Source organism: Pseudomonas sp. TH41 (assembly GCF_016650695.1).
Taxonomy (GTDB): Bacteria; Pseudomonadota; Gammaproteobacteria; order Pseudomonadales; family Pseudomonadaceae; genus Aquipseudomonas.
Genome location: NZ_JAEKFH010000005.1, coordinates 1,090,294 through 1,147,964 on the forward strand (window position 1 = coordinate 1,090,294; position 57,671 = coordinate 1,147,964).

Below are 57,671 nucleotides of genomic sequence, written 5' to 3' on the forward strand. Positions count from 1 at the left end.
ACACTGGCTGTGAAGCAAGTCCCAATTCGACTTAACTAGTGACTTGCTCCGAGCAACGAGCAGCCAAACTTAAACCATGTCCTCCAAAAACTCAGAAGGAATGCCACCACTGGTCACTAACAATCTGTCACGGGCTCTCGTACAAGCTACATAAAGAAGCTGCCGTTCTGTTTCGTAAACCTCCTTCAGATCGGCGTCGTCAGTGACGTTTTCAATACGTTCCTGCGATGGGATGACCTCATCATCACAAACCATTACAGCAACAGATCGAAACTCTAAGCCTTTGGCCAGGTGCATAGTTCCGATAGAGACATAGCCATTCGCTGTTTCAACATGCTCATCAAGTAGCTTATAAGCTAATCCTGCTGCCTCAACTGCGTTTATCGCGACATCAATCTCCGCCCGAGACCGCACGAAAACACCCATTTCATGAGGCTTTACACCTTCACTCAAAAGACTTCTTAACCATTGCGCTACATAGGCACACTCATCAATTTCAGAGCTGAAGCTATGAATTTGTGGCTTAGGTCCATTAAAGACCGATACCGTGCCACCACGGCACTCAGTATTACCATCCACATCGGAGACTTCCGGGCCTAGCAGCTTGTCTGCTTGCATGCGAATTTGATGCGACGTTCGATAGTTAACCTGAAGCGTACGAGAGCGGCCGCGAACATCAACGCCCAGGGACTTCCATGAAAATGCTTGCTGAAAAATGCGCTGTCCAAGATCACCAGCAAAAAACAGCGCATTAGGTCGATTACCGCCCAGCGCGGCAAGAAAGCGCAACTGCGGTACATTAATATCCTGCGCTTCGTCCACCACGACAAACTCGAATGCCGGATTTTTACTTTTTTGCGCGTGTCCCGACAGTTGCGCAAACATTTCAGCCGAGGTTATTAGCTGTTGCTTTCCGAGAGCATTTAGCACCCACTCAAATATATTCCACAATAACTGCCGCTGTATCTCAGGCAGGCGCGTCTTACGGCCAAGCCGCTTAACATCGCGATAAGCCTCCCAGCTTTTTAGTTGCCAAACATCAACAACTTGCTCCCACTCCGCTAACAAGAAAGACAAACTGAATTTGTGCTCGGCTACCAAGCTGGACGCCTCAGTAATCAGTTTCAAAAGCTGGGTTTTCTTGACCAAGTTAGCCTTGCCAAAATTTCGCTCAAATAACCTTTGGCCAATCGAGTTCATTGCATGAACTTCCAAGCGCTCAGCCAAGCGTGGGTCGCTGCTACACAAACGCCGCAACTTTGAGTGAAGGGCATTCGCCAGCGTGTCTGAAAAAGTGGTTAGCAATACCCGCGCATCAGGGTTGTGGCGTGCAAGAAATACCGCGCGATGTAGCGCCACAATAGTTTTCCCGGTGCCAGCAGAACCCGACACACGTACCGGGCCACTGTAATCGCGCTCAACCATTTGCTGCTGAGCGGGATGCAAGAATACTGTCCATTTCTCCCAGGGATAATCCAGTGCTTGTGTCAACGCGTCGACGTCCGCCATTACCCGGAAGCGGCGCAGTGCATCAGGGTGAGCGAATGGATCATCACCCACAACAGGTCGTGAAATAACCGGAACACCGCCGGTCGCCAACTCCAAAAGAGCCTCAGCTGCCTCGGCGGGTAGGTGATCGGCCAACTGTAACAGGGTATCTTCATCCGCCTGTTTTACGTCCGCCAGCCACTCTGTTGGCACGCCATAGCTCAGCAGTTGATCCTCAGAAATACCGTTGAATAGCAGCGGCTTAATCAGCTCCTGCTGGACATATTCAACAAACCTAGGAACTACTACCTCCTCTACCCTCTCGCGAATTTCCACCAGCTGCGCCGCACCCGTTTTAGGGTGGGTCTCTAGCTTGCGCCTTTCCGCCCACTGATAGGCTTTGTCGTGGTGATCGACATAGCACAGCAGTAGGCTGGATTCAGTTTTATGCACGATCAGACGAATATCGGCGTTTACCCGTAGCGACCAGAAGTTTTTATCTTTCGACTTTTCCAGTTTATGAAAGCTCATGCCGGTACTGGCAGGATTAATCTGCAAATCGAAAGCCGTGGTTTTCACGGCTTTCTGCTCGTCACCCGTAAGGCGAGCAAGGCTGTCAGTGAACGTGTCTGCGATGCGAAAATTCATGAATATGCCTTTACAAGTTTATAAGTCGCCACATCGTATTGCGTGCCACTGCAAACCATTAACTCACCCGATACACCTTCATAACTTCATCGCCCAAATGGTTGATGACCTTCACCGCTATTCGACCATTTTTAGGCTTATCAAACGACCTTGAGGTATCGCTGTGCAGTGACTCCCAAGCCTCTTGATTGATCTCAGCTTTCAGCGTGGTTTTCAGGGCCTTGTACGGATCGTTCGCGCCGAGGAAGTAGGCGTGACGAACGAAGAAACTCTCTTCGTTGTAGTCAGTATCGATAAACCAACAAGCAATGCCATCGGCACCGTCGGAACGGACTTCGCCAGTATTAGGATGAAATACGTCCACACCATTAACTTTCACTTTGACTTTACCGTCATCGGTAGAAATGATGTCGATATCAGGTTCACCGAAGATCACAAAAAGATTGCCTTTGCCGGTGTTCTTGAGGTCTTCCGCCATATGCAGGTCAGCGTTCATGCGCGCCTTTAGCACTGGAATGCGACCTAGCTTACCGAACTCGGTGGATTGGGCATCGTAATTGAAGGCGCAAGTAATTAGCACATCAAAATCAGAATCCCCGGCTTCACGCGCAGCGGATACAAGATCAGGGCGCGATACGGTTCCAAACTCGGGCCCGATGAAAATGGCGGCACGACGCTCGGCATCACCTTCCATATAGCGCCCTTCGGCACAAACCAAATCACCCGGCCATGGCGTAAGTGAGGTGAAGTTAATTTTGTTTTCTTTATGCGCCTGTTGCACGCCGGAAGTTTTAAGGTTTTGCAGAATCATCTGCACAAAATCGCGTTCTTCGGAATACTCACCCTGCTTCTTGCCAATGCCATCGATCAGCTCGTCGTTTTCATCCACTGCTAGTACACGGTGTGGGGATAAGCTTTCGACGGTGAACGGCCCGGCTACCCGCACTTTTTTCTTATCGCTGTAGGGCTTGTCGTAGAGGTACTCGAACTCAGCCTTCGCAGCGATGGATGCGTCGATTTCCTGTTGCCGGGCGATACGGGCCTGCCACCAGTCGGCGTGCAGCTTCAAAGCCGCGTCGGGCCACTGGACCTTGTCTTTATCTGAAGGGCCCTCGCGCGGAATCTCCCACTCCTGCCAGGTCTGCTTTAGCGCTGCGTTCAGCTTCTCCCGCAGCGGCTCCAGCTTCACCTGCCACTGGTCCCAGATGACATCAATCTCCGCATTGTTGGCAATAGCCCCAAGCGTAATATGCGGCACACGCTCATTGACGAAGCCGTGGCGGATGTTGCCTTGCACAGGCTGTGAACTTGGTGTGGTGCGGGTGACCTCGGCTTCCTTGAGCTGGCCTTCGCGGGAATCGGCCAACAGGTAAAACGGATAACGCGCGCCCATGATACGGGCACGGGCCAGGGCCAGCGCCACGCGAGAGGTGTCAATCGTGATCCAGCGGCGCCCCCACTGCTCAGCGACGGTGGCAGTGGTACCGGAACCGCAAGTTGGGTCGAGCACGAGGTCGCCGGGGTCGGTGGTCATCAATATGCAGCGTTTCACAACTTCTGGGTTCGTTTGCACGACATAAACTTTGTCGTCGTTAAAACTACCTGTGATAGTGTCGGTCCAAATATTGTTTGTTATCGAGATCGGGAAGTCTTCTATGAAGCTCCGAAACTGAATCGACGCCTTAGTAGACTGAACCCGGCTTGCTTTTATAGCTCGCAGCAACCCATCGACCTTGACTTTCCAATGGCTGTTCGAAGGAGGAAAGTAACTTTTTTTCTGAAATTCGACTGACTGTGGTAATGCGGCCGCCCCCTGAGAAATTAGACTAACCAAGCGATACTGGCGGAAAGTCTTGTCAGCAGGCCCATTTGCCGTCTCCTCTGCAGTCAAAATGGAACGTGACACACCGTCTTCAGATAATGCTTGGCGATATAAATCTAAACTCTTGAGCTCTGATTTAGACTTGAATAACCCGCGATACTTTGGAGTACCATTTTTTGAATACCAGAGAATCGTATCGACCACAGACGGAAGATAGTTTGATGTCGCGTAAGGCGCAGTTTGAAAGTTGATGTTCGCGATGAAACAACTATCCCCAAATACCTCATCCATCAATGCCCGGACCCGGTGGACATTTTCATCACCGATTTGCACAAAGATGGAGCCGGAATCGGTGAGAAGATCGCGGGCGACGGTGAGCCGGTCACGGAGGTAGGTGAGGTAGCTGTGGATGCCGTCGCGCCAAGTGTCGCGGAAGGCTTTTACCTGCTCGGGCTCGCGGGTAATGTGGTCAGCCTTGCCGTCCTTCACGTCGCGGCTGGTGGTGGACCACTGAAAATTTGAGTTGAATTTAATACCATATGGTGGATCGAAGAAAATGCACTGCACCTTGTCACGTAGACCTTCACGCTCAGCCAGGCTAGCCATTACCTGGAGAGAATCTCCTAGGATCATACGGTTGGCCCAATGGGCATCGTGTTGGTAAAACTCAGTTTTAGCGTTTTCATCCGGCAGGCCGTTGAAATCGGAAAACATATCGTCCATTGCACCGGATTGCTGTTGCTCACCTGCTTCAGTGCGGCGCAACAAATCGTCGATCAACACCTTTGGATGCACTTTGTCTTGAATGTAAAGTGGTGGTGCATTTACCACCAGATCAGACCAGTCCTGCTCATCTTTACTGCGCCACACCAGTTGTGGATCCAGATCGGTATTGCGTGGATACTTAACCTTCAATGTAGCTTGATCGGTTTTCTGTACCAAAGACTGGTATTCCGCGGTAGGAATATTTTTACGCGTGGCTTCATCATGTTTGATAGTTTCGACGGAAAGTTTGGATGATGATTTTGTGCCAGTAATCTTGGCCATGTTAGTTTCCTTGCGCCGGCGCGTTGGCAACGGCTTCGATCATTTTGCTAAATTCGGCTTCTACTTTTTGGGCAAAGTCGTCCTGCATACCGAATACATCGGTAAACTCAGCAAAAGCCCAACGGCCAAAAGTGCCGAGATTGTTCACTCCCGGTACCCAGTAGACATCCATGGTGTTCTTCTTCTCTTTAGCATCTTCGCGGCGGTAGCCTTTGATTTCGACGACCAAGTTGAGCAGATCACCGTCACCACGACCATCGTCCACCCGGACGATAAAGTCGGGACGGTATTTACGCATTTCAGAAGCAAAACGATAGGGCACTTCAAAGCCCAGACTGTGATTTTTCACATAGGCCCTAACCTGCGGGTGTGCTTCGGCAACTCGACAAAACTCAGCTTCCCAATCACTGTCCAGAATCACCCAGTTGACATGACATTTGTCAGCCTGCGTTTCCCAGCGCTCGGTTTTTGAGGTATTGAAACTCACGCTCATGGTTGAGCCCATGGGGTTGTACGCCTCAAGCACCGCCTTGATCGGTCTCGCCCCCATTTCAGCGCGAGTAATGGCCGTTGTAATGCGCTCGCAGGCGATGTCGGCCAGGCTCTGAAACATCAACTGCGCAGGATAGGTGCCACCCTTACATACGAGGCAGGTATCCAGCCACTTCTTGGTGATACGTTTCAACTGACCAAATAAATGCAATTTGGCTTCTTCACCGGGGTCACGCCATTTGGTGTAGAGCAACCGCTGGGTTAGATGAAACAGCAACGTGGACAGGCGCATGTCACCCGTGTGAGCGAGGCTAAGGTCTGCAGACTCCCCAATGATGCCTTCGTTGCGAGTTATCGATGGGCCGACCAACTCAGGTGTCAATTCCAGTATGGAGTCAACATTGAATACGGCTGTGAGCCGTTCCTCTGGCAACTCCACCCGGTAGCCCGCTACGCGCGGAAACTGGATTTCCAGAGAGTCGCGAATCGGACGCATCGCTTTTACGTGAATGGTTTCGCGGGGTTTTTGCGGCGGAGCGATTACCGGTTTGGCGGTAAAGTCGAAAGGTATGCCGAGCACATCGGCGTATTCGACGTTGAACAAGCCTTCTTCATTGAGCTCATAAGACTGGCGGCGCAGCGCACGGCCAATAACTTGCTCACACAGCAGTTGTGTACCAAACGCGCGCACACCCAGCACATGGGTGACGGTGTTGGTATCCCAGCCTTCGGTGAGCATCGAAACAGAAACCACACAGCGAATTGATTCGCCCAGCCGGCCTTGCTTGCCGACGGTGTTCATGACCTCGCGTAGCAGCTCCTGATCGGTGATGTTATTGGCTGCCTGGATGTCACCTGTACGTTCGCGAATTTCATCGCGAAACCGCTCAATTTCATCGGCTGCCATGCTGCGAAAGTTATCGTCCAACGCATCGCCCGACTCTAGCTGTTCACTATCGATCAGCAGCGTGCGCGGCCGCGAAATAGGATTGTCATGCTCATCAAAATTGCGGAATAGCTCCAAGCGACCATTGACTACATTGCTTGAGCCATCATCATTTTCCCGCGTAAAGCCAGATATGTAGTCGTACACCAGCTTGGACGTCGCGGTATTGTTACAGACCACGATGAAGCACGGCGGCACGCGGATGCCGGCTTTACTCCAGAGGTCATAGGTTTTTTCGTAATGGCCGTAAAGTGCTGCCAGTGCGGTTTGCAGCTCGACGGGAATACTGAGCGGATCGAGTGTGCCGCTGGACTTGCGATTGCTCTTCGGCATTTTCTTACCGATATGCTTCCACAACTCACGGAACATTGGCATCTCGCTGCCGGGGATGTTATCCGCGACAGGCACGCGAGGCAGCTTGACGATGCCGCACTCGATGGCATCCATCAACGAAAAATCGCACATTGCCCAAGGAAACAAGGTGCCTTCGGCATAGCCTGAACCACTCAGAAAAAATGGCGTAGCAGAGAGATCCAATACACGCGCTACACCAAGTTTGCGATTTACTGCCTCAATACCGGAAATCCACAACCGTGCCGCTGCATTGTTTTCTTCAGCTTCTTTCTTTTCGTCGCCCTTCAGGCCGTCATCTTCGCCCGGCTTTTCCCGGTAGCAGTGGTGCGCTTCGTCATTGATGACCAGTACGTTTCTCATGCCCATCAACTCAGGCATTACCCGCTGAATCATCTGGCCTTCGGTTTCTAGGGTAATGATGTCATCGCCCGTCCGGCCTTTAAGAAGGGCACGGCCACCCTTGGAAATATCGATGCGCTCACGCAGTTTAAAGGAATGGTAGTTGGTGATAATGATCTTTGCTCGATCAAGATCGGCGAGCATATCGGCAGGCACAATTTCACGGCTTTGGTAATAGCTGTCTGGGTCATTCGGTTGAAGCACACGTAGGCGGTCTTTAATCGTCAGGCCAGGCGCGACAATCAGAAATCCACGGGTAAACAACTTGCTGTTCGGTTGGCGCACAGCATTGAGCGTTTGCCAGGAGATCAGCATTGCCATCACGGTGGTTTTACCTGCGCCCGTAGCCAGCTTGAGCGCGAGTCGCATCAATTCGGGGTTAGCGTCGTTATTAGCACCTGCTAGGTGATCGAGAAACTGTTTACCGATCCTGCCCATTTTGGGCGCGACCTCAGTCAGCCAGATGGCAGTTTCCGCCGCTTCGACCTGACAAAAGAAGGGCCGCACGCCATTGAACTGGTGATGCCGCCAGTGCTGAAGTAATCGAACGGTTTCGGGAGTTACATTCCAGTCGCTCGGACTCTTCAGATTGCGCCAGGCATCGAGATGAAAACGCAGCTCGTTAATGATTGAGATCGGATCGTACTTTTGCCCGCCGTTTGAAAGCCCCATAGACTCATCAAATAGATCAGCCGTCTTGCCACCCTTCTGCTTCTTGGGCCTAGGAATAGGCGTGACAAATTCAGCTCGGCGGCGGTTATCGATGATCTGCTGAGTTGGCTGACCTTCAACAAGCTCCCAGTGACGCGCTGGGTACTCATAGGGCGAGTTGAGAATAGGCTTCTCGAAAAACTGATTGTTTTCATTCGTCATCGTGATCGAGCTTCCCTATCAATATTTGAGTCCAATTCCCTAATGATAAACTATCCGACCAAGCAATCATGCCGGGTATAACAATATAAATTGTCTAGCTTTTTTCAATAATCTACTAACCAACATTTTATTAGTCGACTGACGAAAACTCTTGAACGACTGCCCTAAACGCAGGGAATCAGAAAGGTGTGTCGGCCTGACCACTACGAACATGCAGCAATCGAAATGCCGCACAATAAAATTGTTCCGAACTTCACATGAAGGAAAATCAAGCTTTCGTATCTACCGCGTCTTCAACGTGACCGTACTCCGGAGATAGAAGCGCAATCCTCGCCTGGCTTGCTATCCCCATCACTTTGGCAGCCAATTCAGCTCCGTTGATGTCTTCGTACCGAGCTGGAATCCGCTCTTTCAGCCTAAAAAGTCGATGATGGGCTGTTCGGGTCAAACGCCCGAATGTGGTTGCAACAACCCTACCCCGCAACACTCCATTCTCCTTTATTTCCTTCTCGGTGGAGGTTTTCGGGGAGACCTCGTGACCTACCACGAAGGCCCTAAATATCGGCGTGCCATCCAACAATCCACTTCCGAGAAAGTCTTGCACGTAGCCGTCTGCCTGATTCATCTCGTCCCGGCCAATGGTGGACTTGCCCTTTTTTAACTCGATAATTAAGACATCCCGTATTTTGGTCAAGTTGTTCTCCCTACTATCAAACTCCTCGGTTCCGACGATAGAGAGGGTGCTGTCAGCTAAGGTCATGAGATCAGGGCGCTGTCTGGAGTTGAGAAATGCCCCAGCGCCCCCGCGCTTCCCAAAAATCTTACCCGCAGCATTCCTGAGACTCACATTGGACGCGTATTCCGGGCTATCAAATTCGGGACCAAACAACCAGCGAGCCTGGGTCACCAAGGGATGAAGTGTATGCAACTCGTCAGCCCCAGAATCCCCTCCGAGCTTGTCGATGGCGGAAAGTACAGAAAGGCGCCGATCAATCTCATCAAGTACTGCTAATGCGTCGCCAACCGTCCATTGTCCAAGGAGACGATCAAGGCCATCAATGTCTTCTTCGTCCAACTTTGTAAGCTTTTCGAGGAGGGCGATGCCACTCCTGGATTTTTCTAGCTTGATGACGGCCTGCACAGCAGCTGAAAGCGTGTCGCTCCCTATACCCGGATTGCTCTTCGCAAGGGTCTGGGCAAAATTGGCCACCTCGATCCTCCCGAGTGTAGAAAGTTCTTTGAAGTCCTCCCTATTCCGAATCAGGGCTTCCTCGGAGTTCTCCTCGACTAATGTCGCGGACAGCCGCTCGAACACATCCCTGACTTGGAGCACCACTGCCGAAAAAAGATTCGCTGCCCTAGGTGTCTGCTTGAACCGCGTCCAGTCAGCCTCTATTTCCTCGATCCAGCGTTCGTCCGCTCTCACCACAATGGCGTATCGCCTAGCGAAACGAGAACGTCCGTCAATAACCGCAATATTTCCCACAACCCATGCAGGGGTCCCGACAAGCCGGTTATTCACCCAAAAGGCTATGCCCTGGTAGCGGTTAGACTTTGCCGCCCGAGATGAGTCAATGACAAACACCTCAACAGAGAAACCATCGACGACCTCGACGGTAGCTTGCTCAACCAACCCCAAATGCTCAGGAAGGGACACTGAGCGTCCGTTGACGCGAACCTCAAACCGAGGGTCGTGCAAAAAGCGAGCAGAGAGGACCTCACGAATTTTGTCGGGATCTGGCAGATGCCTTTCGACGATGACAGAAAGCTTCGTTCCATGTCCGCCCCTCTTGGCGGAGGATTCGGTCATGATTCTGAACGGATCTTTCCCACCCCCGGCTCCTATTTCAAAAATAGCCTCGTCCCCCCCAGCACAAGTTTCCACCGAGTAAATGTCTCCAAAGCAGAGAAGCCCATGGCGACCAACACCGTTTCGACCATAGGCCCGACGACTCCAACTATTTCGCTCCGACGGAAACTCCACATTAACGCCTTGATGCCTCAGACGGTCGTATCCGAGAGTCATCCACCTGCGCTTGAAAAGACTCGCGGTCATGCCGTGACCGTCATCCTCGACGACGAGAACATTCTGCTTAGCGTGGGGAATAGTCAAATTGACTATAGATGCGCCAGCGTCCCAAGCGTTGGCAACCAATTCCGTCAGGGCGACCTCTGGATCGTGTGATATCGGCCCTAGCGTCCGAACCAAGTAGTCGTCTTCGAAGAGGGATCCGAACCCGCTTGGTTTTGTTGTCTTTGCCATCCTTCCCCCAGATTGACTTCCAATTGTCGTAATTAAACTTGATATGAGAGGTTCGGTCCTGGCGCCCAACGGTCGGATGAAATGCGTCCCAAGGCTTCAGCACAACTCTGCATCATTTCCCCTTGCGAACCAAGGACCGCAACGCCTGAACCATCACAAGCGTTACGACCAGAAAATCAAGCCTGGCGATGAAGTCTTAGTAGTCGCCTGGAACGCAGGTCGAAGCGTACCGCGAACACCTGATGGTAATCGAACAACAACGACAGAGGGGATTAAGGTCGCTCGAGGTATTCAGCAATAAAGGGGCATAGGATTTCATCAAGGGGAGCCCACGAAAAACTGTCTTCGTAACGCAAATGAAGGTATTGCAGGCTCGCCCAACTGATTTCCACGCGCGGCTCCTTGGACATCACGGCCGCTCGCAAAAGTAGGATTCACACAAGTGAGTCAGTCTTACATCGACTCTGACATCTATCCAGTGCCGAAGGCTATTCAATTTAGGGATTTCAAAATGACGACGATAGCGTACTGATTGGCCAGAGCCGTACCCCCCCCCCCAGAGAGCTAGACCGCGCATGCCATACGTACTGATAAGTATTTCTATACCTCGCGCTTACGCACCGCCAGATCCACGCCCTTGAAAGGCAGCGGGGTAAAATCACGCGAAGAGAGAGTGGGGGAACAGGTGGGGGAACAGAAAGCACAACAAACGAAAAAGCCCCGCAATGCGGGGCTTTATTCGAACATAATGGCGGAGAGATAGGGATTCGAACCCTAGGTACCGGTGAAGGTACAACGGATTTCGAATCCGTCCCATTCGGCCACTCTGGCATCTCTCCAACGGCGCGCATCATAACAACACTTTTGCCGGAAGCGAACCCCCTAAGCGAAATTTTTCCGTGCTATCAGATGCTTGCGTCGATTAAAGCGGTACGCCCAGACGATTGGCGACTTCTTCGTAGGCTTCGATGACGTCACCGAGGCCCTGACGGAAGCGGTCTTTGTCCATTTTCTTGCCGGTCGCCTTGTCCCACAGACGGCAGCCGTCCGGGCTGAATTCGTCGCCCAGGACGATGGAACCGTCATGGAATACGCCGAATTCAAGCTTGAAGTCGACCAGCAGCAGGCCGGCGTCGTCGAACAGTTTGCTCAGGACTTCGTTGACCTTGAGCGACAGTTCTTTCATGCGAACCAGTTGCTCGGCGGTGCCCCAACCGAATGCCACGACGTGGGATTCGTTGATGAACGGGTCGCCCTTGGCGTCGTCCTTCAAGAACAGTTCGAAGGTGTAAGGGTTGAGCTTCATGCCTTCTTCAACGCCCAGGCGCTTGACCAGGCTGCCGGCGGCGTAGTTACGCACGACGCACTCGACCGGGATCATGTCGAGCTTCTTCACCAGGCATTCGTTGTCGCCCAGCAGTTTGTCGAATTGGGTCGGCACGCCGGCTGCTTCGAGTTTCTGCATGATGAAGGCGTTGAACTTGTTGTTCACCATGCCTTTGCGGTCGAGCTGCTCGATGCGCTTGCCGTCGAACGCCGAGGTGTCGTTGCGAAACAGCAGGATCAAGCGGTTAGCGTCGTCGGTCTTGAAAACCGATTTGGCTTTGCCGCGGTAGAGTTCTTCACGTTTTTCCATGATGGGCTCCGCTTGCTAAGTAGGTGGGCTAGGCGATGTGTCGCCAGTCGAGCCCTGAATCTTGATCGGCCAGTTGCAGCCAGTCCGGGTCGCACCCGAGGGTGTCGACAAAACATTGCCGGGCCAGCTGCGGCAGGTTGTTCTTGCTGCTCAGATGGGCCAGGACCAGGTGTTGCAGGCCTTGCCAGCCCAACTCGGACACCAGGAATGCCGCCTGATGGTTGTTCAAATGCCCCAATTCACCGCCCACCCGTTGCTTCAAGAAGTACGGGTAGTGACCGCGAGCGAGCATGTCACGGCAATGGTTGGACTCGATCATCAACGCATCGAGGTCCCGATAGCCGTCCAGCACCTTGTCGCAATACGAGCCCAGGTCGGTCAACAGGCCGAAACGCCGCTCACCATCACTGAACACATATTGCGTCGGCTCCTGTGCATCATGGGCCACGGCAATGACGCCGATGCTCAGTGCGCCGATCTGCAGTTGCTCGCCGCCGGCCAACAGGCCAGCCGGTTCAATCGGTTTGCGCATCCCGCGCAGGGTCCCGCGACTGAGGTAGACAGGCAGATTGTAGCGCCGAGACAGCAAACCCACGCCATGCACGTGGTCGGCATGTTCGTGGGTCACGAGTATCGCGCTCAGCTGCGCAGGGTTCACACCCAGGCGCAGCAGGCGTTTTTCGGTTTCCCGCAGGGAAAAACCACAATCCACCAGCACATACGTGTCAGCGCTGGCTATCAGCGTGCCGTTCCCTTGGCTACCGCTGCCGAGAACGGCAAAACGCATGTGATCAGCCCAGGTTGTCCTGAATCTTGCTCAACACTTTGCGCGCCACTGCTGCCGGCGCCACGGTATTGATGTTCTTCTCGACGGTGACCTGGACGCTATCGCCTACCTTGCTCAGGCGAACCTGATAACGCTCGGCGCGGGCTTCAATTTCTTCCTTGCTCGGCGCACTGCCGAACAGGCTGCTGAAGAAGCCAGGCTTCTCGTCTTTCTTCTCGGCTTTTTCGGACAGGTTGATGTAGTACAGACCGAGGCTGCGGTTGATGTCTTCAACGCGCCATTCACCCTGTTCCAGCGCACGACCGACGCTCGACCAGGCACGATCCAGGTCAGTACCGACGTTCAATACCGGGTTGCCACTGCCGTCTTCGCTCAGGCTGACCCGGCTCGGCGTATCGGAATCACGCGAAGCCAGCATGGAGACCGTACCGCCCTTCTCCGAGATGCGGCTCATGCTCGCGAGCATATCGTCGACCAGTGCCGCGTCCAGGCCAGTGTTGACCGAACGGTTGGTGAAAGCGACGTCGGAGGTGCTGCCCGCAGGGCGCTCGGCGCTGACGACGTAGACTTCACTGGTGTTGCGCTGCACGCCTGGCTCGATGCGCACCCGCACGCGGGTTTCGCTGTCGGCGGCGACACCGGCCGCGCTCAGGCGCTTGCCCATCGCGGCGGACAATTCGTCGGAATGCTGCCAGGTGGTGGTGAATTCACCGGTTTGCGGGCGCTGTTCGTCCAGACGGAAACCGTTGTCCTGGAAGAACTGCACGGCCACTGGCCAGACTTCGGCCGGCGGGTTCTGGGCCACGATCCAGCGCGAATCACCGGTTTTCTGCAGGGAATAGGCGCCGGCGTCGGCCAATGCCGACAGTGGCTGCGGACGAGGAACGATGTATTCGCCTTTGGCGGTGTCATCGGCCACGTTACGCGGGATCGGCAACAACGGATCCAGATGCTTGGCGGCTTTGACATCCGGTGGCAATTGCATGGGTGCAGTCTGTTGCGCTTCCAGGTAATCGCTACCACGGTCACGGAAATAACCTTCCGGGCCCCAGACCCATCCACAGCCACTGGTGCTGGAGATAATCAAGGCAAGTGCGGAAAGTCCGGCCATTCGCTTCATGCGTAGTACTTCCTCAATTAAACCAGGACGCCGGACTGGCGCATGGCCTGCCGCAGCGGTTCGTGACAGGCAGCACTGAGCCAGGTGAGCGGCAGACGGATACCGTCCGGCATCAAGCCCATTTCATGCAGCGCCCATTTCACGGGAATAGGGTTGGATTCGATAAACAAGGTTTTATTGAGCGGCATCAGCTTTTCATGGATCGCGCGGGCCGTGACGGCGTCGCCTTTCAGCGCAGCGTTGCACAGGTCTGCCATGTCGCGCGGGGCGACGTTGGCGGTCACCGAGATGTTGCCTTTACCGCCGAGCAGCATCAGCTCGACCGCGGTGGCGTCGTCACCGGAAAGCACCAGAAAGTCTTTGTCTACGCCATCAATGATGGCTTTGGCACGTGTCAGGTCGCCGGTGGCTTCCTTGATGCCGATGATGTTTTTCACGGTCGACAGGCGGATCACGGTGTCGGCCAGCATGTCGCAAGCGGTACGACCGGGCACGTTATACAGGATCTGCGGGATATCGACGGCTTCGGCGATGGCCTTGAAGTGCTGGTACAAGCCTTCCTGGGTCGGCTTGTTGTAGTACGGCGTGACCAGCAGGCAAGCGTCGGCGCCAGCGGTCTTCGCGTTGGTGGTCAGCTCGATGGCTTCGCGCGTCGAGTTGGCGCCGGTACCGGCAATCACCGGAATGCGCCCTGCCACCTGCTTGACCACATAACGAATCACTTCGATGTGCTCATTCACGTCTAGCGTGGCAGACTCACCTGTAGTGCCGACCGCCACGATGGCGTGGGTGCCGTTTTGCAGGTGAAAGTCCACCAGTTTGCTCAAGCTGTCCCAATCGAGACGACCTTGTGCATCCATGGGTGTGACCAGTGCCACCATACTGCCCGCAATCATGCAACCGCTCCTGCCGGAAAAAGAGAGCGGTAATGGTACTGGCGCCAAGATGCTTGCACAAGCGAAGTACTGCGCTGCTGCCATTCCCCTTGGCGCTGCTTTTCGCTACCCTTCAGACTTTGATCGGTACTGATAAGCTCGTACGCCGGGTTCCAGCCTCCATTTTCGGCATCACAAGCCCCGATCCAGCGTTGCCACCCCTCGCTCTCGCCACACTGGAGCACGTTGCAACCTTCGGCCGGGTTTTCTGAATTCGCATCCGCAGGCTCGCCCCGGCAATATAAAGCCCGTAGAAGTATCGACCGCTCATCGCTTTAGGAATGCTGCATGTCCACCCCCACAGTTCGCGAACAATTCCTTGTCATCAGTGCCCTCGGCGCCAACCCCATGGAGCTGACTAACGTCCTGTGCCGCGCCAGCCATGAAAATCGCTGCGCCGTCGTCACGTCCCGCCTGACCCGTCATGGCGAGTGCAGTGCGTTGATCCTCGAGATCTCCGGCAGCTGGGACGCCCTGGCGCGCCTGGAAGGCAGCCTGTCGAGCCTCGCCAAGAAGCACGCCTTCACGGTCAACGTGGTGCGCAGCGCGGCACTGGAGAGCCGTCCACAGGCCCTGCCTTACGTCGCCTATGTCAGCTCGGCCTATCGTTCGGACATCATCAACGAGCTGTGCCAGTTCTTCATGGACCACCATGTCGAGCTGGAAAACCTGACCTGCGACACCTATCAGGCCCCGCAGACCGGCGGCACCATGCTCAACGCCACATTTACCGTGACGTTGCCGGCTGGCGTGCAAATCAGCTGGCTGCGCGATCAGTTCCTGGATTTCGCCGATGCGCTGAATCTGGATGCCCTGATCGAACCGTGGCGCCCACAAAACCCAATGTAAGGAAGCTTTCATGGCCGTTGCCATTGATCAACCGGTTGCCGACTTCGAAGCGCCCGCTACCAGCGGGCAGACCGTCAGTCTCGCGGGCCTCAAAGGCAAGCAAGTGGTGATTTACTTCTACCCGAAGGACAGCACGCCGGGCTGCACCACCCAGGGCCAGGGCTTTCGCGATCAGCTGGACGCCTTTAAAGCGGCGAACACCGAAGTCTTTGGTGTGTCGCGTGACAGCCTGAAATCCCACGAAAACTTCAAGACCAAGCAGGCGTTCACCTTCGAGCTGATCAGCGACAAGGAAGAGGCGCTCTGCCAGTTGTTCGATGTGATCAAGCTGAAAAAGCTGTATGGCAAGGAATACATGGGTGTTGATCGCAGCACTTTCCTGATTGATAAGGATGGCGTGCTGCGTCAGGAGTGGCGTGGCGTGAAGGTGCCGGGGCATGTGGATGCTGTTTTGGCGGCTGCTCAGGCGTTAAACAAGGTCTGATTTTTTGGCGTCTGTTCTGGCGCCTTCGCGAGCAAGCCCGCTCCCACAGGGACTGCATCAACCCTGTGGGAGCGGGCTTGCTCGCGAAGAGGCCCTTAGCCCCACCCAATAATCAAGCCTGACAGTTAAAGCAACGGCGCCACCACCGGTTCCTTGCGCGGCCACGCATCCAGCACAGCCTTGAACAGCGTCGCCAGGGGAATCGCAAAGAACACCCCCCAAAAGCCCCACAACCCGCCAAACAGCAGTACCGCGCAGATGATCGCCACTGGGTGCAGGTTGACCGCCCCCGAGAACAACAACGGCACCAGCACGTTGCCATCCAGCGTCTGGATGATCCCGTAGACCGCCATCAAATAGATGAACTGATCGCTCCAGCCCCACTGGAACAACGCAATCAGCATGACCGGCACCGTCACCACCACCGCTCCGACGTATGGCACCACCACCGACACGCCGACCAGTAAAGCCAGGAGTGCCGCATAGTTGAGTCCCAGAACGACAAAGCCGATGTAGGTCACACCGCCGCAAATGAAGATCTCGATGACCTTGCCGCGAATGTAGTTGGCGATCTGCCGGTTCATCTCGTGGGCAACTCGAGTGATCAACGCCCGCTCCCGGGGCAAATAACCACGCACCCACTGGCCGATCATCTCTCGGTCCTTGAGAAAGAAGAACACCAGGATCGGCACCAACACCAGGTAGATCATGATGTTCACCAGCAGTGGCAGGCTCGACAGCGAGAACGTCAGCGCCCACTGACCGAACTTGCCGATCTCGCCCCGCGCCACCTCGATGGCCTGCAGCACCTGTTCGTCGGACACCAGATGCGGGTAGCGCTCGGGCAGCAGCAACAGCAGCGACTGCCACTTGGCGAGCATGCCGGGTAGCTCGTTGAACAAGGTGATCAACTGATGCCAGAGCAATGGCACCACGACAACAATGAATACCAGCAAGACGCCCATGAATAACGCGAAGACCAGCCCCACCGCCACCCCACCCGGCATGCGCAGGCGTTCTAGCGTCACTACCAACCCTTGCATCAGATACGCCAGCACCATCCCGGCGAGTACCGGCGCGAGCATGCCGCCCAGGGTCAGCACGGCGGTAAAGGCCAAAAACAGCAGGACCGCCAGCACCACGGCTTCTTCGTCGGAAAAGTAGCGCTGAATCCAGTCGCGTAACACTTTGAACATCAATAATCCTTAGAAACGAACGCAGCGATATCAGGCTTTTTTCAACCAGTAGCGGTAGACACCCGCTTCATCTTCTTCACGAAGCAGCGTATGACCGGCCAATCGGGCAAAGGTGCGAAAGTCGCGCTGAGAACCCGCGTCGGTAGCGATCACCTTGAGCACCGCGCCACTGGCCAGTCGATTGAGTTCCAGCTTGGCCTTGAGCAACGGTAGCGGGCAATTCAAGCCACTGGCGTCCAGTTCTGCGTCATGGGCTACAGCGTCGGTCATCGCGTTACTCCGGGTCTGGTGATTGAGCGGCTTAGAATATCTGGTCCCAGGCTTAGTGTCCGGCTACAGTAAGGTCTTTGTCGACTAAGGCTTTGTGCATGACTTTTTTGCGCCCTACCCTGCTGACGCTCGCTTGCCTGCTTGCCTCACCAGGCTTCGCCGACGACCTGCCGTCACTCGGCGACGCCAGTTCTGCCATTGTCTCGCCACAGCAGGAATACCAATTGGGCCGTGCGTGGCTGGCGTTGTTGCGCAGCCAGGTCTCGCAGCTCAATGATCCGCAGCTCAAGGACTACGTCGAATCCAGCGTCTATCGACTGGTTGAAACCAGCCAGGTCAATGATCGGCGCCTGGAGTTCATCCTGATCAACAGCCCGCAACTCAACGCCTTTGCGGCGCCGGGCGGGATTGTCGGGGTCAACGGCGGTTTGTTCCTCAATGCCCAGACCGAAGGCGAATACGCTTCGGTTCTCGCTCACGAATTAGCTCACTTGTCGCAACGCCACTTCGCCCGTGGCGTTGAAGCCCAACAGCGCATGCAAGTTCCGATGATGGCGGCGCTGCTGGCAGGGATCGTTATTGCAGCCGCCGGTGCCGGCGATGCCGGGATCGCAGCCATTGCCGGTACGCAGGCGGCAGCGATGCAGGAACAACGCAGATTCTCTCGCCAGAACGAACAGGAAGCCGACCGCATCGGCATTCTTAATCTGGAAAAGGCCGGTTACGACCCGCGCTCGATGCCGACCATGTTCGAACGGTTGTCGCGCCAGTACCGCTACGACGCCAAGCCACCGGAATTCCTGCTGACTCACCCGGTGACCGAATCGCGTATCGCCGACACCCGAAACCGTGCCGAGCAAGCCCCGGTGGGCGGCATCGAAGACTCCATGCGCTATCAGCTGATTCGTGCGCGGGTCCAACTGATTTATGAGGAAACCCCAGGCTTGGGCGCCAAGCGCTTTCGCGCGCAGCTGGATGAAAACCCGAAAAACGACGTCGCACGCTATGGACTGGCGATTGCCCAGATCAAGGGTGGCCAGTTGAATGAAGCGCGGGAAAACCTCAAGTTGCTACTGGAGAAATCACCGAACGAGATCATCTACAACCTGGCTCAAGTGGATCTGGACATCACCAACAATCGTCTGCCGGATGCTCAATCCCGCGTCGACCGAATGCTGACTCAATATCCAGGCAACTATCCGTTGAACTCTGTGCGTGTCGACCTGCTGCTCAAGCAGAACCGTACCGCCGAAGCCGAGAAAGCCTTGGAGAATCTGCTCAAGTCCCGCCCGAACGATCCGGATGTCTGGTACATGGTGGCCGAGACTCGGGGCCTGTCGGGCAATATCATCGGCCTGCATCAGGCTCGCGCCGAGTACTTCGCACTGGTCGGGGACTATCGCCAGGCTATTCAGCAACTGGACTTCGCCAAGCGTAAGGCCGGCACCAACTTCCCGCTGGCGTCGCGAATCGACGCACGGCAACGCGAGTTGATGGAGCAGGAGCGCATGATCAAGGACATGATGGGCTGATTCTGTTTTTAAACACAAAATCAGGGCACAAAAAAACCGCCTCTTTCGAGGCGGTTTTTTATTTACCCATCAACCGGTTTATTCAGCCAGTTTAAAGGTGATGAAGCTGGCGCGACCTTGACGCAGAACCCGCATCGACACCGAGCGGTTCTTCGGCAGCGCCTTGGCGATATCCGTGAACTCCTTGGTGGAACCAATCGCCTGATTATTCAGGTGAGTGATTACATCGCCTGGTTGCAAGCCGATCAGGGAAGCAGGGCCATCCTGGACCTCCTTGATGACCACACCGCCTTTGAGGTCGTAGGTTTTCTTCTGCTCATCGGTCAGCTCGGCCACGGAAACACCCAGGCGATTGCTGCTGCGCTCAGTGCTGGATTTTGGCAGGGCGTCGAGCTCTTTGCCTTCCTCCGGGATAGCGCCGACTGTCAGCTCGACATTCTTGCGTTTACCTTCGCGAACCACTTCCAGATTGGCTTTGGAGCCTGCCTTCAGCGCGCCGACCAAGTGCGGCAGATCGGCGGACATAATAATCGGCTGACCGTTCATGGCCAGGATCACATCGCCTACTTGCAGACCACCTTTGGCAGCCGGGCCGTCATCCTGGATCTGAGCCACCAGCGCACCGGCCGGTTTCTCAAGACCGAAAGACTCGGCCAGATCCTTGCTCACTTCCTGGATCACTACACCCAACCAGCCACGGCTGACCTTGCCACCGGTTTTCAGCTGATTGGAAACGTCCATGGCCACGTCGATAGGGATCGCGAAAGATACCCCCATGAAGCCGCCGGACCGGGTGTAGATCTGCGAGTTGATCCCCACCACTTCACCCGCCAGGTTGAACAGCGGGCCACCGGAGTTACCCGGGTTGATCGGCACGTCAGTCTGGATGAACGGCACATAGTTTTCGTTCGGCAAACTGCGACCGATTGCGCTGACGATACCTTGAGTCACGGTATGGTCGAACCCGAAGGGTGAGCCGATAGCCACGACCCATTGGCCGGCCTTCAGGTCCTGGGATTTGCCGAGTTTCAGAACCGGCAGGTCCTTGCCTTCGATTTTCAGCAGCGCCACGTCAGAACGCGGATCAGTGCCAACTAGCTTGGCCTTCAATTCGCTGCGATCGGCAAGACGAACGAGAATTTCGTCGGCATCGGCGATGACGTGGTTGTTGGTCAGGATGTAGCCGTCAGGCGAGATGATGAAGCCCGAACCCAGGGATTGGGCTTCGCGCTGACGATCACCGCGCGGTGTACGCGGCGGTGGCATGCCACGCTCGAAGAACTCGCGCAGCATCGGCGGCAAGCCTTCAAGGTCAGGCATCTGCTCGTCCGACACTTTGCGGTCTGGCAGTTTTTGCGTGGTACTGATGTTCACCACCGCGGGCGAGGCCTGCTCGACCAGTTGCGTGAAGTCAGGCAATTCGACTGCTTGAGCAGTCACCGCCTGACCGAGTACGAGCACGGTGGCAAAAATAGAGAGGTAGGACTTCAAGCGTGGTATCGACATACGGCTCCCGTTACGACGAGCATGGTTAAGCGATATGGAGCAAGGAACACCGGGAACGATACGCCGGTATTTTTGTTCCGGGAACAACAAACAAGGCCAGAGCCGAGAGGCTCTGACCTATAGAAAAAATCGGGGATATTTGCAAATTGAAATGCTCACCAAACATTTCGACATTAGCTCACTACTTGGTTGCAGTGGCATCGGAGCGCATGGACAGCGCAATCCGTTCAGCAGTACCTATCGGGATTTCACCGACCACGGTGACCATCACTTCGCCTTGCGGGGTGGTCAAGCGCCGGGAGACAGCGACGGTTGGCCCCAGCTGAGTGCGTGTATCAGTGACTGTAGCGCCATTCAACGGTTCAAGGAACACCGAGAAACGCGCCAGACCATCGTCATACATCAGGCTGTTGACCTGGGTTTTGGTCTCTGGATCTTTTCGCGCAGAACTGCTGGTCAACTCGAAACCGGGTGGCAACCAGTCAGAGTGCCAGACCTGAGCCGCCTTGACCGCAGAAGCCTTGTCGCTGTCGAGGGTGACAGCCTTGCAATCGGCGCCAGGTTGCAAATCACTGTCGGACGGGACGTCAGTAGTATCCAGTTGCGTGAACTGGAATCGCTCCAGCAGTTGCCCTTTATCATTGAGCAGCAATGACTTGAGAGGCAGGCCGGTTTCCTTATCCAGATGCAGTTCAAAACCATAGCGGTGCTGATCGCGTGGCGTCAGTGAAACAATGACCGCCGCCCGCCCAGCCACGCGCGACTTGCCAATGACGGCAAGGTCGTACCAATTCTTGAGCTTTTGAGGATCGAGTGCACGAGCAGAGGAATTGGGAGAATCCCCAAGCCCTGCCATCAGGGTGCCGCTGACGCATTGAGTATGCCCATCAATGCGCACGACTTCCTGTGCCGAGCCGTCGAGCTGGAGTAAACGCTCGCGGACCTTGCCATCCTGGACGCGGTGCCAGATGTTATGGGTAGAAAAACTACCGTTACGCTCGTAGACAAAAGTACCGTGAAAACTTTGCTGTTGCTCGGCTTGGCCCAGACGGGTCAACCAATCCTGGGCTTCATCAGCATGGGCTGGAACAACAAACCAGCCACTGAGCAGAAGCGTAAGTAGAGGGATGGCGCGCATGATCCTCCTTAACGGTTTTCCATACTTGCGGCACGAGCGTAAGGCAGCGCGCTCTCAGTACCTTTCAATGCAGCCTGTTGAGCATGTTGGCGCAAGTAGCCTGGCATACGCTGATCGTGCCAGCCTGGCTGACCTTGCAATACGCCGTTGGCCATAGGGCCGGTGGCATCCGAACTCTCATTGTAGCCTGCCAATACAGCTGGACCCTTGACCTGAGGAACGGCCAGACCCGGTTGACTGGATTGTTGAGCCAGTTCGACACCCGCAATCTCGTCCTGATTGTATAGACGAACACCTGCCAGTACCGCAAGCGTTACCGATGCAGCGACCGCCAGACGACCCAGGCTGCGCCATGGACCACGGGAGGCTTTTGCCGGAACAGCTTCGTCAGCCAGCGCAGCAGAGACTGCCGCAGCGATATCCAGACGTGGAAGCAGCAGATCCTTGTGCATCACTGCCCGCGCGATTTGATAACGAGCCCAGGTATCACGGGTTTCAACATCGTCAAAGGCATTCAACACCCGACGCAATTCCAATTCGTCCGCTTCGTTATCCATCACTGCGGACAGCGATTCCTGCAGGGCTTCACGACTCATGGCGTTCCTCTCTTGGCTGTCGCCGCTGTCTCAGTTTTCCTGCAACAACGGCTGCAGGGCTTTATCGATGGCTTCCCGAGCGCGGAAGATCCGGGAGCGCACGGTACCCACCGGACATTGCATGACGGCTGCAATGTCCTCGTAACTCAGACCATCGAATTCACGTAAAGTTAACGCCGTACGCAAATCTTCTGGCAGTTGCTGAATGGTTCGATGGACGGTGCCTTCGATCTCATCCCGCAGCAATGCACGCTCTGGAGACTCGAGGTCCTTGAGGCCATGATCGCCATCGTAAAACTCTGCATCTTCGGAACTGACATCGCTATCCGGCGGCCGGCGGCCGCGTGAAACCAGATAGTTTTTCGCCGTGTTGATGGCGATGCGGTAAAGCCACGTATAAAACGCGCTGTCCCCGCGAAAATTTCCAAGTGCACGGTACGCCTTGATAAAGGCTTCCTGCGCCACATCCTGGGCTTCATGGGTGTCGTGCACGAAACGCACGATCAACCCGAGAATTTTGTGCTGGTATTTCAGCACTAGCAGATCGAAAGCACGCTTGTCGCCGCGTTGAACGCGCTCGACCAGTTGCTGATCCTCTTCCTGGGTTAGCATGAACACTCCTCGATAAGCTCGGAGGAGGCTTGCATAACTAAACAACCAGACTTGCAAACATAGACTCGGGCTTTTCGCAAAAGTTCTCCCCCTCCAAGCAAGTTTCCTGCGGGCTCTGATTTGGCACGCACGAAAAGCGCAGCTCGGCATGACCCGGCTGCGCAAATAATCTTGTCATCGGATTCGCAGGCATGGATCCAACCGCAGATCCCGCACTGAAGCCGACACTGTCCTTCTTTTCAGGCACCGTCTATTGATCTTGGGCCTTTGGCAAAAGTTCCAAATATTTATAGCTGGGTGCAACCGACATCGTGCAACCGTGAATAGAAAAATAGTGTTAAATCGACGATACAGTCGCCTTGTCGCCGAACCGGCCGAAAAAGCATCCGACGAAGCGTCAGGTATTTTCTGTCACAGTAGTTTCACAATGCCATATGGGCTCGGGTATTGTGCCGCTCCCCCCCTCTATATACTAGTGGGCTGTGTGGCTGCCTGACTCACCATCGAGGTGTCTTGCGCCAACCCCGACCCGGGTCGCTTTGAGCGGAATCCTGAAATGAGCCAACAGTTTCAACACGATGTTCTGGTCATTGGCAGCGGCGCTGCCGGTTTAAGTCTTGCGTTGACCCTGCCCGGTCATTTACGCATCGCTGTACTGAGCAAAGGCGACCTCGCCAACGGCTCGACTTTCTGGGCCCAAGGTGGCGTCGCTGCTGTGCTGGATGACACCGACACCGTCGAATCCCACGTCGATGACACGCTCAATGCCGGCGGCGGCCTGTGTCACGAAGACGCCGTGCGATTTACCGTCGAGCACAGTAAAGAGGCGATTCAATGGCTAATCGACCAAGGCGTACCGTTTACCCGCGATGAACAGTCCGGCACCGAAGATGGCGGATTCGAATTCCACCTGACCCGTGAAGGCGGCCACAGTCATCGACGCATCATTCATGCCGCGGATGCGACCGGCGCTGCAATTTTCAAAACCTTGCTCGCCCAGGCCAGGCAACGATCGAACATCGAACTGCTGGAACAGCGTGTCGCCGTCGATCTGATCACCGAGAAACGCCTGGGCCTTGAAGGTAATCGCTGCCTCGGCGCCTATGTACTCAATCGTGGCACCGGTGAGGTCGACACCTACGGCGCGCGTTTTGTGATCCTCGCGTCCGGAGGGGCCGCCAAAGTCTACCTCTATACCAGCAACCCCGATGGCGCCTGCGGTGATGGCATCGCCATGGCCTGGCGTTCGGGTTGCCGGGTGGCGAATCTGGAGTTCAACCAGTTCCATCCCACCTGCCTATATCACCCGCAGGCCAAGAGTTTCCTGATCACCGAAGCGCTGCGCGGCGAAGGCGCCCACCTGAAGTTGCCCAACGGCGAACGCTTCATGCAGCGCTTCGATCCGCGCGCGGAGTTGGCACCACGGGACATCGTCGCCCGCGCCATCGACCATGAGATGAAGCGCCTGGGTGTCGACTGCGTCTACCTCGACATCAGCCACAAGCCGGAAGCGTTCATCAAGACTCACTTCCCGACGATGTACGAACGCTGCCTCGAATTCTCCATCGACATCACCAAGCAACCGATTCCGGTGGTGCCCGCGGCGCACTACACCTGCGGCGGCGTGATGGTCGATCAAAATGGTCGCACCGACGTGCCGGGGCTGTACGCCATTGGCGAAACCAGCTTCACCGGTCTGCATGGCGCCAACCGCATGGCCAGCAACTCGTTACTGGAGTGCTTCGTTTATGCGCGCTCAGCGGCAGCGGACATTCTTGAACAGCTGCCGCAGGTGTCGATTCCGACCGCCCTGCCCATCTGGGATGCGAGCCAGGTCACCGACTCCGATGAAGACGTGATCATTGCGCACAACTGGGATGAACTGCGGCGGTTCATGTGGGACTACGTCGGCATCGTGCGCACCAACAAGCGTTTGCAACGTGCACAGCACCGCGTGCGCCTGCTGCTGGACGAAATCGATGAGTTCTATAGTAATTACAAGGTCAGCCGGGACCTGATCGAATTGCGTAACCTGGCCCAAGTGGCCGAGCTGATGATTGAGTCAGCCATGGAACGCAAGGAAAGTCGCGGCCTGCATTACACCCTCGACTATCCGAACATGCTCCCCGTCGCACTGGACACTATCCTGGTGCCGCCCACCTACGTCGACTGAACTTGAGTCGAACCCGCAGGCGTCGGTGCACATCCGCCGCCTGCGAATCCCGGGGCACACACATCGACCGGACCCGTCGTTCGCCTCGCAAGCGAAAACGCAGCACTACGACCAATGGCAGCGCCAGGCTGTCTGGCCGTAGCTGAACGGCCTGCCAACCCGCCGTCTGACTCCACAACTGCCAACCATCGCCATCGCGACGCAAGCCGCAAAATGCCTGTGGATGTGTCAGCAGAATCTGTCTCGGCAACGCCCAAACGCCATGAACCAGGCAAAACGCGACGCCGAGCACGCTGGCCCAGATCGGTATCGAGAGAAGAAACAGCGAACCCAGCGCGAACAGCTGGGCCAGAAGATATGCCGCCAGCAACTGCCGCGAGGCATGCCAGCGGCATTCGAACGAATTACTTGGGCTGGACACGATCCAGGATCATGCGAACCATGCGCTGAAGCTCCGGATCTTCCGATTCGGCGCGTTCCATGAACCAGCCGAACATGTCCTGATCTTCGCATTCGAGCAGCTTGCGATAGCAATCGCGGTCGACATCATTGAGGTGCGGATAGACCTCTTTCACGAACGGCACCAGCAACACGTCAAGCTCAAGCATGCCGCGGCGGCTGTGCCAGTAGAGGCGATTCAGTTCAACATCTTCGACCATGGAGCGCTCCTCAAATAGGCGGCAAGTATACAGCCCCCAGCACCGTCGAACACTCGGCTTTGGTCGGCCTATACCGATCCTTTGTGAACTACCCATTTCAAGAGCGCCCCCTTATGATGTCTACCAGTCTCTTTACCCTGCGATGACCCATGGCCGACTCTGCTTTTTTCTGCACCCTGTCTCACGAAGGCGTTCTCGCGGTACGCGGCGCGGATGCCAGCAAATTCCTGCAAGGCCAACTGACCTGCAACCTCAACTACCTGAGCGACACCCAAGCCAGCCTCGGCGCCCGCTGCACGCAGAAGGGCCGAATGCAGTCGAGTTTCCGTATCCTGCTGCAAGGTGACGGCGTTTTATTGGCCATGGCCACTGAGCTGCTGGAACCGCAACTGGCGGACCTGAAAAAGTACGCTGTGTTCTCCAAATCCAAACTGACTGATGAAAGCGTTGCCTGGGTCCGCTTCGGCGTCGACCATGGCGATGCGGCACTGATCAACCTGGGTCTTGAGTTGCCGGCTGATACAGACAGTGTCGTGCGCAATGACGGCCTGATCGCCATTCGTGTCTCGCCGGACCGCGCCGAACTCTGGGTTGCAGCCGATCAAGCTGATGCCATCAAAGGCAAGCTGTCCGGGCTGCTGGCCGAAAGCGATCTGAATCAATGGCTGCTGGGCCAGATCCGCGCCGGGATCGGTCAGGTCATGCCGGGCACTCGTGAGCTGTTCATCCCGCAGATGCTCAATTTGCAAGCGGTCGGTGGCGTGAGCTTCAAAAAGGGTTGCTACACCGGCCAGGAAATCGTCGCGCGCATGCAGTACCTGGGCAAACTCAAGCGTCGCTTGTATCGCCTCAGTCTGGACGCCACCGATTTGCCTGAGCCTGGCACCCCCCTGTTTTCCCCGACACACGGTAGCTCCATCGGCGAAGTGGTGTTAGCCGCCAACGCCGGACAAAACATCGAACTCCTGGCCGTGCTGCAAGCCGAAGCAGCAGAAGGGGGGGATATCCGTCTGGGCGCCCTTGAAGGGCCCGCCCTGCACCTGCTCGACCTGCCTTATGAACTGGATCGCGATCGCGAAATTCAGCGTTAACAGCAGCACTTGTTGCAACACCTAGAGAAAAGAAATGAGCGATCTGGCGGAAAAGGTCCAACAGGATGTGGTTGAGGCCATCGATAACGATGACCTGGTTCTGCCAACGTTACCGGAAGTGGCCCTGCAGATTCGCAAGGCCGCTGAAAACCCGGAAGTCAGCATCAGCACCCTGAGTAAAGTAATCGGCCGCGATACCGCGTTGTCCGCGCGCCTGATCAAAGTGGTCAACAGCCCGCTGCTGCGTGCAACCCAGGAGGTCACGGACCTCCACACCGCAATCACTCGGCTGGGCATCAATTACAGCAGCAACCTGGCCATCGGTCTGGTGATGGAACAGATTTTCCATGCCCGTTCCGACGTGGTGGAACGGAAGATGCGCGAGGTATGGCGCAAAAGCCTGGAAATCGCCGGGGTCAGTTATGCGCTGTGCCGCAAGTACACCCAACTCAAGCCTGACCAGGCGGCACTTGGCGGGCTGGTGCATCAGATCGGCGTGCTGCCGATCCTGACTTACGCCGAAGATCACAATGAACTGCTGTCCGACCCGGTCAGCCTCAACCATGTGATTGACCGTATTCATCCCCGGCTCGGCGACAAATTGCTCAGGGTCTGGGATTTCCCGGAAAACCTGGTGAAGGTGCCGGGGCAATACCTGGACTTCAAGCGTCAATCCGATTGGGTTGATTATGTCGATCTGGTGCAAGTGGCCAGTCTGTATTGCCACAAGGACACCGACCATCCGCTGGCCCGAATCGATGCGCTCAGCGTGCCGGCGCTCCGGAAGTTGGGGTTCGATCCCGAGAACGAGGCGATGTGCAAGGATCTGGAAGAGTCGCGGTCGATGTTTTACTAGTCGAGACCGCGCCGCCCCTATCGCGAGCAGGCTCGCTCCCACACTGGATCTGCAACACCCGAGATCCCTTGTGGGAGCGAGCCTGCTCGCGAAGGGGCCATTCCAGACACCGCAAACCTACCCCGCGATAAAACTCACCCGCACCTTCAACCCCGCCGCCTCGCCATCGTGCAGGCTGATCTGCGCCAGGTGAGCACGGCAGATCTCACCGACAATCGCCAGGCCCAGGCCCGAACCGGCCACCTGCTGGTTACGTCGGTAAAAACGCTCGAAGACTCGATCGCGCTCTTCAAGGGGAATCCCCGGGCCATCATCCTCGACCTCCAGCACGGCCGGCGCGGTGACTCGCAGAATCACGTTACCGCCCGGCGGGGTATGCGCCAGCGCGTTATCCACCAGATTGCTCAACAGTTCGTTCAACAACGTCGGCTCGCCGCGCAGCCACACCGGCTCATCCGCTTCCAGCGCAAGCGCCACGCCACGCGCGTGGGCCAGCGGCGCCATGGCCATGCCTAATTCACGCGCCAACTGACTGAGATCAAGCAGTTGCGCCCCGCCCTCGGCAATGGCTCGCGCACCGTTCTCGACCCGTGCCAACGACAGCAACTGATTGGCCAAATGGGTTAAACGATCCGTACCTTGGGCAGCGTTTTCCAGGGTGCTGCGCCAGGTGTCGGGCTCGCTTGAGCGCAGGCCCAGTTCGAGCCGGGCCTTGAGCGCTGCCAGCGGGGTACGCAGTTCGTGAGCGGCATCGGCAATGAATTGCGCCTGACGCTCGAACTGGACCCGCAGCCGCTCGGTAAAGTGATTGAGCGCACGCACCAACGGCCACAACTCCCGCTGCACTTCCACCAACGGCAACGGCCGCAGGTCGTCGGACTGGCGCTCTTCCACCGCTGTGCGCAATCGCTCCAGCGGGCGCAGCGCCGCACTGACCGCGAACCACACCATCAGCAGCGCCCCGACCGCCAGCATGCCCAGACGCAGCAAGGTGTCTGCCGCCAGGCTACGGGCCATGCTGACCCTCGCTTCATCGGTTTCTGCCACACGAATTTCCGCCATGCCGTTCATGTTTGGCTCACTCACCGGCTTGAGCAGGCTGACCACGCGCACATTTTGCCCCTGGTATTTGGCGTTGTAGAAACGCGCCAGCGCCGGATAGTCATCGGTGCGCGGCGTGCCTGGCGGCGGCGGCGGCAGGTTTTCGTAGCCGGAAATCAGCTTCTGGTTGATGTCGTTGACCAGGTAAAAAATTCGCCCCGCGCTGTCATAGGCGAAGGTGTCGAGGGCCACGTAAGGCACGTCGGCGCTCAGGCTGCCATCGCGCTGGGACACACCGGCGGCGATGGTTCGCGCCGAGGCCAGCAAGGTCCGGTCGTACGCGGTATCGGCGGCTTCGCGACCATTCCAGTACGCGCTCAAACCACTGGCCAGCATCAACACCACCAGCAACAGCGCCAGGTTCCACAACAACCGCCAGCGCAGGCTGCTGGGCTTATGCATCGCGGCTTTCCAGCAAATAGCCGAGGCCGCGGAAGGTCACGATGGCGACCGGCTGACCGTCGAGCTTTTTGCGCAAGCGGTGGACGTAGATTTCGATGGCGTCCGGGCTGGCTTCTTCGTCCAGACCAAACACGTGGGAAGCCAGTTGCTCCTTGCTCATCACCCGGCCGGGACGAGCGATCAGGGCTTCAAGTACCGCCTGCTCGCGGGAGGTCAGGGTCAGCAATTCTTCGCCGAGGGTGAAGCGCCGGGTGTCCAGGTCATAGGCCAGAACCCCACAGCGCTGCTGGCGTTCACCGCCGAGCACACTGCGGCGCAGCAGGGCTTTGACCCGTGCTTCGAGTTCAGTCAGTTCGAACGGTTTGGCCAGGTAGTCGTCGGCACCGAGGTTCAAGCCGTGGACCCGATCCTTGACGTCGCTGCGGGCGGTCAACATCAACACCGGCAGGTTCTTGCCCCGCGCCCGCAAACGCGCCAGCACTTCGAAACCATCCATGCGCGGCAGGCCGACGTCGAGAATCGCCATGGCGTATTCCTCGCTGCTCAAGGCTAGGTCGGCCGCCACACCGTCGTGCAGCACATCCACGGTCAGACCGGTGCTCTTGAGCGCTTGGGCGACACTGTCGGCGAGCTGCAAATGGTCTTCGACGAGCAGGACACGCATGGATCTTTACCTCATTCAGGGATGGTCGACGCCATTCTTTGGCGCGGAGTTTACAGCCGCAACCGCCGCTGTGAAGCCTGAGAACCGTGAAAGGCTGCTGAAAGGTTAGTGAAAGGTTGGACCGTTAGAGTCGGTCCACGGAGGGTTTCGACTGCCAATCCTCCGACCGTAGTTTGCAACGTGCTGTGAAATGTAGCTCCCGAAAAACGCCATGAAGCGTTTTCGCCAATAAGAACAATAACCGAGGTACTGCACCATGCCGTCCATACCGCTTCAGACTCGCCCGCCCCACCCCTTCTTTCTATTCCCATCGTTGATGCGTGCCAGCGCCGAAGCCGGCTGCCCAGCGCGAAACCGCCGCACCTGAAACGCCCCCAAAAAATAAAAACTCCCCTGGAGACAATAATGAATCGATCACTGCGCCGTTTCGCCCTCGCCGCCAGCTGTGTGCTGTTTGCCGGCCAATTGATGGCTGAGCCAAAACGCCCGGAATGCATCGCCCCGGCCTCGCCGGGTGGCGGTTTCGACCTGACCTGCAAACTGGCGCAAAGCGCGCTGGTCAATGAGAAACTGCTGACCAAACCGATGCGCGTGACCTACATGCCGGGCGGTGTCGGTGCGGTGGCGTACAACGCGGTGGTCGCGCAGCGCCCGGCCGACGCCGGCACGCTGGTGGCGTGGTCCAGCGGTTCGTTGCTGAACCTGGCCCAAGGCAAGTTCGGTCGTTTCGATGAAAACGCCGTGCGCTGGCTGGCCGCCGTCGGCACCAGCTACGGCGCCATCGCGGTGAAAAGCGATTCGCCTTACAAGAACCTCGACGACCTCGTTCAAGCGCTGAAGAAAGATCCGAGCAAAGTAGTGATCGGCTCCGGTGGCACCGTCGGCAGCCAGGACTGGATGCAAACGGCCCTGATCGCCAAGGCGGCCGGGATCAACCCGCGCGACCTGCGTTACGTCGCCCTCGAAGGCGGCGGTGAAATCGCCACCGCCCTGCTCGGCGGTCACATTCAGGTCGGCAGCACCGACATCTCCGACTCCATGCCGCACATCCTGAGCGGTGACATGCGCCTGCTGGCGGTGTTCTCCGAGAAGCGCCTGGACGAGCCGGAAATGAAAGACATTCCGACCGCCAAAGAACAAGGCTACGACATTGTCTGGCCGGTGGTTCGCGGCTTCTACCTTGGGCCGAAGGTCAGCGACGAAGACTACGCCTGGTGGAAAGACGCGTTCGACAAACTGCTGGCGTCCGAAGACTTCGCCAAGCTGCGCGATCAGCGTGAGCTCTTCCCGTTTGCCATGACCGGCCCGGAGCTGGACACCTACGTGAAGAAGCAGGTCGCGGACTACAAAGTGCTGGCCAAAGAGTTCGGCCTGATTCAGTGATCGCCTCTGTCTAGCGGCCACGGCCCCCGTTCTGCGGGGCCGTGGCACAGGAGTTTCCCATGCTCTTACAACGCATTTTTGCGTCAGTGCTGTTGCTGGTCTGTGTTGGCCTGGCGCTGATGGCGTGGCCGTACCAGGCGGCTTTTTCCTACGAACCGGTGGGGCCTCGCGCGTTCCCCCTTTTGATGCTCGGCCTGATGGGGCTGGGATTGCTGTACATGGTGTTTCGGCCGACGCCGATCATCCACAGTGATGACGACCCAAAACTGGACCGTGAAACCCTGATCAAAATTGGCATCTGCGTAGTGCTGTTACTAGTTTTCGCCGGAACCTTCGAACCCCTCGGTTTCATTGTCGCCAGCCTATTGATCGGGATCCCGATGGCACGCCTGTATGGCGGCCGCTGGCTGCCGAGCACGGTGATCATCAGCCTGATGGCCGTCGGTCTTTATCTGCTGTTCGACAAGTTGATGGACGTGCCACTGCCCTTGGGCGTGCTCGACGTTCTGGAGAACTGATATGGATACTCTTGGCTATTTGGGCCAGGGCTTCGGCGTCGCGCTGAGCCCGTACAACCTGGTAACCGCCCTCTGCGGCACATTGATCGGCACCGTCGTCGGGCTGTTGCCAGGCCTGGGCCCGATCAACGGCGTGGCGTTATTGATCCCGATCGCGTTCGCCCTCGGCCTGCCACCGGAGTCGGCATTGATCCTGTTGGCGGCGGTTTACCTGGGGTGTGAATACGGCGGCCGGATCAGCTCGATCCTGCTGAACATTCCGGGCGAAGCCTCCACGGTGATGACCACCCTCGACGGTTACCCGATGGCCCGCAAAGGCCTGGCCGGTGTGGCGCTGTCGCTGTCGGCGTGGAGCTCGTTTATCGGTGCGTTCATCGCCACGTGCGGCATGGTGCTGTTCGCGCCGCTGCTGGCAAAATGGGCGATTGCCTTCGGGCCGGCGGAATATTTCGTCCTGATGGTGTTTGCGATCGTCTGTCTCGGCGGCATGGCCGGTGACCGACCGCTGAAGACCTTTATTGCGGCGTTGATCGGTCTGTTTCTGTCGAGCGTCGGGATCGATGCCAACAGCGGCGTGTACCGTTTCACCGGAGACAACATCCATTTGACCGACGGCATTCAGTTCGTGGTGCTGGTGCTGGGCCTGTTCTCCATCAGCGAAATCCTCCTGCTGCTGGAAAAAACCCATCGTGGCCAGGAAGCGGTAAAGGCCACCGGACGCATGATGTTCAACTTCAAGGAAGCCTCGGCGGTGTTCATGGTGAACATCCGTTGCGGTTTGCTGGGTTTCATCATGGGCGTGTTGCCGGGTGCAGGCGCGACACTCGCCAGTGCCGTGGCCTACATGACCGAAAAACGTATCGCCGGCGCCAAGGGCAGTTTCGGCCAGGGTGACATGCGCGGTCTCGCGGCACCGGAAACCGCCATCGGTGGCGCGGCCTGCGGCGCACTGGTGCCCATGTTGACCCTCGGCGTGCCGGGTTCGGGCACCACCGCGGTGATGATTGGCGCGCTGTCGCTGTACAACATCACTCCCGGCCCGCTGCTGTTCCAACAGCAACCGGACATCGTTTGGGGCCTGATCGCGTCGTTGTTCGTCGCCAACATCATGCTGGTGATCCTCAACATTCCAATGATCCGCATCTTCACCCGCATTCTCGCCGTGCCGAACTGGGCACTGGTGCCGGTGATTGCGATCATCACCGGGATCGGCGTCTACGCGGTGCACGCCACCACGTTCGATCTGTTCCTGATGATCGGCATCGGCATCTTTGGCTACCTCCTGCGCAAGCTGGACTTCCCATTGTCACCGGTGTTACTGGGTTTCATCCTCGGCGGTCTGATGGAGCAAAACCTGCGTCGCGCCCTGTCGATCTCCAACGGTGCACTGGAAATCCTCTGGTCCAGCCCGATCACCTTCAGTGTCTGGGTGCTGACGGCGATCATGCTGCTAATGCCGATAGTGCGAATCTGGCGCAAACGTTCGGTCGCCCGGCGCGCTATCGCCGATGTCTGATCGCCCCTCCTTCAAAACCTGGTGGGGAACCCCGCTGGTCGGTCTGCTGGGCGGTTACCTCGCCAGCCAGATCGGCTGGCCACTGCCGTGGATGGTCGGCTCGTTGCTGGCGATCATCCTCGTGCGCTGCCTGACTCCCTGGCAATTGGCGGAAATCCCTGGCGGTCGCAAGTGCGGCCAGTGGATCGTCGGCATCGGCATCGGCCTGCATTTCACCCCGGTGGTGATGGAGCAGGTCCTGAGCCACTTCGGCCTGATCTTCTTCGGTGCGTTGGTCACCAGTCTGTCCGCCGTGGTCGGCGTCTGGTTGCTGCGTCGGACCGGCGAGGACCGCGCCACCGCATTTTTTTCCAGCATGCCTGGCGGCTCCGGGGAGATGGTCAACCTTGGCGCCCGCAACGGCGCGGTACTCAGCCGCGTGGCGGCCGGGCAAAGTCTGCGGGTGCTGGTGGTAGTGCTGTCTGTGCCGGCAGCCTTCAAATATTTGCTGGGCAACGGGGCGCCGGTTTTTCATCCGACCGCCGTCGATGGATGGTGGCTCGCCCTTCTCTTCCCGGCAGGCGCTTTGGCGGCCTGGATGTGGGAACGTCTTCGTCAACCCAATCCGTGGTTATTCGGGCCGTTGCTGGTGAGTGCAGCGGTGAGCATTGGTTGGGATCCGCATATCGGTTTGCCTAACGGCGGCAGTCAGATTGGCCAATGGCTGATCGGTAGCGGCTTGGGTTGCCACTTCAATCGACAGTTTTTCCGACGTGCGCCTTCGTTTATGGGGCGGACCTTGATCGGGACCGTCCTGACGATGTTGATCGCCACGGCGGCAGCACTGGGCTTGAGTGCGCTTACGCACCTGGATTTGCGTTCGCTGACGCTGGGCATGATGCCCGGCGGGATTGCGGAGATGAGCCTGACGGCGGAGACCCTGCAATTGTCGGTGCCGCTGGTAACGGCGATGCAAGTGATGCGGCTGTTGTTTGTGTTGTTTCTGGCGGAGCCGTTGTTCAAGTATTGGAACCGGGTGCCGGATTCAGACCAATAGACCGAGTCGCCGCCTTCGCGAGCAAGCCCGCTCCCACATTGATCTTGTGAACACTGAAGATCCAATGTGGGAGCGGGCTTGCTCGCGAAGGGGCCCTCATTGCCAACACATCAAACCGGCGGCAACCGCCATTCGATCGGCATCTCGCCATTCTGCTCAAGAAACTTGTTGGTCCGGCTGAAGTGCCCGCACCCGAAAAAACCGCGATAAGCGGACAACGGCGACGGATGCACCGAGGTCAGCACCAAGTGCTTGGTGGCATCGATCAGTTTCTGTTTGCTCTGGGCATGTGCGCCCCACAGCAGGAACACCAAATGTGGCTGGTGCTCACTGACCACCTCGATTATCCGATCAGTAAAGTGCTGCCAGCCTTTGCCCGCATGGGCGTTGGCATTGGCGCGCTCCACGGTCATGGTGGTGTTGATCATCAGCACGCCCTGGTCCGCCCAGCTTTGCAGGCATCCGTGGGCCGGGATGTCGATGTTCAGATCACGCTTCAACTCTTTATAGATGTTGACCAGCGACGGCGGCGCCGGCACGCCCGGTTGCACCGAGAAGCACAAGCCGTGCGCCTGGCCCGGGCCGTGATAGGGGTCCTGCCCGAGGATGACCACCTTGACTTTATCCAGCGGCGTCGAGTTGAGTGCGTTGAAAATCATCGGTCCCGGTGGATAGATTTCCTTGCCCGCAGCGCGCTCCTGTTGCAGGAAATCGCGCAACTCTGTCATGTAAGGCTGGTCGAACTCGGCACGCAGTGCCTCCTTCCAGCTCGGTTCGAGTTTGATACGGTCGTCAGCAGTCATGGTTACATCCGGCAAAAACAATGGGGCGAACCCTAGGAAAGCCCATCACGCTTGTCAATTGATCTGACGCAGATCCGGCACTTTCCTGCATAGCGATCATACTGAACGCTCAAATTCTCGATCGAGGTCACGATGAATCTGCACTTCGAAGAACTCACCGGCACCGACGGCGCTCGCATCGGCATCGCCAGCCTGGATGCCGAAAAATCCCTCAACGCCCTGTCCTTGCCGATGATCAACGCCTTGCGCGATCAACTGGACGCCTGGGCCAAGGAACCGCAAATCGTCTGCGTATTATTGCGCGGCAACGGCGCCAAGGCCTTTTGCGCCGGCGGTGAAGTCCGCAGCCTGGTGGAAGCCTGTCGCGCGCAGCCCGGGGAAGTGCCGCCCTTGGCCGCGCACTTCTTTGCGGCGGAATATCGCCTGGACTTCAATCTGCACACCTACCCGAAACCATTGATTTGCTGGGGCCATGGCTATGTGCTCGGCGGTGGCATGGGGCTGCTGCAAGGCGCGAGCATTCGCATTGTCACGCCGAGCACTCGGTTGGCGATGCCCGAGATCAGCATCGGCCTGTACCCGGACGTCGGGGCCAGTTGGTTCCTGTCGCGACTGCCGGGCAAACTTGGCTTGTTTCTCGGCCTGACCGGCGCCCATATGAACGGTCGCGATGCGATCGATCTGGACCTGGCCGACCGCTTCTTGCTCGATGAACAGCAGGAAGAGCTGATCGAAGGCTTGCTGCAATTGAACTGGCAGGAACAGACGCCGATGCAGCTCAACAGTCTGCTCAAGGCCTTGCAGCAGGAAGCCGTCGCGCAGATGCCCGAAGCCCAATGGTTGCCGCGACGTCAGCAGATCGACGAGTTGCTGGATGTCAGTGATGTGCGCTGCGCCTGGAAGGCTATCGCCCCGCTGCGCGATGACACCGACCTGCTGTTCAGTCGTGCCGCGCGGACCATGAGCGAAGGCGCGCCCCTGACGGCTCACCTGGTCTGGGAGCAGATCGCCCGCGCCAGGCACATGTCCCTGGCTCAAGTCTTTCAGATGGAATACACCATGAGCCTCAATTGCTGCCGGCATCCGGAGTTCAGCGAAGGCGTGCGGGCGCGGTTGATCGACAAGGATCAGAAACCCCACTGGCACTGGCCAGACATCAACAACGTGCCGGATGCGGTGGTTCAAGCGCATTTCCACAAGGTCTGGGAAGGCCGACATCCTCTGGCAGATTTGTAGGACTACTAAAATTCGGGATTGCCCGCGCTGGCTATTTCCAGAGATCTATCGCGGGCAAGTCACGCATGTACACGCTTTTAACTCCACCTCGGCCACGACATACTCCCCGAGCGAGCCTCCCGGCGCGCTCGAAAGAACTGCTCAGTCATCGCCTGTTTGTCATCGAAGTCATAGCTAAATCTGAAGCCCGTAAAATTTAATTATTTCCTTCATTGCCTCTGACACACCCTCGTCATTACGTAAAAATATATCGTCCATATCCCTTAACGGGAGCAGAGGATGTAGAAGCTCAACCAGTTGGTCAGCAGTATAGTCTTGAGGGACTCTTTCCACTCCTTGTACCCTTATAAAATTTATCGCAGCATCGCCTCCTAAAAAATGATTAGCCACTCGTATCTTCGGAGATGAACCATAATTCACTACCATTACAAAATCATTATTATCGCGGTGAAATTTTAACTGATGGATGGATACTCCAAAATCCGTAAAGTCGATTCCGTCAGTACCGCCAGATGCATTAATAATCAAATCTCTACCCAAGCCGTCATATTTATAAATATCATTACCGGCGCCGCCGGCTAAAGTGTCGTCACCAGGCCCTCCCCAAAGGACATCATCACCTGCACCGCCGGAAATCAAGTCATCTCCCTGCATACCTCGTATCTCACCGGAGCCACTCAAAGTGTCATTACCTTGACCTCCAACGAGAGGCAGCATTTTATTGTCCCGATAAGAGTTAGCCATAGGTGCACTATCGATCAAGACACCATGATGATAAATATCAGGAGCTGGCCCTAACTTACTACTAGCTATAAAGTGCTCCAAGCTAACGCTCGAGCCATCTGAGAATTTTATAATTTCAATACCGGAGCCACTGAGATCACTGGAGTTAGGCAATACAATACGAAGCTTCTGATTCTTACCCCATGAAATATCAAGCGTCGAGTACAGCATCTGCCCACGAGGCGGATTTCGATGGGTTTCGCGTCGTGGGCTTGGTGCCAACTCAATATTGACCGCTTCAACTAAGATAGCGCCCCAACTTAACTGCAATTGCTCAAGGGTTATCCCATCCGGAAGTCTAACGGTATCCGTATCGTGTACCCCGAACTCATCTTTCCATCCGGCAACCCCAACTTCAGGACGGAGAAAAACAGGACTCAACATATCCACAATAATAGTAGTCGCTCCAGCATGCGCGCCAATTACATAAGTGTCTGGACCGTTCTCGCCGTAAAGCCAATCATTCCCCGAGCCACTGATTAAATAATCCGCACCCTCGGATCCGAGCAGCGTATCGTTTCCTCCCCCACCTGAAAGAAACGCACCGGGCACCCTATCCTCATATTCACCATAATAAATTTCAGAATCCTTATAAGTGACAATTAAGTCATCGCCCGCTCCGCCATGAAAAATATTTCCCACTTCGAGATTTACCCTGCCACCTGCATCGTCGCCCTGAACAATTTGATGACTGACAGTTTTGGTCGTAACATCCCAACCAAACTCTTTATAACTGACCTCACTACTTTCGAAGCTTCCAGCAGGATAAACATACCAACCCTGAATGACACCCAAGGCATTTTTCTTTTCTACAACAACATCACCCGCATTTAAAGAAAACCCACTATAGCTTGAGCCTGACGGATAATAATGCGGTTCCTGCTTTGGCGTATATTTAAGTCCACCTACCACTGCAGGTCTGGACTCAGTGCGGGACGTTGAATTTGAGGATCTCTCGCTGATTACAGCTCTACCCGAAACAGAATTCACTTGCTCTGGAGTTTCTGATAATGATCCCGCCTGAAAGCGCTCAACAATAAATTTAGTTTTTTCACTGTAGCTGTACTCATTATCAGTAATATGGGTCCTGGCCCAAACACCCCCATCATTCAACACGAACCCCGTTGCTAATCTACGTGCCGCGCGGCGCTCTTTCAGGTTTGCTAAAAATTCTTCGCCCCACACAATATCGTTTTTAGCTCCATGACTGGGGGGATTCATCATAGAATTATCAGTACCCGCCACCTCACTAGGCTTTTCATTACCTCCGGGCTGCTCCGCAACAATTGTATTTCCAGAAAACCCAGCGCCATTTTCTACTGCACCATTTCCCAACGTGGCTTCTGCAACAGACGAACCGTCAATATCTTTCGGGCCGTCAGCTATTTTCATAACATCCTGAAAACTCAAAACCCCATCACTGAAACTAAATAATGAGTCTTGCCATTTTTCAAAATCCCGAATCAGAATCGAGTCATCCAAACCATTCGATAATCGTAATACCGGGCCAACATCAACAACTATGATGTCAGCTTTCAAACTATTCACAGTAAATCCAGATCCAAATTTTACGATGTTGTTTCCGCCTGTATCTGCGATAACATCGAGACCATCACCGGCGCCGAAATGATAAGTATCATCGCCGTCTTGCCCTTCCAGATAGTCGTTGCCACTGCCTCCTCCAAAAACGTTGTTACCGGAGCCACCGCGAAGATAGTCCACACCTGCACCACCAGATAATGTGTCGTTTCCACCGCCGCCCAGCAGAGTGTCGTTACCTGAACCTCCATCAAGATAATCTGCGCCATGTTCCGATTCGGACGTATGTTCATAATCACCCATTAAAAAGTCATCATCAGCACCTCCGTAAAGTGTATCGGCGCCTAAGCCTCCCCAGAGCGTATCGTTTCCTGCATCACCTCGAACGTAATCATCATTGGTTCCTCCCGCTAGCAGGTTGGGCTCATCTCCATCCAAGGCATCAGCCCCTTGCCCTCCTATCAGCGTGTCAGAGCCACCCATGCCCCGAAGTGTGTCATTACCAATACCGCCATCTAGTAAATCGTCACCGTGGTAACGAACTGGGTGATCGGCGTAATCGCCAGATAGATCATCGTTACCTGCGCCGCCATAAAGTGAATCATCAGCACCGCCACCTTGGAGGGTGTCGTCGCCCGCACCACCATCGAGAAAGTCATTACCAAAATAATTTGCGGCGTCACCCTCAACACCCTGCAATACAGAGTCATCACCTTTTAGATCATCGTTACCAATTCCACCGTACAACACATCGTTACCGCCATTACCGGCTAGTTCATCGTTGCCGCCCCCACCAACCAACAAATCGTTCCCGTGGTGTCTGCTTTGTAGACCATCAACCCAATCAAGGTTATCTCCCAACAATCTATCGTCGTCTTCGCCTCCCCAAAGTGTGTCATTTCCCCCATCGCCGCTCAGGACATCGCTTTCAGTTCCGCCATCGAGTAAATCGTCTCCCCAGCCGCCAGTCATAAAGTCCCGACCACCTTGGCCGTAAAGAATGTCATTGCCACCCTCGACAGAATTGCTGAGGGAGGCATTGGCGTAGACGTTACGCATACTGACGACTCCATCGCCGAGAGGGACGTCAATCCTTTTGAAATCCCAATTTTCCGCAAGCCCGCCGGTCGTATCATCACCGGATAGATTGTCGTCGCCAGCGCCCCCAACCAGCGTGTCTCGACCGTTACCGCCCAGTAGCACGTCTCGGGAGTTGGTGCCGACAAGTAGATCATCGCCCAGCCCCCCATCAAGCCAATCGCCACGACTTGCTTTCCCTTTAGCGGCTCCATCAGCCATCGCTCGTTCGATAGTTGACTGCCGATCTCCAAACAAACGGTCATTTCCAGCTTTACCGAATAACCGGTCAGAACCTCCAAGCCCAATGATTACGTCGTCGCTCGGCGATCCGTGAAGTACATCTGCCTTATTTCTATGCTTTACCTTTCGAACCAAAACGTTCCCCAATTCATCGTAAGAGAACTGATCTCCTGCAACGTGGGGGTCGGTATCTTTTGCTTTCCAATCGCCCGCAACGATTAGATCGGGGCCTGAAAAGTTTTGGCCTTCGTAATCGGGGAGATGAATACCCAACATTCCTGGCGTGTAGTGTTTAATAAAAACCAGGTCATTCGGACCGTATTTAATATTAAGCGTTTTCTCAGCGAGTTCTTCGATGAGGGTTAAAGCAATGGTCCCACCCTCAGTAACCCAGGTATTGCTCAGAGGACCGCTACGTTTAAGGACCGGTATCGGAAGACCATTTATAAGTATCTGGCCATCGACGTTAAAATCGAAAATTTGATCGACTCCATCGCCACTCGAGAATTCATATCGATCATTACCTTCGCCTCCAATCAGAATATCGTTACCTTTCCCACCATCTAATACATCATCACCTGACATCCCATGTAGAGAATCATTCCCCTCTCCACCCATTAACGAGTCGTTACCATGCCCCCCTTCAATATAATCATTTCCTTCGAGGGCCTTGATCGCGTCATCGCCCGCTCCGCCATAAAGATGATCGATATTTGTTCCTCCGCTGAAAGAGCGGCCTCCATCATCACCAAACATGACCAGAGGATTTGAAACCCCTGTACTCATTGGCGCCTGTTTACCTAATGCAAGATCTGAGTAGGAAAATTTCTGAGTCGTGTTTTCACCGAATGATCCGTTGGTCCTGGCTATCAAACGGCCTAACATATCTGCGCGATCAGAAAGCCATTGCTCTGTGATGACACCTTCGCCGGTTTTCGGGTCATAGAGTTCCAATCCACGTCCTGGAAAACCGTCGTCTCGTTCTATAACTATTTCACTCAGGTGTTTTAGAGAGTTACGTAACGCCTGCCCAACAGATGTATCTTCGGCTGCTAGTACTCCCCACTCAGAAGCGCTGCCGTATTCCCCAATTGGCTTGGCTACGATGCTTTGGGATTGACTCGGTGAGAACGACGAGAAAAATCTATAGGCATTAGCAGAAAACGTTTCATCCGTGGTATCCGCAAAAGTAGCGTCATCGTCGTATGTTCGTTTAAACATGTCAAAGAAGGCATTCACGCCGTACCTCAAGATCAGATTAACCGCTGGTGAAATAGGCGTGCCTTTAACCACATACTGAATTAGCGGATTAACATTACCACTACTAAGTGCCACATTTATCTGTTCTGGCACAACTGAAAACACCGTCTCCAATATGTGCCATCCGGAATTTTTGCCCACGGCCTCAAGAGCCACGCTGTAGGAGTTTATTGCAAATAAGATATTCTTGAAATCATCGACTCTATTAACTTTTGCTTGTTCATGACTGCCTTTTAATTCCGACCCAGGATCACCTGCCGAGATCAGTCTCCACGTTTCATAGGGAAACTCCCCACCCAACAGACTAAACGCGATTGTCCCCGACCATCCTGAGTTACGACTTGAGGCAGTGTCTTCTGCATCACTCATGTCTTCGAACAATATTTCCCCAACCGCTCTTGCATCGATGGAAGCGATTTGGCTAATTGAAGGAACGGTCCAAGGTGCCAAATTATCTTTAACCGATCCGTAAATCAGAGCATTTACAAAATTGACTGCCACCCCATTAGATGCTTTTTGTATCAAGTCAGCTCTAAATATTTCATTCAGTCTCAACTGTCCTTGCCGTACCGTATAGGCGCGAATCAAAGCAGAGTAAGCTCCGTCTCCTCCATTGGCATCAATCGCCACATCAAGCCAAAGCTTGGCGCTCTTTAAGGTCCCTCTTAAACTTTCATTGAAAATACTTCGCCCGGAGATTTTTTCACCAACAATATCCGATAAGACTTGATAAAAAGGAGCACAATTTAGACCTTTTATCTCCACTGCTTGATACAACTTAATCTCTGAATCAAACTTCATTCCCTTGCATATTGCGACAGCATCAAAAATCTTTTCCTTCTCTGCAACACTAAAAATATAACTCATTATTACTTCCCTGTAATTATGGAACGCGAAAGATATTCACTAATCAACCGTAGCGCTATGGGAGCCCCAAACAACGAACCAGTTCCAGTCCCTACACGGGCATCCCCACCTGCAAAATCGAAATCATGCAACTCGACCGTACAATAGGCATTCAAACGCCCAAAATCCAAATCTTCCAACTGTGACTTATTAAAAGTTAGTAATACTTCCTTATTCAATCCACTCGCCAAAACTGCGGTAGACGGAGAACCCAAACCGTTACACGCTATCACGCGCGGTGTACCGTCACGTCGACGCCAATCACGTATCACAAAGTTTTTTATTGAAAATTCATTCTTAAAACTAGGAGGGGGAGCCGTAAGCCAGAGTTCCAAGCCAGGGTAATTTTTGAGTTTAACAATAAGCTCATCAGGCCAATCGACAGTCTGGCGTCCCATATTGTATGGCTCGGTGGATGGCTTTCTGGTGTATAGCCTGGCAGCCACATTGAAATGTCCCCAACTGGATGGCGGTTCTTTCCCTCTCTCCTGATAGACTGTGCGGATCTCAGTACCCGTCCACCAAAAAGAACCCTCGAGAACATCTGCAATACATCCCCCGTCCCTCGTTGAAGAACCAAAATGGAACCCTGGTATCTGAGTTCTATCAAGAAGGCTCCCCCCCAAGATGGGAACGTGTTCCATACCAGCAAGTTTTTGACTACATTTTTTTGATATCTCACGACGCTGTTCTCTTGCTTCTGTCTCGCGCTTCCAGTCAAAGTGGCAATTCACTAACCAACAACAAAAAGCCAAAATAAAACCATATTTCAGTATCACCTTACACCGCCGATATGCATCCCTGCGAGACACCTTAAACATTTAAAACCTCCATTTTCAAATGACAAAACATGCTATTTATAATCACGACCAGCAGCCACGCGATCAAAAATGTCAAAATAGCCTTTTAAACCATGCTTTACATCAAACCTGCTCGCCGTCGATTCCGCCGACCTTTTAATCAAATCAAAACCCTCGGGAGTTTCTAATACACTGCAAACTTTTCCAGCGATCGCCTCACTGTCAAAAAAATCCACCAACAATCCATTTTCACCATCAACGATCACTTCCTGAACCGGAGCGGTATCAGAACCTATCACGACACATCCAGATGCCATGGCCTCTAACAGAGACCAAGATAAAACGAATGGATAAGTCAAATAAACATGCACTTTTGAAACCTGCAAGATAGCTCTATACGTTGCATACGGAAGTTTGCCTGTGAAATGCACCCTCGAAAGATCCACATTTAATTCCGCCAGCAATTTGCTGCGCCAGCTTTCATAACCTAGTGGCATACGCCCATAGCTCACGCCATCGCCTCCCACTATTACGATTTTGGCGTCGGGGCATTCGGCCTGAATATAAGGAATGGATCTCATAAAACTATGAAATCCGCGATATGGTTCGAGATTTCTGGCAACGTACGTCACGACTGACTGGCCAGCTTTTATCACGTGCCCACTGGGTAGCTTGACTGAGGCAACCGCCACAGGCCCAGGTGACTGCAAACGGACACCCTCATGAACCACTTGAATTTTTGATTGATAGGTCGTCGGAAAAAGACTGCGCTGCCAATGTGTTGGCGAAATTCCAATATCACACTGTTCAAGGTTCAAGAGATGCATCGAATTCAGGAGGCGAAGTCTTGAAGAAGCATCTACGGCACACGGGAACTCCGGATCGAAATCCATATCCGCCCCCTTTGAATGATAATAATACTCACAGAAATGAATCAGCGGAATTTCAGGATACACATCCTTAACGAACAGCGTTTCACCCCATCCGGGATGACCAAGTATCACATCAGGGCGATAACCTTTCTGCTTAAGCCTTATCAACACGCCTAGGACTTGCTGCCCATCCAATATCGCTTCTTCATATTTATGTAAATACGGATGACCATAACTTGATGTTTTTCTTATAGAGTGATATCGAAATAGCCTTATACCATAAACACCTGAAGCAGTATCTCGACCTATTGCAGTAACCACGATGCCTGGTCGACTCAGCGCGGCCAACGCAACATGCAGAAATTGACCGGGAAAATTTTGATGAATAATAAGTAAATTCATGATTGGACCGACTTTCTTCCTTGGACACCCCCGTTAAATTGAAGTTTTTACAACATCAATATGAATGCATAAACGCTAACAAACACGCAAAAATAAAACTGTAGGAGGCTTCCGAGAAAACCCGAGGAGATGGAGCAAGAGGAGTGAGTTTTCGGAACGAGTATGAGCGACGCTTGTTCTCTCCCGCCACCGTGCGTACGGTTTCTTAGAGTGCTTCACCTTCAGGTGGTCCGGCTTACCGCTACGGTGGACCGAACAGCGTCAGTCACGGCGCTATCCGCCATGCTTGGCGCGCAAAAAAAACGGCGCTTGATGCGCCGCTTTTATAGAGGATTTTTGTGAAGGGTTACCGGCGGCCGCCTCGGCCTTCGTGATCGCCGTGACCGTTGTGGTCGCCTCGTCCGTCGTGGTTACTGTTGCGTCCGCCACCCCGGTGGTCGTCATTGTTCCAATTGCCGCGGTTACGCCCCTCCCATCCGTGATTCTGATAGGCCCGGTAATCAGCCCGGGGTGCCGACTGATAATAGCGCGGTGCCGATTGGTAGATCCGCGGCTGCGAGTAATACCGCGGCGTTGGCTGGTAATACCGCGCCGGCGGAGAGTAATACCGTGGCGGTGGCGAGTAATAACCCCCGCCGCCTGAATAGTAACCACCCGAGTAATAGGCAGGCGCTGGCGAGGTGTAGACCTCGGAACTGTAGTAGCTGGCTCCTTCATCGGAATAGGGCACGCATGCACCAAGAGACAATCCCAATACGGCAATCAGAAGAATTCGACGGAGCTTCTTTCGACAGAGCATGGCGGCCTCCTGGACCGCGAGTGAGCCACACCAGCGACGCTGGCAGGCGACAGTCAATTATTCGGTGACTGTCGAAAGATCAGACATCGTTTTCAGAATCTGGTGCGTTCTTGAAACACATTGAAACAAGTCGCCGATGAAAGGTTTTTCATCTATTCACACGCTGATTAGTGGTGCCCACCGTGATAGCCGCCGCCGTAATAACGCGGACCGTGCCCGCCGTAGTAATAGTAGCGACCACCGTAATAACGGGGGCCGTAATACCCGCCGTGGTAGTAAGGCCAGTAATAGCTGCCGTAGTAGTAAGGCGAGTAATAGCCGGGGTAGTAATAAGGTGCGGTGTACACATCGGCAGGGCCTACGTAGTAGTAGCACGCTGAAAGACCTAAACCGAAAAACGCACTGAGCAGTATTCGACGCAACATGGCGGCCTCCGGGAAGACCAGCGACAGCAGCCGGCACAGGCCGGCTGATACCTCTTTTGACTTACAAACCTGTGCCAAGTGCGATGCAACAAACACCTTCAGATCAGCGGACAACACGATCCATTGGGGTGCACTCGCGCACCATCAAAAGGCAACACCCCCTTCCCGTCCCTCCGCGCCAACGGCGCAATCCCCACGCTAGAGCCCTCAAGTCGACTTGGCACGGCTCTCGCTTTAGCAAAGACGTGCAGGAGTCACCACAGGTTCGCGGCACCACATTTTGCAATGGCTGACTAGGGTTCCGGCTCGCTTAGGCGAGTGGCTGGTCCGAGAGTTGGCGACCTCCAGTTGAGGTTACACGGCGGGACAAAAGCCCGGGAGACAAGCCACCGTTCGCGGTGCCGCGTTGACTCCTGCCCGCCCCTGATCAACTGGAGAACCACCATGTCCCAGCTTCGTTTACCCGCCCTCCTCGCCGCTGCGTTCGCAGCTTTCGTAAGCCTCTCGTCCCAGGCCGCGCAGAAAGACCATTTCAGCGTTTGCTGGACTATCTACGCTGGCTGGATGCCTTGGGAATACGCCGGTAGCCAAGGCATCGTCGACAAATGGGCAAAAAAATACGGCATCACAATCGATGTGGTGCAGCTCAATGACTACGTCGAATCCATCAACCAGTACACCGCCGGCCAGTTCGACGGTTGCACCATGACCAACATGGACGCGCTGACCATCCCGGCGGCCGGTGGCGTCGACAGCACCGCGCTGATCGTCAGCGACTTTTCCAATGGCAACGACGGCATCGTGCTCAAGGGCGACGGCAAGAAAGTCACCGACCTCAAGGGCATGGACGTCAATCTGGTCGAGCTGTCGGTGTCCCATTACCTGCTGGCCCGCGCGCTGGATTCGGTAGACCTTACCGAGAAAGACCTGAAAGTGGTCAACACCTCCGACGCCGACATCTCGGCGGCCTTCAACACCGACCAGGTCAACGCCGTCACCACCTGGAACCCGATGCTCTCGGACATCAAGGCCAAACCCGGCGTGAGCGAAGTCTTCAACTCCAGCCAGATCCCCGGCGAAATCATGGACATGATGGTGGTCAACAGCGCCACCCTCAAAGACAACCCGGCCCTGGGCAAAGCGCTGACCGGCGCCTGGTTTGAAGTGGTTGAGCTGATGAACGCGAAAAACGCCGCCAGCAAAGCGGCACTGGAACACATGGCCAAAGCCTCTGGCACTGACCTGGCGGGTTTCCAGTCGCAACTCGACACCACCAAATTGTTCGCCACCCCTCAAGAAGCGTTGGCGTTCTCCACCAGCAAGCAACTGCCGGCCACCATGCGCAAGGTGGCCGAGTTCTCGTTCCAGCATGGCTTGCTAGGTGAAGGCGCCAAGGACACCAGCGCGGTCGGCATGGCCTTCGCCAATGGCGTGATCAGCGGCGACAAGGCCAACCTCAAGCTGCGCTTCGACCCGAGCTACGTGCAGATGGCCGCCGACGCCAAGCTATAAAAAGAGGACTTGGCCATGCGCCTGATCAATCGCCACCCGGATCGCCCGAGTCGCCTGCTGTTGGTGATCCTGCCGTTCGCCCTGGTGCTGTTCGCCTACTTCATGGGCTCGGCCGAGCGGCTGACGGACAACCCCAACGACAAACTGCTGCCGAGCGCCGTGCAGATGACCGACGCGGTGAAGCGCCTGGCCTTCGTGGCCGACACCCGCACCGGTGAATATGTGCTGTGGCAAGACACCGCCTCGAGTCTAAGGCGGCTGGCGATCGGCCTCGGTATCAGCGCGCTGGCCGGGCTGTGCCTGGGCATCGCCGCCGGCACGCTGCCGCTGTTTGGCGCACCGTTGTCGCCATTGCTGACCGTGCTGTCGATGGTGCCACCACTGGCGATTCTGCCGATCCTGTTCATCGTGTTCGGGCTCGGGGAGTTGTCGAAAGTGATGCTGATCGTGATCGGCATTACCCCGTGCCTGGCGCGGGATCTGGAACAGCGCGCCCGGGAAATACCCGTTGAACTGCTGATCAAGGCCCAAACCCTCGGTGCCTCGACCTGGACGCTGATGCTGCGCGTGGTGCTGCCACAATTGCTGCCACGTCTGTTGATCTCGCTGCGGCTGATGCTCGGTTCGGCGTGGCTGTTCCTGATCGCTGCCGAAGCCATCGCCTCCACTGACGGCCTCGGCTATCGGATCTTCCTGGTGCGCCGCTACCTGGCGATGGACGTGATTCTGCCCTACGTGGTGTGGATCACCCTGCTCGCCTGGCTGATGGATTGGGGCCTGAAACGCCTGACCCAACGCGCGTTCCCTTGGTATGAAGGAGCCCGCGCATGAGCTTCATCACGGTGAAAAACGTCTGGCAGCAATACGGCGATCAGGTGGTGCTCGAAGGCCTGAACCTGAACGTCAACGAGGGTGAGTTCTGCACACTCGTCGGCGCTTCGGGTTGCGGCAAGTCGACCTTCCTGCGGCTGCTGCTCGGCCAGGAACGCGCCAGTCGCGGCGAGATCCGGCTGGACGGCCAAGCGCTGGCCGGCGAACCGGACGCGAGTCGTGGTGTGGTGTTCCAGCGCTACTCGGTGTTCCCGCACCTGACGGTGCTGGACAACGTCGCCCTCGGCCTCGAACTGCCGCGCTCGCCGCTGCTCGGGCGCTTGTTCGGCAGCGCCAAACGCGAGGCCCGGGAACAGGCCTCGGTGCTGCTGCACAAAGTCGGCCTCGGCCACTCGCTGGACAAATACCCGGCGCAACTCTCCGGCGGCATGCAACAACGACTGGCCATCGCCCAGGCGTTGATCATGAAGCCTCGGGTATTGCTGCTCGACGAGCCGTTTGGCGCCCTCGATCCGGGCATCCGCAAAGACATGCACACGCTGCTGCTGGAGCTGTGGCGCGAGACGCAACTGACGGTGTTCATGGTCACCCACGACCTGTCCGAAGGTTTCAGCCTGGGCACTCGTCTGCTGGTGTTCGACAAGGTCCGCGTCGACCCGCATGCCCCCGGCGCCTATGGCGCGCGCATCACTTACGACATCCCTTTGAACAGCGACCGCCGCGTCCAGCGTGCCGCCGTCGACGCCTTGCCGGCACCGCTGGCAGGCACGCTTCGTATCGCTTAGAGGAATTTTGCAATGACTGATTCGACTCAACTGTTCCCACCGTTTGCCGAAGAAATGCTCCCTGGCGGCGGCCATCGCTCCTTCGTGTTGAAGCGCGGCCAACTGCTGCGCCTGACCGACCTGCGCGGTGGCGCCAACGTCAGTCTGACGCTGCTCAACGCCAATGAAAAAACCGAACGCCTGAACCTGCCCGACAGCCTCAAATGCCAACACACCGCCAAACTCACCAGCGGGCATTGCTTGTACTCGGACATGGGCCGCGTGTTGGTCGCCATTACCGCCGACACCTGCGGCTGGAGCGACAGCCTCGGCGGTGTGCTCTGTGCTGAGGAGGTCGCGGAAAAATACGGTGCCGGCCGCTATCAGGAACTACGCAACGGCTTCTTCCGCAACGGCACCGACAACCTGTTGGTGGAATTGGGCAAATGGGGGTTGGGCCTGTCCGACCTGCTGATGACCCTGAATTTGTTCAGCCGCGTGAACGTCGATGAGGCGGGGCGTTTCCACTTCGTCGAAGGCCATTCCAAGGCTGGCGACTACATCGAGTTGTACGCGCCGATGGACACGCTGGTGGTGCTGACCGCGCTGCAACACCCGATGGACCCGTCGCCGCAATACTCACCGAAACCGCTGAAGCTCAGCTGGATGAACGCTGACGCCAGCGTCGCCGAACACTGCCGCACCTCGCGCCCGGAAAACGAGCGCGGCTTTATCAACACCGACCGCCTGTTCGCCTGAGGATCGCTGCCATGTCACTTGCAATTGCTACCGCTGCCGCTCACACAAACAGGCAACCCGACGCCGCGATCTACCGCGCGACCATCCCGGCCGGCGAACCCTGGCTGATGGAAGTCAAGGCGGGCCAGACCCTGCGCATCCTCGACCTGGAAGGCAACCAAGCCGTCGATACGTTGTTCTACAGCGTCGCCAATCCGAAGGAACGCTACGACGTGCAACGCACATTGCGTCGGCAGAACAGCGTCTACCTGAGCACCGGCAGCGTGCTCTATTCCAACCTTGGCAAACCGATGCTGACCCTCGTCGCCGACACCTGCGGGCGCCACGACACCCTCGGCGGTGCCTGCGCGCAAGAGAGCAACACCGTGCGCTACGCGTTGAAGAAACGCTACATGCACAGCTGCCGCGACAATTACCTGCGCGCCTGCGTCCATGACGGACGACTGGGCAAGGGCGACATCGGGCCGAACATCAACTTCTTCATGAACGTGCCGGTCACGGCTGATGGCGGGCTGACCTTTGAGGACGGGATTTCGGCGCCGGGCAAATACGTCGACCTGCGGGCCGAAATGGACGTGATCGTGCTGATCTCCAACTGCCCGCAACTGAACAACCCGTGCAACGCCTACAACCCGACGCCTGCGGAGTTGCTGGTATGGAACTGAAACTCGCCCGTTTGCGTAAATGGTTGTTCGCCCTGTGCCAGTCCCGTTCAGGCCAGTGCATTAAATAACCTTCCCCTGTAGGAGCTGCCGCAGGCTGCGATCTTTTGATCTTGATCTTTCAGGGAGCTAAGAAGATCAAGATCAAAAGATCGCAGCCTGCGGCAGCTCCTACAGAGGTGCGGTGTCCATTGCAGTCACCCGGGACGGCCCTGGTGCTTATCGAAAAATTGCGGGACGGCCCGCATCCCAGGTCGAGGCTGATGCGTTATCGCCTCCGGGGGTTTTGCCATGTTCGAAAAAGTCCTGATTGCCAACCGTGGCGCCATTGCCTGTCGCATCCTGCGCACCCTGCGTGAACTGCAGGTCAAAGGCGTTGCCGTTTACTCCGAAGCCGATGCCGCGAGCCTGCACCTCCTGCAAGCTGACGAAGCCCACAGCCTCGGTGAAGGCGCAGCCGCCGGCACCTACCTGGCGGTCGACAAAATGCTCGCCATCGCCCGATCCACAGGCGCCACGGCGATCCATCCCGGCTACGGGTTCCTCTCGGAAAACGCCGCGTTCGCCGAAGCCTGCGAAGCGGCCGACATCGCCTTCATCGGCCCGACGCCAGAGCAACTGCGCGTCTTCGGCCTCAAGCACACCGCTCGCGCATTGGCCAAGCAACACGGCGTGCCGATGCTCGAAGGCACCGAACTGCTCGACAGCCTCGACGCGGCATTGATCGCAGGCTTACAGGTCGGCTACCCGGTGATGCTCAAAAGCACCGCTGGCGGTGGGGGCATCGGCATGCGCGTCTGCCGTAGTGCGGCCGAGCTGAGCGAATCCTTTGAAGCGGTCAAACGCCTCGGCCAGAACAACTTCAGCGACGCCGGGGTGTTCATCGAGAAGTACATCCAACGCGCGCGACATCTGGAAGTTCAGGTGTTCGGCGATGGTCGCGGCGACGTGATTGCCCTCGGTGTGCGCGACTGCTCGGTGCAGCGCCGCAACCAGAAAGTCCTGGAAGAGACCCCGGCGCCGAACCTGCCACAAGGCATGGCCGATGAGCTGTGTGCGGCGGCGATCAAACTGGCCAAGGCGGTGAACTATCGCAGTGCCGGCACCGTGGAATTCGTCTTCGACAGTGAAGATCAGCGCTTTTATTTTCTGGAAGTGAACACCCGCTTGCAGGTGGAGCACGGTGTCACCGAGCAAGTGTGGGGCGTCGACCTGGTCCGCTGGATGGTGGAACTGGCGGCCGGTGATTTGCCGCCGCTGAGTGAATTGAGCCAGGGTTTGAAAGCCGACGGCCATGCGATTCAGGCGCGGCTGTATGCCGAAGATCCGGGTCGCGACTTTCAACCGAGCCCTGGTTTGCTGACGGCCGTGAACTTCCCTGCCGCCGATGGCAAACGGCTGCGCATCGACACGTGGGTCGAGGCCGGTTGCGAAATTCCGCCGTACTTCGATCCGATGATCGCCAAGGTCATCAGTTGGGCGCCAACTCGCGAAACAGCACGCGCCGATCTGCATCAGGCGCTGGGCGACAGCCTGCTCTACGGGGTTGAAACCAATCGCGATTACCTGCGGCAGATTTTGCTTGATGCGCCGTTTGCCAACGGTCAGCCGTGGACCCGTTGCCTGGACAATCTGGTGTATCAGGCCAACACCTTTGAAGTGCTCAGCGCGGGGACTCAGACCAGCGTTCAGGACTATCCCGGTCGCCTCGGTTACTGGGCGGTGGGCGTGCCGCCCTCGGGTCCGATGGACAGTCGCGCCTTGCGGTTGGGCAATCGCTTGCTGGGTAACGACGAAGGCGCCGCGGCACTGGAAATCACCATGAGCGGGCCGTTGCTGCGCTTCAATTGTGAGGCTGTGGTGGCGGTCACCGGGACGGCGATTGCGCCGGTGTTGAACGGTGAAACCGTGGCGATGAACACGGCGCTGCTCATACCGGCCGGTGCCACGTTAAGCCTCGGCACGATTGCGGGTGCCGGCGCTCGCAGCTATCTGTGCGTGCGCGGAGGCCTGCAAGTGCCGGATTATCTGGGCAGCAAAAGCACCTTCACCCTCGGACAGTTTGGGGGGCATGGTGGTCGTGCGCTGCGCACTGGCGACGTGTTGCATGTGCCTGTTTTGAGCGACCGCCGCCATGGCGATCAACTGCCCGAAACACAGGTCACCGAGTTACCTGCCGTGCGGCAAATCCGGGTGATCTACGGTCCACATGGCGCGCCGGAATACTTCACTGAACACTACATCGGCACCTTCTTCGCCACTCAGTGGGAAGTGCATTTCAACTCCAGCCGCACCGGTGTTCGATTGATCGGGCCGAAGCCGGAATGGGTGCGTGCCGATGGGGGGGAAGCGGGACTGCATCCGTCGAACATTCATGACAATCCGTATGCGATTGGGGCGGTGGATTTCACCGGTGACATGCCTGTGATTCTGGGGCCGGATGGCCCGAGTCTGGGTGGGTTCGTTTGCCCGGTGACGGTGATCGAGGCGGACCTTTGGCAGCTTGGGCAGCTCAAGGCTGGGGATAAAGTGCAGTTCGTCCCGGTCGATCTCAAGACCGCCCGCAACCTCGCCCTGAAATGGGATCACTGTAGGAGCGAGCTTGCTCGCGATAGTGGCACATCCAACATTGATGCAACCGACACACCGCAATCGCGAGCAAGTCGAATCGTCGCACCGTCGCTCCTACAGGGGGTTGTGTCGCCGGTGGTGTTGGATATTGGTCAGGGGGATACGCGGCTGGTTGCACGTTTGTCAGGCGATACGCATTTGCTGCTGGAAATCGGCGCACCAGAGCTCGACCTGGTCCTGCGCTTCCGCGCCCACGCCCTGATGCAGGCGCTGGAAAGCCAACACCTGCACGGTGTGATCGACCTGACGCCAGGCATCCGCTCGCTGCAAGTGCACTACCAACCCGAGCAACTGCCACTGGCGGATCTGCTCGGCATCGTCGCCGGCGAATGGGACGCCGTGTGCGCCGCCAAGGACCTGCAAGTGCCGTCGCGCATCGTTCACCTGCCGCTGTCCTGGGACGACCCGGCCTGCCAGTTGGCAATCGAAAAGTACATGACCACCGTGCGCAAGGACGCGCCATGGTGCCCGAGCAATCTGGAGTTCATCCGTCGCATCAACGACCTGCCGAACCTCGACGAAGTGCAGCGCACGGTGTTCGATGCCAGCTATCTGGTGATGGGGCTGGGCGACGTGTACCTCGGCGCACCGGTCGCCACCCCGCTCGATCCGCGCCATCGCCTGGTGACCACCAAGTACAACCCGGCCCGCACCTGGACCGCGGAAAACTCAGTGGGCATCGGTGGCGCCTATATGTGCGTGTACGGCATGGAAGGCCCCGGCGGTTACCAGTTCGTCGGCCGTACCTTGCAGATGTGGAACCGCTACCGCGAGGTCGCTGCATTCGATGGCAAGCCGTGGCTGCTGCGCTTCTTCGACCAGATTCGTTTCTACCCGGTGAGCGCCGATGAATTGCTGCGCATTCGGCGGGATTTCCCGCTCGGGCGTTTCGATCTGAACATTCAACACAGCCAGTTGAACCTCGCGGATTACCAGGCGTTCTTGAGCAACGAGTCCGAGAGCATTGCCGCGTTTCGCAATCAGCAAAAACACGCGTTCGACGCTGAACGCGAGCGTTGGATCGCCAGCGGTCAGGCGCATTTCGACAGCGAAGAACTGGCCCCGCCAGTGACCGAAGACGCACCTCTGGCCAGCGGTCAACAGAGCATCGACAGCCACATCGCCGGCAACCTCTGGCAGGTTCAGGTTGAAACCGGCAGCCGGGTTCAGGCCGGCGATGTGCTGGTGATTCTGGAGTCGATGAAGATGGAAATCCCGCTGCTCGCGCCCATGGCCGGGGTGGTGCGCGAGATTCGCGTGCAACCCGGTTCGGCGGTGCGTGCCGGACAGCGCGTCGTGGTGCTGGAACTCGACTGAGCCCATTTTGAAAAGGATTAACGCCATGAACATCAATCTACAACTCGACGTCCTGCGCAGCGCCTACCGCGACGGCAGCCTCACGCCCCGGCAACTGCTGCTGAACCTGCGCGATAAGGCGGCGGCGCTGAACCCGGACTATCACCTGTTCATCCACTTGCTGAGTGTTGAAGAACTGGAACCCTATCTCGCCGCGCTGGATGATCGAGACATCGACAGTTTGCCGCTGTACGGCGTGCCGTTTGCGATCAAGGACAACATCGACCTGGAGGGCATTCCCACCACGGCGGCGTGCCCGGTGTTTGCCTATGTGCCAGAGCAGTCGGCGACCATCGTCGAGCAGTTGCTGGCGTTGGGGGCAATCCCACTGGGCAAGACCAATCTCGACCAGTTTGCTACCGGGTTGAACGGCAGTCGCTCGCCGTTTGGCGCGTGCCCAAACAGCGTGTTGCCGGAGTATCCGTCGGGCGGTTCGAGCGCCGGCTCTTCGCTGGCGGTTGCGCTGGGCGTGGCGAGTTTTTCGTTGGGGACGGACACGGCGGGGTCCGGGAGAGTACCCGCTGCATTGAATAATCTGGTCGGGTTGAAAGCCAGCAAAGGGTTGATCTCGACGGCGGGTGTGGTGCCGGCCTGCCGCACCCTCGATTGCGTCACGACGTTTACCGCGACGGCACGGGAAGCGAGTCAGCTGCTGGCGCTCACCGCACACCTCGATCCACGCGACGTGTACAGCCGCAGCAATCCGCTATGGAACGACGGCTCGGCGTTCGGCACACCGCGCCCCTTCCGTTTCGGCGTGCCGCGTGCGCAGGATCTGCAATTCTTCGGCTGCGCTGAAGGCCCGCTGTTGTTCGAGGATGCCGTCGACCAACTCAAGGCGCTGGGCGGCGAGGCGGTGGAACTGGATTTGACGCCGTTTCTGGAAGCGGCACGCTTGCTTTATGAAGGCCCGTGGGTGGCCGAGCGCTACAGCGTGGCGGGCGAGTTGATGGAGCGACATCCAGAAGCCGTGCTGCCGGTGATTCGTGCAGTGCTGGCCAAGGCGCCGGCGGTCAATGGCGTGCAAACCTTCCGTGCCCAGTACCGGCTGCAAGCCCTGAAAGCCCTGTGCGATCACGCGCTGGAAAATCTTGATTGCGTCGTCACCCCCACCCTCGGCCGCCCCGTCACGTTGGCGGAATTGGAGGCCGAGCCGGTGCTGCGCAATTCGGAACTCGGCTACTACACCAACTTCATGAACCTGCTCGATTACGCGGCCGTCGCGGTGCCGAGCGGTTTTATGGGTAATGGTTTGCCGTGGGGCGTGACGCTGTTTGGCCGGGCGTTCACCGATCAGTATTTGCTGAGCGTGGCGGATGCTTTTCAGCGTCAGCAAGGCTCGGGGTTATCGGCACCAACGACTGCCGCACGCAATGATCGCGCGCGGTTGGTGGTGTGCGGTGCGCATCTGGATGGGCTGGCATTGAACTGGCAGCTGAAACGGCGCGGTGCACGGTGGGTCGAGACGACGTTCAGTTCACCGGACTATCAACTGTATGCGTTGGCCGGTGGTCCGCCGTTTCGTCCGGGGATGGTCCGGGTGAAGGACGGCGGCGTGGCGATTGCGGTGGAGGTTTGGGAATTGCCGAGCAGTGAATTGGGCTCGTTTTTGACCGGGATTCCGGCGCCGCTGGGGTTGGGTAAAGTGCAACTGGCGGATGGGCGTTGGGAGAGCGGGTTTATCTGTGAGGCGTATGGGTTGGAGGGGGCTGTGGATATTAGTCACCTTGGCGGATGGCGTGCTTATCTGAAAACCCTTGGCTGACCGCATCCCCCTGTAGGAGCTGCCGCAGGCTGCGATCTTTTGATCTTGTTTTTTAAGAGCAAGATCAAAAGATCGCAGCCTGCGGCAGCTCCTACAGGGAACTGAGATCAGAACCTGTGGGAGCGAGCCTGCTCGCGAAGGCGGCAGCTCATCCAGCATTGATATGACTGACAGATCGCTTTCGCGAGCAGGCTCGCTCCCACAACGATCATTCGCGCCGCACATAGAGCAGCTATTCCCCCGCCGTGCCATTAGAATGCCTGCCATCGGGTCACTGCCAACGGAATTGTCATGCCGCCTCGCTCGCCGCTGTATTCGCAACGTTCGTTGGTCCTCACGCTGATAGCACTGCTGGGGGCAGGCTTCCTCGCTACGTCGTTCCTCAGTTACTACGCTTCGCGAGCGTCGATCCGCGACAACATCGTCAACACCGAACTGCCGCTGACGTCGGACACGGTCTACTCGGAAATCCAGAAAGACCTTGTCAGACCGATCCTGATTTCCTCGATGATGTCCCGCGACACCTTCATGCGCGACTGGGTGGTCAACGGCGAAAACGACCCTGAAAAAATGACCCGTTACCTCAACGAGGTCATGACCCACTATGGCGCCTACACCGCATTTTTCGTCTCCAACACCAGCCTCACCTACTACCACGCCAAGGGCGTGCTCAAACAGGTCAAAGCCACTGAACCCCGTGATGCGTGGTATTTCCGCGTACGAGACATGGCCGCACCCTACGAGATCAACGTCGACCCCGACCTTGCCAACAAGGACAACCTGACGTTCTTCATCAACTACAAGGTCTACGACTACGACAATCGCTTCATCGGCGCGGCGGGCGTCGGTCTGACGGTCGATGCGGTGATCAAGCTGATCGACAAATACCAGCAGCGCTACCAGCGCAGCGTGTACTTCGTCGATAACTTCGGGCACCTGGTGCTGACCGGGGCCGAGGGCGGCCCGCAAGGGGCGCATGTCGGCCAGAAACTCAGCGATCTGGACAGCATGAAGAACCTGGTCAGCCAGTTGCCCAAGCCCCACAGCGGCAGTTACGAATATTCTGCTCAAGGACAGGGCCATTTCCTCAATGTCCGGTTCATCCCGGAGCTGAACTGGTTCCTGTTTGTCGACAAACGCGAAGAAGGCGCCCTCAATGAGATCCGCCAGTCGTTGTACCTCAACCTGCTGATCTGCCTGTTCGTGACGCTGATCGTGCTGGCCCTGCTCAACCGCGTGATCAAAACTTATCAGGCCAAGATCCAGGCTCAGGCAACCCTCGACAGCCTGACCGAGCTGCCGAACCGTCGCGGCTTCGACCTGTTGGCCGCACAAGCCATGCACGAAGCCCGGCGAGAACCCAAACCGCTGACCGCGTTGCTGCTGGATCTGGACCACTTCAAGGCGTTGAACGACACCTACGGTCATCTTGCCGGCGATCAGGTGCTGATCGGCTTTGCACGGGATCTGGAGAGTTGCCTGCGGCACTCCGACATCGTCTGCCGCTGGGGCGGTGAGGAATTCATCGTGCTGCTCAAAGACACGAACGGTGAGACCGGTCTGATGATCGCCGAGAAAATTCGCCAACATGTCGAGCAACAGCGATATGCCTACAACGGCAACGCGCTTCAGCTGACCGTCAGCATCGGGCTGACCACCTTGCAGCCCGATGAAACCTTGCATACCCTGCTCTCCCGGGCCGATCATGCAATGTATCGGGCCAAGCAATCCGGCCGTAACCGCACCTGCGTAGAAATGTCTCACTCCTGCTATGACTAATCCTTTATGAACCGGCCTGAACAATGCCCAGCCTGCGGCGCCTCCAACGACTGCACCCTGGCCGATCCTCGCACC

At 56.5% G+C, this 57,671-nt stretch carries 45 protein-coding genes, 1 tRNA gene and 1 riboswitch (2 of these 47 only partly in view); of the genes, 21 read left to right on the forward strand and 25 right to left on the reverse strand.

Annotated elements, in window-relative coordinates:
- Window positions 1-13: the 3' end of a hypothetical protein gene (locus tag JFU37_RS23395; protein ID WP_201119356.1), read on the forward strand. 290 nt of this gene lie to the left of the window's left edge; the window shows 13 of its 303 coding nt (coding positions 291-303); the start codon falls outside the window, past its left edge; the stop codon is at window positions 11-13.
- 56 nt (window positions 14-69) lie between these two features.
- Here JFU37_RS23395 and JFU37_RS23400 read toward each other — a convergent pair whose 3' ends face one another.
- The 9 genes from JFU37_RS23400 to dapA all read right to left on the reverse strand — a co-directional run bounded on the left by JFU37_RS23400 (window position 70) and on the right by dapA (window position 14,771).
- Window positions 70-2,136, reverse strand: a complete 2,067-nt coding sequence (locus tag JFU37_RS23400; RefSeq protein ID WP_201119359.1) for a 3'-5' exonuclease — start codon at window positions 2,134-2,136, stop codon at window positions 70-72.
- A gap of 58 nt (window positions 2,137-2,194) precedes the next feature.
- Window positions 2,195-5,005 (reverse strand): site-specific DNA-methyltransferase, encoded by a 2,811-nt coding sequence (locus tag JFU37_RS23405; protein WP_242485795.1) that lies wholly within the window; start codon window positions 5,003-5,005, stop codon window positions 2,195-2,197.
- A gap of 1 nt (window position 5,006) precedes the next feature.
- Window positions 5,007-8,069 carry a BPTD_3080 family restriction endonuclease gene (locus JFU37_RS23410; protein WP_201119361.1) on the reverse strand — a complete coding sequence of 1,021 codons (3,063 nt, stop codon included), beginning with the start codon at window positions 8,067-8,069 and terminating at the stop codon, window positions 5,007-5,009.
- Window positions 8,070-8,337: 268 nt separating this feature from the next.
- Window positions 8,338-10,332 carry an ATP-binding protein gene (locus JFU37_RS23415; protein ID WP_201119364.1) on the reverse strand — a complete coding sequence of 665 codons (1,995 nt, stop codon included), beginning with the start codon at window positions 10,330-10,332 and terminating at the stop codon, window positions 8,338-8,340.
- Window positions 10,333-11,081: 749 nt separating this feature from the next.
- Window positions 11,082-11,171: transfer RNA gene (locus tag JFU37_RS23420), tRNA-Ser, on the reverse strand.
- Window positions 11,172-11,254: 83 nt separating this feature from the next.
- Complete coding sequence (gene purC / locus JFU37_RS23425; RefSeq protein ID WP_201119366.1) at window positions 11,255-11,968, reverse strand: phosphoribosylaminoimidazolesuccinocarboxamide synthase; 714 nt, start codon at window positions 11,966-11,968, stop codon at window positions 11,255-11,257.
- 28 nt (window positions 11,969-11,996) lie between these two features.
- Window positions 11,997-12,755 (reverse strand): MBL fold metallo-hydrolase, encoded by a 759-nt coding sequence (locus tag JFU37_RS23430; RefSeq protein WP_201119368.1) that lies wholly within the window; start codon window positions 12,753-12,755, stop codon window positions 11,997-11,999.
- Between the two features lie 4 nt (window positions 12,756-12,759).
- The gene (gene bamC / locus JFU37_RS23435; protein ID WP_201119370.1) at window positions 12,760-13,875 is read right to left on the reverse strand and encodes an outer membrane protein assembly factor BamC; all 1,116 of its coding nucleotides are present in this window, start codon (window positions 13,873-13,875) and stop codon (window positions 12,760-12,762) included.
- 17 nt (window positions 13,876-13,892) lie between these two features.
- The gene (dapA, locus tag JFU37_RS23440; protein WP_201119372.1) at window positions 13,893-14,771 is read right to left on the reverse strand and encodes a 4-hydroxy-tetrahydrodipicolinate synthase; all 879 of its coding nucleotides are present in this window, start codon (window positions 14,769-14,771) and stop codon (window positions 13,893-13,895) included.
- A gap of 327 nt (window positions 14,772-15,098) precedes the next feature.
- Between dapA and JFU37_RS23445 the strand changes: the two genes are divergently transcribed.
- Together JFU37_RS23445 and JFU37_RS23450 are read left to right on the forward strand one after the other, a co-directional pair.
- Window positions 15,099-15,659 (forward strand): glycine cleavage system protein R, encoded by a 561-nt coding sequence (locus JFU37_RS23445; RefSeq protein ID WP_201119374.1) that lies wholly within the window; start codon window positions 15,099-15,101, stop codon window positions 15,657-15,659.
- Window positions 15,660-15,669: 10 nt separating this feature from the next.
- A complete protein-coding gene (locus JFU37_RS23450) occupies window positions 15,670-16,143 on the forward strand; it encodes a peroxiredoxin (RefSeq protein WP_201119376.1) in 474 nt (157 codons plus the stop codon).
- Window positions 16,144-16,268: 125 nt separating this feature from the next.
- On the opposite strand, the gene JFU37_RS23455 is transcribed toward JFU37_RS23450, so the two are convergent.
- Together JFU37_RS23455 and JFU37_RS23460 are read right to left on the reverse strand one after the other, a co-directional pair.
- The gene (locus JFU37_RS23455; RefSeq protein ID WP_201119379.1) at window positions 16,269-17,339 is read right to left on the reverse strand and encodes an AI-2E family transporter; all 1,071 of its coding nucleotides are present in this window, start codon (window positions 17,337-17,339) and stop codon (window positions 16,269-16,271) included.
- 30 nt (window positions 17,340-17,369) lie between these two features.
- Window positions 17,370-17,609, reverse strand: coding sequence for a sulfurtransferase TusA family protein (locus JFU37_RS23460; RefSeq protein WP_020300476.1), 240 nt, complete (start codon window positions 17,607-17,609; stop codon window positions 17,370-17,372).
- Between the two features lie 98 nt (window positions 17,610-17,707).
- Between JFU37_RS23460 and JFU37_RS23465 the strand changes: the two genes are divergently transcribed.
- Window positions 17,708-19,141, forward strand: coding sequence for a M48 family metalloprotease (locus JFU37_RS23465; protein WP_201119381.1), 1,434 nt, complete (start codon window positions 17,708-17,710; stop codon window positions 19,139-19,141).
- A 78-nt stretch (window positions 19,142-19,219) separates the two neighbouring features.
- Here JFU37_RS23465 and JFU37_RS23470 read toward each other — a convergent pair whose 3' ends face one another.
- The 4 genes from JFU37_RS23470 to rpoE all read right to left on the reverse strand — a co-directional run bounded on the left by JFU37_RS23470 (window position 19,220) and on the right by rpoE (window position 22,993).
- A complete protein-coding gene (locus JFU37_RS23470) occupies window positions 19,220-20,647 on the reverse strand; it encodes a DegQ family serine endoprotease (protein WP_201119383.1) in 1,428 nt (475 codons plus the stop codon).
- A 181-nt stretch (window positions 20,648-20,828) separates the two neighbouring features.
- Entirely contained in the window at window positions 20,829-21,785 is a 957-nt protein-coding gene (locus JFU37_RS23475; RefSeq protein WP_201119392.1) for a MucB/RseB C-terminal domain-containing protein, read from the reverse strand.
- An 8-nt stretch (window positions 21,786-21,793) separates the two neighbouring features.
- Window positions 21,794-22,381: a sigma-E factor negative regulatory protein gene (locus tag JFU37_RS23480; protein WP_201119394.1), complete on the reverse strand. Its 588-nt coding sequence runs from the start codon at window positions 22,379-22,381 to the stop codon at window positions 21,794-21,796.
- 30 nt (window positions 22,382-22,411) lie between these two features.
- On the reverse strand, window positions 22,412-22,993 hold the full coding sequence (gene rpoE / locus JFU37_RS23485; protein WP_007944079.1) for an RNA polymerase sigma factor RpoE: 582 nt from the start codon (window positions 22,991-22,993) through the stop codon (window positions 22,412-22,414).
- Window positions 22,994-23,549: 556 nt separating this feature from the next.
- On the opposite strand from rpoE, the gene nadB reads away from it, so the two are divergent.
- Window positions 23,550-25,166, forward strand: coding sequence for an L-aspartate oxidase (gene nadB / locus JFU37_RS23490; protein ID WP_201119397.1), 1,617 nt, complete (start codon window positions 23,550-23,552; stop codon window positions 25,164-25,166).
- Here nadB and JFU37_RS23495 read toward each other — a convergent pair.
- On the reverse strand, window positions 25,135-25,587 hold the full coding sequence (locus tag JFU37_RS23495; protein ID WP_201119399.1) for a protein YgfX: 453 nt from the start codon (window positions 25,585-25,587) through the stop codon (window positions 25,135-25,137). The two genes, nadB and JFU37_RS23495, sit on opposite strands and share 32 nt — an antisense overlap.
- Window positions 25,571-25,825 (reverse strand): FAD assembly factor SdhE, encoded by a 255-nt coding sequence (locus tag JFU37_RS23500; protein ID WP_007944081.1) that lies wholly within the window; start codon window positions 25,823-25,825, stop codon window positions 25,571-25,573. Before JFU37_RS23500 ends, JFU37_RS23495 begins: the two co-directional genes overlap by 17 nt.
- A 149-nt stretch (window positions 25,826-25,974) precedes the next feature.
- On the opposite strand from JFU37_RS23500, the gene ygfZ reads away from it, so the two are divergent.
- Both ygfZ and JFU37_RS23510 read left to right on the forward strand, forming a co-directional pair.
- On the forward strand, window positions 25,975-26,916 hold the full coding sequence (ygfZ, locus tag JFU37_RS23505; RefSeq protein WP_201119401.1) for a CAF17-like 4Fe-4S cluster assembly/insertion protein YgfZ: 942 nt from the start codon (window positions 25,975-25,977) through the stop codon (window positions 26,914-26,916).
- 34 nt (window positions 26,917-26,950) lie between these two features.
- Window positions 26,951-27,772 (forward strand): HDOD domain-containing protein, encoded by an 822-nt coding sequence (locus tag JFU37_RS23510; RefSeq protein WP_201119403.1) that lies wholly within the window; start codon window positions 26,951-26,953, stop codon window positions 27,770-27,772.
- 117 nt (window positions 27,773-27,889) lie between these two features.
- On the opposite strand, the gene JFU37_RS23515 is transcribed toward JFU37_RS23510, so the two are convergent.
- Both JFU37_RS23515 and JFU37_RS23520 read right to left on the reverse strand, forming a co-directional pair.
- On the reverse strand, window positions 27,890-29,275 hold the full coding sequence (locus tag JFU37_RS23515; protein ID WP_201119406.1) for a sensor histidine kinase: 1,386 nt from the start codon (window positions 29,273-29,275) through the stop codon (window positions 27,890-27,892).
- Window positions 29,268-29,939, reverse strand: a complete 672-nt coding sequence (locus tag JFU37_RS23520; RefSeq protein ID WP_201119409.1) for a response regulator — start codon at window positions 29,937-29,939, stop codon at window positions 29,268-29,270. Before JFU37_RS23520 ends, JFU37_RS23515 begins: the two co-directional genes overlap by 8 nt.
- A gap of 405 nt (window positions 29,940-30,344) precedes the next feature.
- On the opposite strand from JFU37_RS23520, the gene JFU37_RS23525 reads away from it, so the two are divergent.
- Genes JFU37_RS23525 through JFU37_RS23540 form a run of 4 tightly spaced genes read left to right on the forward strand, consistent with a single transcriptional unit; the run spans window position 30,345 to window position 34,392 of the window.
- Window positions 30,345-31,322, forward strand: a complete 978-nt coding sequence (locus tag JFU37_RS23525) for a Bug family tripartite tricarboxylate transporter substrate binding protein (protein ID WP_201119411.1) — start codon at window positions 30,345-30,347, stop codon at window positions 31,320-31,322.
- A 59-nt stretch (window positions 31,323-31,381) separates the two neighbouring features.
- Window positions 31,382-31,840 (forward strand): tripartite tricarboxylate transporter TctB family protein, encoded by a 459-nt coding sequence (locus JFU37_RS23530; protein WP_201119414.1) that lies wholly within the window; start codon window positions 31,382-31,384, stop codon window positions 31,838-31,840.
- Between the two features lies 1 nt (window position 31,841).
- Window positions 31,842-33,356: a tripartite tricarboxylate transporter permease gene (locus JFU37_RS23535; protein WP_201119415.1), complete on the forward strand. Its 1,515-nt coding sequence runs from the start codon at window positions 31,842-31,844 to the stop codon at window positions 33,354-33,356.
- Window positions 33,349-34,392, forward strand: coding sequence for an AbrB family transcriptional regulator (locus tag JFU37_RS23540; protein ID WP_201119416.1), 1,044 nt, complete (start codon window positions 33,349-33,351; stop codon window positions 34,390-34,392). Before JFU37_RS23535 ends, JFU37_RS23540 begins: the two co-directional genes overlap by 8 nt.
- 110 nt (window positions 34,393-34,502) lie before the next feature.
- Here the strand turns inward: JFU37_RS23540 and ung are convergent, their stop codons facing one another.
- The gene (gene ung / locus JFU37_RS23545; RefSeq protein WP_201119417.1) at window positions 34,503-35,195 is read right to left on the reverse strand and encodes a uracil-DNA glycosylase; all 693 of its coding nucleotides are present in this window, start codon (window positions 35,193-35,195) and stop codon (window positions 34,503-34,505) included.
- Window positions 35,196-35,327: 132 nt separating this feature from the next.
- Here ung and JFU37_RS23550 point away from each other — a divergent pair, with 132 nt between their 5' ends.
- Window positions 35,328-36,431 (forward strand): enoyl-CoA hydratase/isomerase family protein, encoded by a 1,104-nt coding sequence (locus JFU37_RS23550; RefSeq protein ID WP_201119418.1) that lies wholly within the window; start codon window positions 35,328-35,330, stop codon window positions 36,429-36,431.
- Window positions 36,432-36,605: 174 nt separating this feature from the next.
- On the opposite strand, the gene JFU37_RS31055 is transcribed toward JFU37_RS23550, so the two are convergent.
- From JFU37_RS31055 to JFU37_RS23575, 5 genes are all read right to left on the reverse strand, one after another.
- The gene (locus tag JFU37_RS31055) at window positions 36,606-42,200 is read right to left on the reverse strand and encodes a calcium-binding protein (RefSeq protein WP_201119419.1); all 5,595 of its coding nucleotides are present in this window, start codon (window positions 42,198-42,200) and stop codon (window positions 36,606-36,608) included.
- 2 nt (window positions 42,201-42,202) lie between these two features.
- Window positions 42,203-43,060 carry a hypothetical protein gene (locus JFU37_RS23560; protein ID WP_201119420.1) on the reverse strand — a complete coding sequence of 286 codons (858 nt, stop codon included), beginning with the start codon at window positions 43,058-43,060 and terminating at the stop codon, window positions 42,203-42,205.
- Between the two features lie 32 nt (window positions 43,061-43,092).
- Entirely contained in the window at window positions 43,093-44,313 is a 1,221-nt protein-coding gene (locus tag JFU37_RS23565; RefSeq protein ID WP_201119421.1) for a glycosyltransferase family 4 protein, read from the reverse strand.
- A 346-nt stretch (window positions 44,314-44,659) separates the two neighbouring features.
- Window positions 44,660-45,112, reverse strand: coding sequence for a hypothetical protein (locus JFU37_RS23570; protein ID WP_201119422.1), 453 nt, complete (start codon window positions 45,110-45,112; stop codon window positions 44,660-44,662).
- Between the two features lie 167 nt (window positions 45,113-45,279).
- Entirely contained in the window at window positions 45,280-45,537 is a 258-nt protein-coding gene (locus tag JFU37_RS23575) for a hypothetical protein (RefSeq protein WP_201119423.1), read from the reverse strand.
- 282 nt (window positions 45,538-45,819) lie between these two features.
- Window positions 45,820-45,920, forward strand: a riboswitch (guanidine-I (ykkC/yxkD leader).
- A 61-nt stretch (window positions 45,921-45,981) separates the two neighbouring features.
- Between JFU37_RS23575 and JFU37_RS23580 the strand changes: the two genes are divergently transcribed.
- The 9 genes from JFU37_RS23580 to JFU37_RS23620 all read left to right on the forward strand — a co-directional run.
- Window positions 45,982-47,049, forward strand: coding sequence for a putative urea ABC transporter substrate-binding protein (locus JFU37_RS23580; RefSeq protein ID WP_201119424.1), 1,068 nt, complete (start codon window positions 45,982-45,984; stop codon window positions 47,047-47,049).
- Between the two features lie 15 nt (window positions 47,050-47,064).
- A complete protein-coding gene (locus JFU37_RS23585) occupies window positions 47,065-47,880 on the forward strand; it encodes an ABC transporter permease (protein ID WP_201119425.1) in 816 nt (271 codons plus the stop codon).
- Complete coding sequence (locus JFU37_RS23590; protein WP_201119426.1) at window positions 47,877-48,665, forward strand: ABC transporter ATP-binding protein; 789 nt, start codon at window positions 47,877-47,879, stop codon at window positions 48,663-48,665. Before JFU37_RS23585 ends, JFU37_RS23590 begins: the two co-directional genes overlap by 4 nt.
- A 12-nt stretch (window positions 48,666-48,677) precedes the next feature.
- On the forward strand, window positions 48,678-49,403 hold the full coding sequence (locus tag JFU37_RS23595) for an urea amidolyase associated protein UAAP1 (RefSeq protein ID WP_201119427.1): 726 nt from the start codon (window positions 48,678-48,680) through the stop codon (window positions 49,401-49,403).
- A gap of 11 nt (window positions 49,404-49,414) precedes the next feature.
- Window positions 49,415-50,068 (forward strand): urea amidolyase associated protein UAAP2, encoded by a 654-nt coding sequence (locus JFU37_RS23600; RefSeq protein ID WP_201119428.1) that lies wholly within the window; start codon window positions 49,415-49,417, stop codon window positions 50,066-50,068.
- A 288-nt stretch (window positions 50,069-50,356) separates the two neighbouring features.
- On the forward strand, window positions 50,357-54,013 hold the full coding sequence (gene uca, locus JFU37_RS23605; protein WP_201119429.1) for an urea carboxylase: 3,657 nt from the start codon (window positions 50,357-50,359) through the stop codon (window positions 54,011-54,013).
- Window positions 54,014-54,038: 25 nt separating this feature from the next.
- Window positions 54,039-55,817, forward strand: coding sequence for an allophanate hydrolase (atzF, locus tag JFU37_RS23610; RefSeq protein ID WP_201119430.1), 1,779 nt, complete (start codon window positions 54,039-54,041; stop codon window positions 55,815-55,817).
- Window positions 55,818-56,108: 291 nt separating this feature from the next.
- Window positions 56,109-57,596 carry a sensor domain-containing diguanylate cyclase gene (locus JFU37_RS23615; protein ID WP_201119431.1) on the forward strand — a complete coding sequence of 496 codons (1,488 nt, stop codon included), beginning with the start codon at window positions 56,109-56,111 and terminating at the stop codon, window positions 57,594-57,596.
- A 6-nt stretch (window positions 57,597-57,602) separates the two neighbouring features.
- A protein-coding gene (locus tag JFU37_RS23620) for a cysteine-rich CWC family protein (RefSeq protein WP_201119432.1) crosses the window boundary here: on the forward strand, window positions 57,603-57,671 show its 5' end (the start). 126 nt of this gene lie beyond the right edge of the window; the window shows 69 of its 195 coding nt (coding positions 1-69); the start codon lies at window positions 57,603-57,605; its stop codon lies beyond the right edge, outside the window.

What these genes read in the sequence shown, in the direction of transcription:
- JFU37_RS23595 (WP_201119427.1), top strand. Translation starts at nt 48,678, where the DNA reads ATGACTGATTCGACTCAACTGTTCCCACCGTTTGCCGAAGAAATGCTC.
- JFU37_RS23460 (WP_020300476.1), bottom strand. Translation starts at nt 17,609, where the DNA reads ATGACCGACGCTGTAGCCCATGACGCAGAACTGGACGCCAGTGGCTTG.
- nadB (WP_201119397.1), top strand. Translation starts at nt 23,550, where the DNA reads ATGAGCCAACAGTTTCAACACGATGTTCTGGTCATTGGCAGCGGCGCT.
- JFU37_RS23500 (WP_007944081.1), bottom strand. Translation starts at nt 25,825, where the DNA reads ATGGTCGAAGATGTTGAACTGAATCGCCTCTACTGGCACAGCCGCCGC.
- JFU37_RS23400 (WP_201119359.1), bottom strand. Translation starts at nt 2,136, where the DNA reads ATGAATTTTCGCATCGCAGACACGTTCACTGACAGCCTTGCTCGCCTT.
- rpoE (WP_007944079.1), bottom strand. Translation starts at nt 22,993, where the DNA reads ATGCTAACCCAGGAAGAGGATCAGCAACTGGTCGAGCGCGTTCAACGC.
- purC (WP_201119366.1), bottom strand. Translation starts at nt 11,968, where the DNA reads ATGGAAAAACGTGAAGAACTCTACCGCGGCAAAGCCAAATCGGTTTTC.
- JFU37_RS23590 (WP_201119426.1), top strand. Translation starts at nt 47,877, where the DNA reads ATGAGCTTCATCACGGTGAAAAACGTCTGGCAGCAATACGGCGATCAG.
- JFU37_RS23465 (WP_201119381.1), top strand. Translation starts at nt 17,708, where the DNA reads ATGACTTTTTTGCGCCCTACCCTGCTGACGCTCGCTTGCCTGCTTGCC.
- JFU37_RS23430 (WP_201119368.1), bottom strand. Translation starts at nt 12,755, where the DNA reads ATGCGTTTTGCCGTTCTCGGCAGCGGTAGCCAAGGGAACGGCACGCTG.
- bamC (WP_201119370.1), bottom strand. Translation starts at nt 13,875, where the DNA reads ATGAAGCGAATGGCCGGACTTTCCGCACTTGCCTTGATTATCTCCAGC.
- JFU37_RS23535 (WP_201119415.1), top strand. Translation starts at nt 31,842, where the DNA reads ATGGATACTCTTGGCTATTTGGGCCAGGGCTTCGGCGTCGCGCTGAGC.
- JFU37_RS23475 (WP_201119392.1), bottom strand. Translation starts at nt 21,785, where the DNA reads ATGCGCGCCATCCCTCTACTTACGCTTCTGCTCAGTGGCTGGTTTGTT.
- JFU37_RS23540 (WP_201119416.1), top strand. Translation starts at nt 33,349, where the DNA reads ATGTCTGATCGCCCCTCCTTCAAAACCTGGTGGGGAACCCCGCTGGTC.
- JFU37_RS23615 (WP_201119431.1), top strand. Translation starts at nt 56,109, where the DNA reads ATGCCGCCTCGCTCGCCGCTGTATTCGCAACGTTCGTTGGTCCTCACG.
- JFU37_RS23530 (WP_201119414.1), top strand. Translation starts at nt 31,382, where the DNA reads ATGCTCTTACAACGCATTTTTGCGTCAGTGCTGTTGCTGGTCTGTGTT.
- JFU37_RS23470 (WP_201119383.1), bottom strand. Translation starts at nt 20,647, where the DNA reads ATGTCGATACCACGCTTGAAGTCCTACCTCTCTATTTTTGCCACCGTG.
- ygfZ (WP_201119401.1), top strand. Translation starts at nt 25,975, where the DNA reads ATGGCCGACTCTGCTTTTTTCTGCACCCTGTCTCACGAAGGCGTTCTC.
- ung (WP_201119417.1), bottom strand. Translation starts at nt 35,195, where the DNA reads ATGACTGCTGACGACCGTATCAAACTCGAACCGAGCTGGAAGGAGGCA.
- JFU37_RS23525 (WP_201119411.1), top strand. Translation starts at nt 30,345, where the DNA reads ATGAATCGATCACTGCGCCGTTTCGCCCTCGCCGCCAGCTGTGTGCTG.
- dapA (WP_201119372.1), bottom strand. Translation starts at nt 14,771, where the DNA reads ATGATTGCGGGCAGTATGGTGGCACTGGTCACACCCATGGATGCACAA.
- JFU37_RS23520 (WP_201119409.1), bottom strand. Translation starts at nt 29,939, where the DNA reads ATGCGTGTCCTGCTCGTCGAAGACCATTTGCAGCTCGCCGACAGTGTC.
- atzF (WP_201119430.1), top strand. Translation starts at nt 54,039, where the DNA reads ATGAACATCAATCTACAACTCGACGTCCTGCGCAGCGCCTACCGCGAC.
- JFU37_RS23580 (WP_201119424.1), top strand. Translation starts at nt 45,982, where the DNA reads ATGTCCCAGCTTCGTTTACCCGCCCTCCTCGCCGCTGCGTTCGCAGCT.
- JFU37_RS23575 (WP_201119423.1), bottom strand. Translation starts at nt 45,537, where the DNA reads ATGTTGCGTCGAATACTGCTCAGTGCGTTTTTCGGTTTAGGTCTTTCA.
- JFU37_RS23550 (WP_201119418.1), top strand. Translation starts at nt 35,328, where the DNA reads ATGAATCTGCACTTCGAAGAACTCACCGGCACCGACGGCGCTCGCATC.
- JFU37_RS23585 (WP_201119425.1), top strand. Translation starts at nt 47,065, where the DNA reads ATGCGCCTGATCAATCGCCACCCGGATCGCCCGAGTCGCCTGCTGTTG.
- JFU37_RS23455 (WP_201119379.1), bottom strand. Translation starts at nt 17,339, where the DNA reads ATGTTCAAAGTGTTACGCGACTGGATTCAGCGCTACTTTTCCGACGAA.
- JFU37_RS23445 (WP_201119374.1), top strand. Translation starts at nt 15,099, where the DNA reads ATGTCCACCCCCACAGTTCGCGAACAATTCCTTGTCATCAGTGCCCTC.
- JFU37_RS23510 (WP_201119403.1), top strand. Translation starts at nt 26,951, where the DNA reads ATGAGCGATCTGGCGGAAAAGGTCCAACAGGATGTGGTTGAGGCCATC.
- JFU37_RS23565 (WP_201119421.1), bottom strand. Translation starts at nt 44,313, where the DNA reads ATGAATTTACTTATTATTCATCAAAATTTTCCCGGTCAATTTCTGCAT.
- JFU37_RS23410 (WP_201119361.1), bottom strand. Translation starts at nt 8,069, where the DNA reads ATGACGAATGAAAACAATCAGTTTTTCGAGAAGCCTATTCTCAACTCG.
- JFU37_RS23570 (WP_201119422.1), bottom strand. Translation starts at nt 45,112, where the DNA reads ATGCTCTGTCGAAAGAAGCTCCGTCGAATTCTTCTGATTGCCGTATTG.
- JFU37_RS23405 (WP_242485795.1), bottom strand. Translation starts at nt 5,005, where the DNA reads ATGGCCAAGATTACTGGCACAAAATCATCATCCAAACTTTCCGTCGAA.
- JFU37_RS23415 (WP_201119364.1), bottom strand. Translation starts at nt 10,332, where the DNA reads ATGGCAAAGACAACAAAACCAAGCGGGTTCGGATCCCTCTTCGAAGAC.
- JFU37_RS23560 (WP_201119420.1), bottom strand. Translation starts at nt 43,060, where the DNA reads ATGTTTAAGGTGTCTCGCAGGGATGCATATCGGCGGTGTAAGGTGATA.
- JFU37_RS23600 (WP_201119428.1), top strand. Translation starts at nt 49,415, where the DNA reads ATGTCACTTGCAATTGCTACCGCTGCCGCTCACACAAACAGGCAACCC.
- JFU37_RS31055 (WP_201119419.1), bottom strand. Translation starts at nt 42,200, where the DNA reads ATGAGTTATATTTTTAGTGTTGCAGAGAAGGAAAAGATTTTTGATGCT.
- JFU37_RS23515 (WP_201119406.1), bottom strand. Translation starts at nt 29,275, where the DNA reads ATGCATAAGCCCAGCAGCCTGCGCTGGCGGTTGTTGTGGAACCTGGCG.
- uca (WP_201119429.1), top strand. Translation starts at nt 50,357, where the DNA reads ATGTTCGAAAAAGTCCTGATTGCCAACCGTGGCGCCATTGCCTGTCGC.
- JFU37_RS23450 (WP_201119376.1), top strand. Translation starts at nt 15,670, where the DNA reads ATGGCCGTTGCCATTGATCAACCGGTTGCCGACTTCGAAGCGCCCGCT.
- JFU37_RS23480 (WP_201119394.1), bottom strand. Translation starts at nt 22,381, where the DNA reads ATGAGTCGTGAAGCCCTGCAGGAATCGCTGTCCGCAGTGATGGATAAC.